Raw genomic sequence first — 57671 nt, 5'->3', positions numbered from 1 at the left:
TTTTTGGATTTTGTTTGTGAATATATAGAACCTCATGCTAATAGTTGGGAGATTGAACAAGGCATTCCGTCAGACATAATAAAGACTTGTGCTAAAAATGGTTATTTAGGTGGAACGCTTCCAGCGGAGTATGGTGGATTAGAATGGGATTATATAACGTATGGGTTATTTACTGAAGCCATAGCAAGAGGTAGTGTCTCTCTTTCGGGATTATTTAATGTCCATACGATGGTAACAGAAACGATTTTAAAATGGGGAACAGAAAATCAAAAAAATCATTGGTTACCATTACTTGCATCTGGTAATCAAATAGCTGCATTAGCTCTTACTGAACCTGGAGCAGGATCAGATTTAAATATGATTAAAACGAACTTCGATCAACACGGGGATAAATTAATACTTAATGGAGTGAAGAAGTGGATCACTTTTGGTGCAGCTGCTGATGTGTTTTTGGTATTTGGAAAACTAAATGGAGAACAACCAATTGCCTGTTTAGTACCAAAAGATAGTGTGGGAGTAAATGTTACTCATATAAGAGACATGCTTGGATTTAAAGCTGCATATTTGGCAGAAATTGAATTCAATAATGTAGAAATACCTTTAGAAAATATCATTGGTAGACCAGGATTTGCTTTTACTTACCTTGCACCGTATGCTTTAGAATTTGGACGTATTTCAATTGCCTTTGCTGCTCTTGGTGTATTACGTACTTGTTTAGAAATCTGTGGGAATCATGTATTACATAGAAGCGCATTTGGTAACTCTCTAATTGATCATGGCATGATTTCACATATGGTTACGGATATGGGAGTAGATTTAGAAGCTTCTATACTCCTTAGTTTAGAAGCTTGTAAGGCCAAAAATGAACATCGAGCTGATGCTACTGAAAAGATTATGATTGCAAAATATTTTGCATCGCGCTCAGGTACAAGGCATTCTACGAATGCTGTACAGATTATGGGAGCACTTGGTTGTAATGATAATTATTCAATATCAAGGTGTTTTAGAGATTCTAAAACAATGGAGATCGTTGAGGGGAGTAATCAGATTCATCAGCTATTACTTGGTAAGGGATTTGCTAAAAAAGCAAAACGCGCCATTGAAAAAATACCTGTAACTAAAGGAGTGATACAACCCGGATGAGTACATGTATACAGAAGCTGTTTGAAGAACAAGTAGTCCGTACGCCAGATGAGGTTGCTGTTATTTTTAAAAAGGAAACATTAACCTATAAGGAATTAAATGAAAAAAGTAACCAATTGGCTCGTCTTTTACGTGAAGGTGGAGTTGGACCAGATACAGTTGTAGGTATTATGGTAGAGCGATCTATCGAAATGGTTGTCGGAATTTTCGGGATATTAAAAGCGGGCGGAGCATATCTGCCGCTTTCCCCAAATCATCCATCATCACGATTACAATTCATTATAGAAGATAGCGGTGCTAAATTAATACTGACGCAAAAGCAAATCCTACATCGTTTTCAAGATAGTTTGAAAGTTGATATGTTGGCTTTAGATTCGATTTCCTATGAAGGAAAGAGTGAAAATCTAGAGTGTATTAACAAACCCTCTGATCTTGTGTATGTAATATACACTTCCGGTTCAACCGGGAAACCTAAAGGTGTTATGATTGAGCATTTGGCCTTAATAAATCGAATTGAGTGGATGCAAGAGGCTTATCCAATTAGTTCAAAGGATACTATTTTACAAAAGACCCCTTATACATTTGATGTATCCGTATGGGAGATGTTCTGGTGGGCCATAGTTGGAGCCAGAGTATGTATTCTTGCGCCAGGGATGGAGAAGTTTCCACAGGCCATTATTGAGACAACTGAAAGTAATGACGTGACAATTATGCATTTTGTACCATCTATGTTAAGTGCATTTTTACACTATCTTGATGTGACAGGTGAAACTAACCGAATAAAATCGTTGAAACAAGTATTTGTTAGTGGTGAGGCATTACTGTCTCAACATGTAAACCGTTTTAACAAGCTACTAAATTTCTTTAATGGTACACTTCTCACTAATCTGTACGGACCTACTGAAGCAACCATTGATGTGACTGCTTATGATTGTCCGACACAAGAGATTACAGAAGGGAGCGTTCCAATAGGGCGACCAATTAGGAATATTGAGATGTTTGTTGTTGATAAATATGGTAATAAACTTCCGGAAGGTCATATAGGAGAATTATGTATCTCAGGTATAGGATTAGCACGTGGATATGTAAATAGGCCGCAATTAACGGCAGAAAAGTTTGTACAATATTCCCTTGATACCCGTATATATAAAACCGGTGACTTAGCTTTAATAAGATCGGATGGGAATATTGAGTTTCATGGAAGGATTGATTTTCAAGTTAAAGTTAATGGGCTTCGTATTGAGTTAGGGGAAATAGAATCGTGTTTAATGTCTTGTGAAGGAGTTTTACAATGTGCGGTAATTGTAAGACAAGAATCTGAGATGGTAGTTAAGTTAATAGCTTTCTATGAGTCAGAAAATGATATTGAGTTAGAGAAGTTAAAAAAATATCTTCGCTTATTTTTACCAGATTATATGATACCTAACCGTTTTGTACGTGTAAATGAAATGCCATTAACGGATAGCGGAAAGATAGATAGAAAAGCACTTGCCTTATTAGGTTCCGATAAATATTCACACCATACCCCACTTGTAGGAGGTTCTGTTAATGAGGAAAGCAGTAAAGATTCATAAAGAAGATATTGAAGATGTAATCGCCCTTACACCAGTGCAGGAAGGTATTCTTTATCATTATTTGAAAGAACCCGAAGGAAAGCTATATCATGAAGAACTTCGACTTTGCTTAACTGGAAAAATTAATATTCCAAAGTTTGAAGAGGCGTGGAATTATGTGACGCGGGAAAATGAAATGCTACGTACAATTTTTCGATGGGAAAAAGTTAAACAACCTGTACAACTTATACTAAAAAAGCATACTCCGAAGATTATATATAGTGATGGTAAAGTCTCTAATAATACAGAAAGCTTTGATTTACAAACAGTTCCCTTTTCTATCGAACTGTGCCATTTGAACGAAGGCGAATATGAAATGGTTTTACGTCATCATCATATTTTGTTTGATGGTTGGAGTAATAGTATTATTTTACAAGAGTTTATTAAGGTATATCGAGAGTTAATAAAGGGAGAGGTACCATCATCTATAAATAAAAAGAAATTTAAAGAATATATACTATGGCAACAAAAACAAGATAAATCAAAACAAAAGCTTTTTTGGGAACAATATTTAAATGAATTAACTGAACAAATAAATTTATCCAATAAGAATTCTAATGAACTAAAAAAAGCAAAAACATATGTAAAAGAGATAGATAAAGAGCGAAGTGATAGATTCCGAAGTTTTGCAAGTAATCAAGGTGTAACATTGGCTACATTATTTTATACAGCCTGGGGTCTATTATTACAAAGATACAAAAATTCAGAGGACGTAATATTCGGTACAACAGTATCTGGTCGTTCAATTCCAATGCATGGTCTGAGTGAAATGGTAGGTTTATTTATAAATACACCACCACTTCGTGTAAGTGCTGATGGGAGAATGACTGTTTCAGATCTTTTACAAAGAATTCAAAGTGATGTCCAAAGAAGAACTGAATATGAAACGACTCCAATTGTTGATTTAAACGTGTCATTTGACACTATTATGGTAGTTGAGAATTACCCTCTTGATATAGAAAAGCTGAAAGAAATTGATGAAGGTGTAAGAATTTCAGGTTATGAAGTAAATGAAATGACCAACTATGATTTAACTGTCTCAATAGAGTGTTTCGATTCTATTAAACTTGCAATGATGTGGCCTGAAGATGTATTTGATGAATCCATTATTACCAGTATAACTAATCATTTTATAAAGCTATTAGATTCAATGCTCTTAGATGAAGGACAACCAATACAAACTCTTAAAATGTTAGATAAGGCAGAAGAAAAGTTATTACTTCAAGGTGGTCAAAATCAAAGTGCTACATTCCCACACACAACACTTCATCAATTAATTGAGATGCAAGCTGAAAAGCATCCTGAAAGAGTGGCACTTACATTTGAGAATAGTGAGATGACTTATGGAGAGTTGAATGAGCGTGCGGATAAATTGGCATTTGCTCTTCTAAAGGAAGGTGTAACTTTAGATTCTCCAGTAGCTGTAATGTTGGATTACTCATTTAATATGATTATCTCTCTACTTGGTATTTTAAAGGCAGGTGGGGCTTATGTTCCAATTGATCCTGATTATCCTCAGGAACGAATTGATTTTATTCTTCAAGATAGTGGTTCAAATGTAATAATAACCTCAAATTTATTTGAGGATAAAGTTAAATTTGATAGCACAATGCTTTTTATTGAAGAACTCAATGAGACACCTATGCAAGATTTCGAGAGAGTAGATGTTGCCCCAAATAATTTAGCATATGTTATTTATACTTCTGGAACAACAGGACGTCCTAAAGGGGTTATGATTGAACATAGTAATGTAATACAACTTGTCATGCATCAACCAAATAGTTTTAAATTCTCTAGTGATGATGTGTGGTTACTATTTCATTCTTTCTGTTTTGATATGTCAGTTTGGGAGATATTTGGATCACTTACTTATGGTGGACGTCTTGTACTGGCAACAAAAGAAACAATCCGTGATACGTATAAACTTGCCCAGTTGATTGCAGATGAGGGAGTAACGGTATTGAATCAAACTCCATCTGCATTCTATGTTTTTCAACAAGTAGTTGAAGAGATGCCTAAACTTGCTTTTAAAATTAGGTTAATTACATTTGGAGGGGAAATGCTGAAGCCAGGTTTACTGCAAAGTTGGTTTAAGCGTTCACCTAATACGGTCATAGTAAATATGTATGGAATAACTGAGACGACAGTACATGTTACTTATAAGGAAATTGGAGAAAAAGAAATGCACAGTAATCTTAGTGCTATAGGCGTGCCTCTTCCTACGTATTCGTGCTATGTATTTGACAAACATATGAATCCTACACCTAAGGGAATGCAAGGGGAACTTTATGTTGGAGGATATGGAGTTGCGCGGGGATATCTAAATCGTCCTGAACTAAACAGTGAACGTTTTATACAGAATCCTTATAATCCAAGTGAAAGATTATATAGATCAGGAGATTTAGTCCGTATTCTTGAAAATGGCGAAATGGAGTATATAGGTCGTAGTGATCATCAAGTGAAGATACGTGGTTATCGAATTGAAACAGGAGAAATAGAACATCATTTACAACAGCATGCGGATGTGAAGGAAGCGGTAGTTTTATCTATTGCTTTTGGAGAGGAACAAGAACTGTGTGCTTATATACTAACTGATCAAGATATATCTCAAAATGAATTACGTTATTATCTTACTGACAAAATACCTTCGTATATGATACCTATGTATTTTGTACTTTTAAGTGAAATGCCATTAACTACGAATGGAAAAGTTAATCGTCGTGCTTTACCTAAGCCTACTAAGTTAGTACAACCAAATGATTTACTAGATGAGCTTGAAACAACGGTAGCTGATGTTTGGAAGGAAGTTTTGGGGGTAGAAAAAGTAGGGTTGTATGATAATTTCTTTGATGTTGGAGGGAACTCCTTAAAAATGGTTCGATTGTTTTCTCGTTTACGAAGCAAGTTTGAAAAAGAACTTACAATGCCTATGTTATTCCGATACCCAACAGTTCATGATCAAGCTTCCTACTTTAGAAGTGATAATGCTATGGAACACCAACCTGAAGAAGTTAAGAAAGAAAATTTTTTATCTATGAATAAAAATGATGTAGCAGTGGTTGGTATGGCGGCTCGTATGCCAGGCGCTTCTAATCTAAAGCAATTCTGGTCAAATTTAGAACAAGGGATAGAATCCATTCGTACATTTACAGATGAAGAACTTAGTGAGATGGGCATACCAAAAGAAGTGATTCAAAAACCTAATTATATAAAATCTAAAGGGTATTTAGAAGATGTAGATGCATTCGATAATGAATTTTTTGATTACAGTCTAAAAGAAGCTGAAATGATGGATCCACAACTGCGAATACTTCATGAATGCGCATGGGAAGCACTAGAACAAGCAGGTGAGGTTAATTCTTCTCATATGAATACAGGAGTTTATGTTGGAGGATCACCAAATTTCCACTGGCTTCGTTCTATTGCTAGTGAATCTTCAAATACATTAGAAGATTTCCAAGCAATGTTGTTAAACGAAAAAGATTTCTTTGCTACTCGATTGGCTTATAAATTAAATCTAAAAGGACCAGCGATTACAGTACAAACAGCTTGTTCTACCTCCTTAGTTGCTATTCAAAACGCATGGGCAGATCTTATTGATGGACGATGCGATATAGCTTTGGCCGGGGGAGTAAGTATAACTTATCCAACAAAAACAGGATATTTATATGAAGATGGTATGATTTTCTCACCAGATGGTCATTGTCGAGCTTTTGATAAGGATGCTCAAGGAACACTGGGTGGAAATGGTGCTGGTATTGTAGTACTGAAAAGGTTAGAGGACGCTCTTCGAGATGGGAATTTAATACATGGAGTTATTAAGGGAGCTGCAGTAAACAATGATGGGTCCAATAAGGCTGGATTTACAGCGCCAGGGGTTGATGGACAAGCTGCTGTTATAAAATCGGCTCATGAAATAGCTGGTGTTAAGCCTGAAGAAATCTCATATATAGAAACTCATGGGACTGGTACGCAACTAGGTGATCCTATAGAAGTAGAAGCATTGAAGTTAGCTTTTGGTAAGCAAGAACCAGGTAGAGTTTTAATTGGATCAGTGAAGACGAACATTGGACATTTAGATGCTGCAGCAGGAGTTGGAGGATTTATAAAGACGGTCTTAGCTTTGAAAAACAAGAAAATTCCGCCGAGCCTTCATTATAATAACCCAAACCCTAGCATTGATTTTGGAAAAAATCCGTTTCGTGTAAATACGGAACTTATCCCATGGAAAGAAGAGGTTAGAAGAGCGGGTGTTAGTTCGTTTGGGATGGGTGGAACTAATGCACATATAGTGTTAGAGTCTGTTCCTGACAATGCTAAGAATTTTGAAAAACAATCTTGGAACTTATTAACTGTTTCAGCAAAAACAGAGGAATCCTTAGATAAAGCTACTAACGATCTATTATTGCATTTGAAGGGGAATCCAGAGATATCACTATCTGATACAGCTTATACATTACAAAAAGGTCGTCGTGAATTTCCATATAGAACTGCTGTAGTTGTTAATGGAATAGAGGATGCCATAGAAAAACTTGGTGATACGGGACTAGAGAAAACAAACGCAATGGAGAGTAGACCTTTAGCCTTTCTTTTTTCAGGGCAAGGATCACAGTATATCAATATGGGTAGAGATTTATATGAAAATGAACCTGTATTTCGTGAACACGTTGATCAAGGTTTAGCCTTACTCTCAAATTGGTTAGATATAGACATGAAAAATATTTTGTATCCTACAAAGGAGACAGAGGATAAAGCAACTGAACAGTTAAATAGAACTTCAATGACGCAACCTCTACTATTCACTATTGAATATGCATTAGCCAAGCTTCTAATGAATTGGGGAGTTTATCCAAGGGTCATGTTTGGCCATAGTATTGGTGAGTTTGTAGCAGCTTGTTTAGCAGAAGTAATGTCTTATGAAGATGCATTACATTTAGTAATGATTAGAGGGAAGTTAATGAATAGCGTATCAGAAGGCGCTATGCTAAGTGTAAATTTATCTGTTGAAGAATTACAAACCTATATAACAGATGATGTAGATATAGCAGCTGTAAATTCCTCTCAACATTCAGTAATTTCTGGTACTGTACTTGCAATCAATAAGATTGAGGAATTACTTTTAAATCATGGAGTAAAGACAACGCGTCTATTTACTTCGCATGCTTTCCATTCTCGAATGATGGATGAAGTTCTAGATGCATTTGAGCAAGCTGTAGGAAGTATAAAATTATCAAGTCCTAAAATACCTTATATATCTAATGTTACAGGTGAAATGATTACACCAAATCAAGCCACATCATCTTCTTATTGGGCACAGCATCTACGAAGTACTGTTCAATTTTCAAAGGGATTATCTGAAATTTTTCATTTGAAAAATGTAATTTGCCTTGAGGTTGGCCCAGGTAATGCATTATCAACTTTTGTATTAAAACATTTAAATAGAAGTAAAGATCAATTGGCTTTAAACATGTTACGTCATCCTCTGGATAAATCAAATGACTTCGAGCATTTATGCAAGCAAATGGGACGGTTATGGATGCAAGGTGGAACTATAAATTGGAATACTTTTAATAACAGTGAGAATAAAAGGTTATTAGATTTACCAACGTATCCTTTCATGAAAAAACGATTTACAGCTGATCCATTTTTTAATACTCAATCTCAGAGTTTAACTCAGGAAACAAGAGGCCATACTAAACAGGCTAATATTAAAGACTGGTTTTATTTGCCGTCTTGGGAGCGCAAAACATTAAAATCTATACAAATAAAGAAAGAACAAAAATATAAATGGCTTATTTTCAATGATCATCTAAATCGATTCAATCAACTGATAGAAAAATTAAAAAGAGAAGGTCATGATGTAATTGAAGTTAAAACAGGTGGTATTTTCTCTGAAAAATCAGACGGTTTATATACGATATGTCCATCTCAAAAAATGCATTATGAAATGCTATTTTCAGAATTAGAACAAAAAGATTTATTACCAAATAAGATTATACATGCTTGGAGCTTTAATCCAGTTAATGAGGTTATTCTCGATCAAGAGAGAATTGAACGATCAATGGATGAAGGATATTATTCGTTACTTTATATTGCACAAGCAATTGGGAAAATTAATTATGAGGGAGCATTACAGTTAAACATTTTTACTGACCGTATGTTTGAAGTTACAGGTACAGAGCTGAACTTAAAGCCAGAGCAAGCTACAATTCTAGGCTTTTCAAAAATATGTAATCTTGAGTTTCAAAATATAAAATGTCGTACCATTGATATGGATACAGATTCTCAACAAATGTTTGAAGAAGCGGGTTTAATGGAGAGTTTTGTGGATTCTACTGATATAGTTGTAGCTTATCGAGGACGTCATCGATGGGCGCAAACGATTATTCAAAGTCCTTTTGAGGAAGAAGATGTAGAAATTGATAGATTACGAGAGGGTGGCGTCTATTTAATTACTGGTGGACTTGGTGGAATTGGATTTGAAATTGCAAAAGATTTAGCTAATAGAGTACCAAATGTCAAACTTATATTGATTGGCCGCTCAGAGTTCCCACCTCGTAATCAATGGGAACAGTACCTAGAAAATAAAGACGAGCGTATAAGCCGAGTTATTTCTGATTTGTTGACAATGGAGTCTCAAGGTGCAGAATACATGATCCTAAGTTCTGATGTTTCCAATCAAGATGATATGAAACAGGCAATTGAAAAGGCTAAATCTCGTTTTGGTTCTATTAATGGTGTAATTCATGCAGCAGGTGTCGCTGATTATCTAGGTATTATGATGAATCGTGAAAAAGAATCTAATAATAAAATTTTAGCTCCGAAAATTAAAGGTACACTAGTACTCGATGCTTTATTAAAAGATGAACCAATTGATTTCTTCGTACTATGTTCATCAATTGGTAATGTGGCGTATCATATGAAATTTGGTCAGAGTGGTTATAATGCAGCGAATGAATTTTTAGATGCATTTGCGTTTTATAAGCGGGCTCATGATGGAGTGTTCACTGTAGCTATTAACTGGCCAGATTGGCAAGAGGTGGGTATGTCACTTAAGTCGGCTGAAATATGGGCAAAGCAATTTAATATGGATATGGAAAGTGTATTACATGATGGTGTAACTGTAGAAGAGGGTTTAAAAGTATTCCGTAGTATTATCAATAGAAATCAACAACAAGTCGTGGTTTCTCCAATAGATTTACATTGGAAAATTTTAAATGGTGCCAACTATTATAATGAACTATTGGAAAAAGGAAGTAAGAATAGATTAAAGCAGAATCGTTCAGATGTTTCCACAACGTATAGACCACCAACTAATGAAATTGAACAACAATTATACGAATTATTAAAAGATATGTTTGGAATCGAAGAAATAGGAATTTACGATAATTTCTTCGATCTAGGAATGAGTTCTTTAGATCTTGTTCGTATTAATGTGAAATTAAAAGAGGCCTTTAAACGAGACTTACCTATAGTTGTTCTTTATGAGCATACGTCAATTAAATCTCTTGCTAAATATTTAAGTAATCAAGAAGTAAATAACAATTTAACAAATAAAAAAGAGTTATTGAAAGCGAAATCGGTTATGAAAAATACATTATCTGCTTTAAAAAGTAGAAAGTAGTAAAGGGAGGGGGAACAACATGATTAATAAAGAAGTAGTTCCGTCAAAAGTTGAGTTTTGCTGGGGATTACCTGTTATTCCAACACCACAAACAAAAGAACTTCTAGAGGAATATGTTAATCAAGCTAAAAGAGCTGAGAAGAATAACTTTGACTCGGTATTGGTTTCCATTGCACCAACATCTGTTGATCCAATGATAGCAGCGTCTATGATTGGAATGAATACGGAGTTTGTAAAGATTTTGGTTGCGCAAAATACAAACCAGATGCTTCCTACCGTAACAGCAAAAGCATTGAATACTTTAAATAGTTTAATTGGTAATCGTGCAGATATTAACATTGTAACTGGAAGTGCCTCGCTTGTCCTTGCGCGTGATGGATTACCAGAACCGCACCATGTTCGATATGCTAGGACAAAAGAATATATTGAGCTGTTACAACAATTAAGACGAGGAGTAACTAGCTATAAAGGTGAGTTTTATCAAGTAGAAAATAGTGATATTTATCCAAAGGAAGATCTATCTCGAAGTGCCCGCTACTTTGTAGCGGGGTCCTCCGAGGAGGCAATGAGAGTAGCTGCAGAGTATGGTGATGCTTATATACTTTATGCAACAGATCGCAAAAGTCTTAGAGAACACTATCAAACAGTTAATAATTACGCTAAGCAATATGGGCGCGAGAAAATTCCATGTGCTATTTTAGTAGACATCATTGCTCGTGAGACTTCGGAAGAAGCATATGAAGAAGCATATGAATTACTTGAGAGAACACCAGCAGCCTTAAAGCGGATGACTAAGCTATTTTTAGATAATGCAGATTCTGTTGGACTTCGCCGATACAAAGATTTAATTACAAAAGATAGTATGTGGATAGATGATCATCTTTGGGGAGGTCTAAGTTTAGTTAACCCATCTAATTCAATTTCTATTGTTGGTAGCTATGAGGAAGTCATCTCGACGTTAACTGATTTTTGGGAAATAGGGGCAAATTATTTTCTTATTACTTCTCAGATTAGTGAGCATGAAATTGAACGTATTGGTCAAAATGTTGTGCAACCATTTAAAAAGAAAATTGAAAAGTTAATCCAAGTTAACTAAAAGAGGGCTAAAAATATGAAGTTAAACATATGGTTGAAGTTTATCATTTTAATGACTTTAATAGTACTCCCTTATCGACAGGTGGAAGCACAGGAAACGGTACAGGTTAATGAGAAGAAAATACAGAAGCATATAGAAGAACAAATATCTCAAGCGGGTATTCCTGGACTTTCAGTAGTAATTGTAAAAGGAAACGAAACGATTTATAAGAAGAATTATGGCTATGCCAATACAGACAAAAAACGTCAAGTTACGAATGAGACGCTTTTCGAGCTAGGTTCTACTTCAAAAGCTTTTACGGCATTAGCTGTATTGCAGCTAGAAAAAGAAGGGAAAATTAAACTTAGTGATTCTTTAACTAAATATGTTTCATGGTTTGAAATGGAGTATAAAGGCAAACCTTATGAAATTACACTTTATGACTTATTACACCATACTAGTGGAATACCGGAAAAGGCCATTGGATATATTCCTATAACCAATGGCAAAGATTCTATTGAGAAAACGATTAGAAATGTTATGCCAATAGGACTAAACCGAGAGCCGGGTAGCAGTTTTGAATATTCTACGGTTAACTACGATCTATTAGGCTTAGTAATCGAGAAGGCAACTAATCAATCATTTGAAAGATATGTTCAAGATCATGTGCTATCAAAGTTGGATTTATTGAGTACATACGCTGGACGTGAGATGGCCCCATTAGATAACATGGCCCAAGGTTACAAGCGTAATTTCTTACAATCATTACCCTATGACGCTCCTAATTATAGGGGGAATACACCGGCTGGATATTTTATTTCAAATATAAATGATATGGAAAGATGGTTAAAATTACAGCTTGGGGTTGAAAAGCCTAGGATGTTTCCGGAGGAATTGATTAACGATTCTCATAAAGCGAATAGAAAGGTTGCCCCAGATAGCAATGGAGCTTCATATGCAGCTGGATGGGAGGTCTATCAAAGTGGTGGAGGGGAAATTTCACATGGTGGAAGTAACCCAAATTATTCATCGTATATTGGTTTCCGTGATGAGGAACAGATAGGGGTCGTAGTATTAGCAAATCTGAATAGTAATTACACTTACTATATCGGTAGCAGTCTTTTAAATATGATGATAGATAAAGAAGTTAAACCGTTACTCTATGATGAATATAAGAAAACGGATCAAATAGGAACAGCCTTATTTGTGATCTCATCTTTGTGTTTACTAACGTTATTGGTCATGTTATTTCATTTAATCAGGGAGATTATTTTTAGAAAAAGAAAGTTTATATTACCAACGGGAAAAACATGGTTACATATGGTATTAGTTGTTGCGATATATGGGCTAATGATTTATGCACTTTATCAACTACCAAATCTCTTGTTTGGAGGGCTTCCGTGGGCATTTATAAAAGTTTGGGCTCCTTCAACTGTTGTACTTGCAATATATGCAATTGCTGGGGTGGGTTTGGCCTATGTTATCCATACATTCTTAAATCTTTGTTTTCCAAGACAAAAGGGAAAGTCGCTTTTGACTTTAATTGTTTTGGGATTAATATCAGGATTTGGTAATGCCTTTCTCATTTTTGTGATTAATGAAACGTTTGTTAGATCAAATAATTTGGAAAATGGCTTGTTGTTTTACTTTGTACTTGGAATCGTTATGTATGTCTTTTCACAACGTATTATTAGAACTAGCATTGTATCGTATACAAACGAGCTAGTTTATGAAAAAAGGATGGAATTAACAGATAAGTTGTTACAGACTCCTTATTACAAATTGGAGTTGATTGAGAAGGGCCGAATAGAGGCGACATTAAATAACGATACGGAAGTTATCTCTCGTTCTCTCAATCTATTAGTTACTGCTGGAACAAGTTTATTAACGTTACTATTTTGTTTTCTCTATCTTGGTGTAATGAATATGTATGCCTTTTTACTATCCTTGTGTATCATCTTTATTACTGCAGGGGTATATTCTTTGATCGGACGACAAGCAGATAAAGTTTGGAATGAAACAAGAGATATTCAGAATGTATATTTTCGTTTGATTGGTGATCTAAGGCATGGTTTCAAAGAGCTTAGGCTTCATACTGGAAAACGAAACGATTTTCGAGAAGTTATGAATGAAAGCTGTAATAACTATCGTGTTAAACGAACGATAGGAGATATTAAATTTGCAAATGTGTTTGTTCTGGGAGAACTATTATTCATTTTTGTTATTGGTATTGTAGTTTTCGTATTTCCAGAAATTTTTGTTAATATGCCGAAAGAGACGATAAGTAACTATGTAATCGTTTTTCTGTATATGACAGGTCCGGTTAATGAAATACTGGGCGGTATCCCTCAGCTCGTAAATGTACGTATTTCTTGGCAACGTATTCAACAAATGGTGAAGAGTGTAGATCATATAAAGGCAAATGAGCAAATCGTGACAACAAAAGAGTACTTAGATGTGCCAATTTGTTTGCAGCTACAAAATGTAAGTTATAAGTATAAGAATAAAGATGGAGATTTTACTGGTTTTGGTATTGGTCCGATAGACATGGAGTTTAATTCTGGAGAAATAGTCTTTATTGCTGGTGGTAATGGGAGTGGAAAATCTACTTTATCAAAACTGATTACTGGGTTATATGAACCTAATGAAGGTAACGTTTTATTAAATGGAAAAGAAATAGCTCGAGAGGAATTGAATCAATACTATTCAGCTATCCTGAGTGATTTTCATGTTTTTGATAGGCTATATGGAATTAATACAGAAGGAATGAAAGCAGAAATCGATCATTATTTAGAACTTCTCCAACTGAGTGACAAGGTTGGCATTGAGGATGGGCGCTTTACTACTACGCAACTATCAACTGGACAAAAGAAAAGGTTGGCATTGCTGGTTACGTATTTGGAAGATCGACCTATACTTTTATTTGATGAATGGGCAGCGGATCAAGATCCTGGTTATAGACGCTTCTTTTATGAAGAATTGTTACCTCAAATGCGAGCGAAGGGTAAATGTATTATTGCTATTACTCACGACGATCAATATTTTCATTTGGCAGATAAGCTTATAGTGATGGAGATGGGAACTGTGAAAATGAATAAAACAAAGGAGGCATTATCATGAGTAAGGAAATTAAATGTGTTGTTTGGGACTTAGATTGTACAATTTGGGATGGTGTTTTATTAGAGAGTGGTACAGTTACTTTAAAACCTGGAATTTATGAAATTATATGTGAATTAGATCGACGTGGAATACTGCAATCAGTTGCTAGTAAAAATAACTACGAAGATGCAATAGCTAAATTACGGGAATTTGGAATAGAAGAGTATTTTTTATATCCGGAGATTCATTGGAACTCTAAATCTAGTTCCATTGAGAAAATTAGAAAAAATTTAAACATAGGTATTGATACTTTTGCGTTCATTGATGACCAACCTTTTGAATTAGAAGAGGTACAGAGTGTTCATAATGATATTCTGTGTATACATGTAAATGAATATAAGTCGTTATTAGACTTGCCACGACTCCAACCAAAAAGAATTACAGAAGATTCAGGTCGTCGAAGACTGATGTATTTAGAAAATCTTAAGAGAACGAAGGATGAAGAAGAATATGTAGGCCCAAAAGAAGAATTTTTAGCTTCACTTGGGATGAATTTTGTGATTAGTGAGGCTCGTGAGGAAGATTTGCAGCGTGCAGAGGAGTTAACAGTACGTACGAATCAATTAAATTCGACTGGTATTACCTATGATTATGATGAATTAAACTATTATCGTAATCATCCAGATTATTTATTATTAGTTTGTGAGTTATCAGATAAATATGGCTCCTATGGGAAGATTGGTTTAACACTTGTAAAAAGGACGGAGGAAGCCGACTGCCTAAAACTTCTTCTCATGTCTTGTCGTGTAATGTCCCGTGGCGTTGGTACTATACTCCTCACATATCTAATGGAAAGAACAAAACAGGCAGGTAAACGCTTTTTGGCTGAGTTTCGACAGACTGACCGTAACCGTATGATGTTTGTTACGTACCGATTAGCTGGATTTAAGGAAACTAGCAACGAAAATGGAATATTAATTTTAGAACATAATCTTGAGAATATAAATCCTTATCCTCACTATATTAATATACAATTTCCGGAAAAACCAACGGATGTGGATAGAGGGGAAGTGGAAATATGCAACAAACAATTGTAAAACATTCTCTTACGCATCCACAAAAAAGAGTTTGGTATAATGAACAAATTTATCCAAACACATCTATGTATAACATCGGAGGGATGGTTCTTATTAATGGGGAAATTAATTTTACAATTTTAGAAAAAGCAATTCAATTATTCATTAAGAAAAATGATGGTTTACGTCTACGGATTTTTCAACAACATAGAGAACCCGACCAATATATATCACCATTTGAACCTACACCAATACGTTTAATTGATTTTTCTAATCATCATAATCCAAGTTTAGAAGCTAGAAAATGGGCCCAGGATGAATTTCAAAAACAAATTCTACTTGAAGGAGGCCCTCTGTTTGAATTTGTGCTCTTGAAAATAAGTGATGTAGAAAGCTCCTATTTTGTTAAGTTTCATCATATTATAGCTGATGGTTGGACAATCCAACTTATGACGAGTCAAATTATCGATTTTTACTCTAAGTTAAAGAATGATGAGCATATAAATGATACGGTTGAATCTACTTATCTGTCTTATTTACAAGCAGAGGAGAAATATCTGGAATCCCCTCGATACGTAAAAAATAAGAATTATTGGAATGAGAAATTTATGAATCTGCCAGATTTCTTTTTATCAAAAACATCTCATTCTCTAGAAGGGAAACGAAAGATATTTTTAATTGAAAAAGAAAAATCGGTTGCTCTACAGTCTTTTATACAAAAATATAGAATATCTATGAATACATTATTTTCAACCTTTATGCTTATTTATATTCATAAAATGTATGATCAATCAGACATAATCCTTGGATCTCCTGTACTAAATCGTTCCGGTGTACTAGAAAAGAAAATAGTAGGTATGTTTACTAGCACAATGCCGTTACGGTTAAATGTGGATGAAGATGAGAGTGTTCTATCTTTCATTAAAAGAGTAAATCATGAAATAAAACAATGTCTATTTCACCAGCGTTATCCTTATAACTTATTGGTAAAAGACTTGCAATTGACTAGTAAAGGATACGATGGTTTATTTCAATATAGTGTGAATTACTATAATACAAAACTTAAAAATACTATTGATGGATTTTCTTTAGAAAACGTGGAGTTTTACAGTGGTTACCAAGCCTATTCATTGCAGTTAGTTATTAAGGAATGGGCAGATGAAGGTTTAGAAATTCAATATGATTATAAAGTCGCGGATTTTGAAGAAGATCAAATCAATTGTATGCATGAGAGGTTTTTAGCTTTAATAGAACAAGTTTTACGTAATGAAGATCAATCGATAAAAGAATTATCTTTGTTATCGGATGATGAGCAAAAGTTTATGTTAGAGAAATTTAACAATACAGCTGTTGTGTATCCGAAAGAAAAAACTATTCAAGAATTATTTGAAGAACAAGTAAAACAGACACCAGAAAAAATAGCAATTCAACATGCTGATAGATCAATGACTTATCTTGAATTAAATAAGAAATCTAATCAGTTAGCAAGAAAGTTACGAGAAAAAGGAATCAAAAATGGTCAAGTCGTGGGTATACTAGCTAAACATTCACTTGAGATAGTAATTGCAATTTGGGGAGTTATTAAGGCTGGAGGTACATATTTGCCTATAGATCCTTCCTACCCAGAGGACCGAATTCGTTATATTTTGAATGATAGCGGCACAACATTACTTTTAACTGACTATACAAATGAGGGTAATTTAGAATATTTAGGTGAGAAAATTAATATATGTGATCAGAAACTTTATGAAGGGGATAATGCCAATCTAAACCTAGTAAATGCACCAAATGATCCAATATATATAATTTATACCTCTGGAACCACGGGGAATCCTAAAGGAACTGTAATCACTCAACGTGGATTGGTTAACTATATTTCCTGGGCTAAAAAGAACTATATTAGTAGTGAAAATGATGTTTTTGCATTATATTCATCCGTTTCTTTTGATTTAACAGTAACTTCAATATTCACTCCTTTAATAAGTGGTTTATTGTTAGTAATATATCATGATAATGAAGATGAGTTTATTTTGTCAAAAATACTCAAGGAAAATGTAGTAACAGTGTTGAAAGTTACGCCTTCACATTTAGCATTGTTAAATAACTATTCACCCCCAAAAGTTTCATCTCTTCGCAGATTGATTGTGGGTGGAGAGGATTTGAAAACCTCAGTCGCCGAAAAGATATATGATCTTTTTAGCGGTAAAGTTGAAATAATTAATGAATATGGACCAACTGAAACTGTGGTTGGATGTATGATTCATCGTTATGATCCAGATCTAGATCGAAGAGCATCCGTACCAATTGGTACACCAGCTGATAATGTTCAAATATATTTATTGGATAAGAATCTTCAGCCGGTTCCTATTGGTGTAAAAGGAGAAATTTATATATCGGGTGATGGGGTAGCTAAAGGCTATTTAAATCGTCCGGATTTAACAGCGCAACGTTTTTTATCCAATCCATTTATTTCGAGTGAGAAGATGTATCGAAGTGGTGACTTAGCTGTCATGTTGCCAAATGGATTAATTGAGTATCAAGGACGGATGGATTCTCAAGTGAAAGTTAAAGGATATCGTATTGAAATAGGGGAAGTTGAGAATGCACTGTTACAACACAAGTCTGTTAAAGATGTAGTAGTGGTGAATTGGCAAGGTGAGGATAATTCAAATCATCTAGTTGCTTACATTGTTTTGAAAGACAGTGTTCAAAATATAGAAATACGCAATTTTATTTCGCATATGCTACCAAGTTATATGATTCCTTCATTTTTTATCTATATGGATCAGCTACCGCTTACTATTAATGGAAAGGTAGATCGTCAAGCGTTGCCAGATCCGATGTTAAATAACGGTTCTAATCATACTCATTTAGAAGAAGTAGATGAAGATGTTACTGCAATGGTTAGTGAAGTTCTCAAGGAAATATTACAGACTGATAGAATCGAATTGCATAGTAATTTTTATCATTTAGGTGGAGATTCTATTAAAGCGATCCAAGTGAGCGCTAGATTACAAGAACTGGGATGGAAAGTTAGAGTTAAAGATGTACTAAATTATCCAGTTGTAAGTGAATTGGCAGCAATGTTAGTTAAACAAAAAGATGTTACAGTCTCACAAACATTGGTAACAGGAAAGGTAGAGCCTACTCCTATTATGCGTTGGTTCCTTAATCAACAGTTTAAGAACCCGCATCATTGGAATCAATCGGTATTACTGTCTTTGAAGAAGCCGGTTAAAGAAGAATATATTAATAAGATGTTAAATACGATCATGCATCATCATGATTTGTTACGGTTAAGGTATGAGGATAAGCAGGATTACTTCTATTATGACGAAGATATGTCCATTGTTGATTCTAAGGTTACCATGTTTGATTTGTCTGAAATTCCAATTGAAATGGCTTTGAATCAGGTTCATATAAAAGGTGAAGAGTTAAAAGGAAGTTTAAATTTGAATGTAGGACCATTATTTAAAGGGGCCTTATTCCAGCTTTCAAATGATCAACAGTTGTTATTATTAACTGCACACCACCTTATTGTTGATGCTGTGTCCTGGCGTATTTTAATTGAAGATGCAAACCGATGTTTGAATAGCTTGTATTTAGGAGAAGTTCCATCGCTACCATTAAAAACTAACTCTTTCCAAGATTGGTCTGAAGCTTTAAATAGTCGAGGAGTTAATTTAGTACGTGCTGAATTAGATTATTGGGAATCCATAGATAACATGCTAGATAATAATTTTCAAATTAATAGAGAAAAAGAAAATAGTACTGTTGAAAGTTGTACTACTCTTACCTTTACATTGAATGCAGATGATACAAGAAAACTATTAACTACTGCAAATGTGCCTTACAATACACAACCAATGGAGTTGTTACTTGCTGTGTTGACAGAAAATTTAGGCAAATATACAAACCAAGATCAAATTAAATTTGAGTTAGAAGGTCATGGTCGAGAGGAATTATTTGAGCATCTTGATATTTCACGTACAGTAGGGTGGTTTACAACGATGTATCCTATTGTATTACAAGTTTCGCATAATATTGCTAATCAAATAAAGAGTGTTAAAGAAGAGGTTCGTAAAAGACCTAATAAGGGAATTGGATATGGAATTCTTAAAGAGAAGTTTCCTTCTTGCAAAGATTTAACTCAAAATATAATTCGTTTTAACTATTTAGGAGAGATAGATAATTCTCTCGGGGATGGATGGTTTACTATTGTTGATTATCAAAGTGGCAGTGAACAATCAAAAGATAATCATATTACTGCATTATTGGATATTGTGGCCATGGTTAAGAATAAAAGCTTAGAAATTCATGTGACATTTAGTACAAGTCATTTTCAAAAGGATTTTGTAGAAAATTTATTTTCAGATTATCTAGAACGACTACAGACATATATCCAATCCTGTTGTCAAATGCAAACAAAAGAATTTACTTCATCAGATTTTGAAACCTTAAACCTTAGTGATGAAGAAATTGATAATTTGTTTGATTAAACAACTATTTGATGAAAATTTTATTTAATAAAGGAGAAGTCACTTGAGAAAATTAATGAAAGATTTATCGCCAGGATTGAATAGTAACAAATATTTGGTTTGTGTTCCTTATGCTGGGGGCTATTCGAATTCTTTTTTATCTTTAAAGAATTATTTACCGAAAGATATAAAACTTATTTCATTTGATCCTCCAGGCCATGGTCCTAATCTTTCTCCACTAGTTGATAACATAGATGATCTTGTTAATTTATATTTAATGGAGATGCAACCAATTTTAGAGGGAGAGGTTACATTATTTGGCCATAGCATGGGAGGAATTATAGTTCACCGTATGGCTCAAATTTTAGAAAGTAAGGGTATAAATCCTAAAAATGTTATTATCTCTGCTATGAATCCACCGGAAATAAGAAGAAAAACAAATCATTTAGATGATAAAGACTTTATAGATTATATAAAGTCTTTGGGAGGATTACCGGATGAAGTATTACAACATCAGGAGCTTTTAAACTATATCCTTCCAGTTATTCGATCAGACTTTCGTGCCATTGAGAATTATATAAATGATGACACAACATTGTTGAAAGCGCCCCTATATATTATTAGTGGAACAACAGACTCTAATTATACAGTAAAAGGGGCTAAGAATTGGGTAGAATGGGGCAATGAGGTTTATTTTCTAACAGTTAATGGTGGTCATATGTTTTTACTACATCAAGCTGACATCGTGGGCGAGTTAATTATGAAAATACTAGATAGGGTAAAATCTGTGAAGTAAAAAAATTAAGAGATGTATCTGAGTAAGAGAAAAGTGCATTTCTATGCTTTATGTGAAACTTCTATTGTTAAAGTAGCAATCTAATTGGTCGTCATTGGGAGTTTTATTACTGAGGAAGAAAACTCCCAATGACGAGTATGATTGTGCCCCCTCATGATAAAACGGATAGGTCTATGGGGAACATAACCACTAAATATGTAGTATTTAGTATCAATATCATAGAGAATGGTGGGAAGAAAAAATGCTTGATAAATTTACCCAGCAGGTTGTATTATCTAGTGAAAAATTTAAAAAAGAAAAAGAATATTGGTTAGACAAGTTATCAGGTGATGTTGAGTTAAGTAGATTTCCTTGTGATTGTCTGTCTTTAAATAATATTCAGGCTTCTAAAGAAAGTTATTATTGTCAATTCCCATCGGATATTGCGAAGAGAGCTGTAGCAATTAGCAATAATTCTAATATGTTACTGTACACTATTTTATTATCAGGTGTGAAATATCTCTTAAGTAGATATACCGATAAGGATGATGTAGTAATTGGAATGCCAGTTTTTAAACAAGGTCAAGAAGAGACGGTTTTTCAAAACAACTTTTTATTATTACGTACTCAAATAAATCAAGAAGATAATTTTAAAGAAATAATATATAAAATTAAAGAAACAATTTTAGAGTCAAATGAACATTGTCATTTTCCTTTTAATAAACTTACTCAATTATTAAGTCTAGATGGAGAGAGTAATAATCTTCCCTTATTAAATACAATAGTAATGTTAGATGATATTCATTGTTATGAGAGTACAGATAAAATAAACTCTGATATGGTTATTAGGTTTATGAAAAATGAAGAACAGTTAAAGGTTCAAGTGGATTACAATTCTACTTTATATAGTGAAGGATTAGTTAGTAGAATAGTTAATCATTTATATAATATTTTAGATATATTAATGAAAGATCCAAATAAATCTGCAATGGATCTAGATGTAATGCCTAAAACAGAAAAGAATCAAATATTATTTGATTTCAATCATACGACTAGAGTTCATAAAACATTACTTTGTGAGACTGTAACAGCTCCTCAATTATTTGAAGAGCAGGTAAAACAGAATCCTAATCAAATAGCGATTGTATGTAATGGAAAAGAAATTACATATAAACAATTAAATATAAAAGCTAATCAGTTGGCGAGAAGGTTATTAGACCAGGGAGTTAAAAGAGAATCCATTGTTGGTGTGATGATGGAACGCTCTATTGAGATGATTGTAGGCATATTAGGTATCTTAAAAGCGGGTGGGGCGTATTTACCGATTGATACCGAGTTACCAAAACAAAGAGTGGAATATATGCTGACAGACAGCGGGTGTTCACATGTACTAACATATCAAAACTCTATTATAAAGGGAGTAGCATTTCAAGGTAGTGTAATAAATCTAATGGATATTCCTTTTGAAGAAGAACATGTAGAAGATTTGCAGATAACGATGGAACCTCAAAATTTGGCATATGTTATTTATACATCAGGTTCTACAGGCCAGCCCAAAGGGGTAATGATTGAACATCGTTCCTTAACTAATTTTTTGTGTGCAATGTATGAGGACTTCTCTCAAGATATAGGGATAACTGATAATGTACTATTCTCAAGTAGTATTTCTTTTGATGTTACTATATTTGAAATATTTGTCCCATTGGTATGTGGAGCAAGAATGACTATTTATCAAGGTGAGAAGTTTGATGTACCAAAACTTGTACAAGTCATTCTTGAGGAACAGGTTACGTTAGCATATATTCCACCTACCTTATTAAATGAAATATATGATTATTTTGTAAGGGCGAATCAGAAGATATCGTTAAATAAACTTTTCGTGGGAGTAGAACCAATTAAAACAGAATTACTCGCAAAATACGATCATCTATTTAGGGGGAACCTCCAAATATTAAATTTATACGGACCTACAGAGGCTACAGTCTGTTGTACATCTTATCAATATGAGAGGGATAAAGAAATTACAACACAAAACGTACCAATAGGTTCGCCATTGTTAAATACTAAAATTTATATATTGGATTCATTTCACAGGCTACAACCTATAGGTGTTCCAGGAGAAATATGTATTTCTGGCATAGGGTTAGCTAGGGGATACATCAATCGAAAAGAATTAACAGCAGATAAATTTATTGATCATCCATTTGAACGAGGTGAGAAATTATATAAAACAGGAGATATAGCGAGATGGCTACCTGATGGTAACATAGAATACTTGGGACGAGTTGATCATCAAGTGAAAATAAGGGGATATCGAATAGAACTAGGTGAGATAGAAGCAAGTTTGTTAAAATATGAGACAATCAAAACCGCCGTAGTAATACAGCGAGAAGATGAAAGTGGAGAAAAGTATTTATGTGCGTATGTAGTTACAGAAAAAGATATTCCTATTCCAGAGGTAAGAGCATATTTAGCAACCAAGTTACCCTATTATATGATACCTCAACAAATCATATCCATTCCAAACATACAGTTAACACAAAACGGAAAAATAGATAGAAAAAAATTACCTCAACCTATTAATAATTTGAAATCTAGTCATCTAGAGCCGACAAATTCTATAGAAAGAAAATTAGTTGAGATTTGGAAAGATGTATTAGGAATACAAAGGATAGGAATACGGGATAATTTTTTTGAGATAGGTGGTCATTCATTAAAGGCTGCTAGGCTAATTTCTATTGTTAATAAAGAATTTAATGTGCAATTATCTATTAAATCCCTATTTAAGTTTCCTGTTTTGGTTGATTTTTCAAAATGTATATTAGAAATGGAAAAAAGTAATTATATTTCCATAGAACCTGTAAAACAACAAGAGTATTATTTAGCTTCTACGTCACAAAAGAGAATGTTTATAGTAGATCAATTCGAAGATGGTACAAATACAACGTATAATATGCCCACAATACTTAAAGTAGAAGTGGATATTTGTAAAGATAAGTTTGAAAATATATTTCAATCTTTAATTGAGAGACATGAAATCTTAAGAACTTCTTTTCAAATTTTAGATGGGGAATTAGTGCAGAAAATTGAGCCTAATGTAGATTTCAATATTGAATACGTTCATGTAAATGAAAAAGATGCGGATTATTTAATACATGAGTTTATAAGTCCATTTGATTTATCAAAACCTCCATTATTAAGGGTGTTGCTTTTAAGGATAGCAGAAGAAAGACATATCCTTGTAGTAGATATGCATCATATAATATCTGATGGTTTATCAATGGGGATATTAATAAAAGAGTTTGTAGAATTGTATAAAGGAAATGAGCTTCCAAAATTGAGAGTGCAGTACAAAGACTATGTGATGTGGCAAAATGGACCTTACTATAAGAATCTAATTAGTGAACAAAAGAATTATTGGTTAACAACTTTAAAAGGAGAACTCCCGGTTTTAAATTTTCCAACCGATTTTCAAAGACCGACTATACAAAGCTTTAAAGGTAATGTTTGTTCTTTTAATTTGGGAACAGATTTAACTTTTAAAGTAAATAAGCTAGCAACTGAAACTGGTACCACGCCATATATGATTTTATTGGCCATTTATAACATACTTTTATCTAGATACACAGGTCAAGAAGACATTATTGTAGGTTCGCCTATTGCTGGAAGGTCTCATTCTGATACTAATCATATGATTGGTATGTTTATTAATACTTTGGTAATGAGAAATTATCTAGAAAATGACGATGAGTTTATTGAGTTTTTGAGTAGATTAAAACTCAATACATTAGAAGCTTATGAAAATCAAGACTATCCTTTTGAAGAACTATTAGAAGGTTTAGACTTGCATAGGGATACAAGTAGAAATCCATTATTTGATACCATGTTTGTTTTTCAAAACATGGATATGAATCCAATATCTATTGGTGAATTAGAATTTACACCGTATCCGTTTAAGCAGTCAGTTTCAAAATTTGATTTGTCATTAGTAGCAACGGAAATAGATAATAACATTCATTTAAAAGTAGAATATAGTATTAAGTTATTTAAAGCGGAGACAATAGAAAGGTTAATGGTACATTTTACAAATATAGTTGAGGAAGTAACTAATAACCCTAGAGTACGATTGCGTAATATTAATATGTTATCTATAGAAGAAGAACATTGTATTATGAATGAATTTAACAAAAAAGAGAATTCAAATTCTAATCATTTATTAGTGCATAAAATGTTCGAAGAACAAGTAAAACGGAACCCTAATCAAATAGCCGTTGTATGTAATGAAAAAGGAATTACATATAATGAATTAAATATAAAAGCTAATCAGTTGGCGAGAAGGTTATTAGACCAAGGAGTTAAAAGAGAATCCATTGTTGGTGTGATGATGAAACGCTCCATCGAGATGGTTATAGGTATATTAGGTGTCTTAAAAGCAGGTGGGGCGTATTTACCAATTGATACCGACTTACCAAAACAAAGAGTGGAATATATGCTGACAGACAGTGGGTGTTCACATGTATTAGTACATCAAAACTCTATTATAAAGGGGATAGAATTCCAAGGTAATGTAATAGATCTAATGGATATGTCTTTTGAAGAAGAACCAGGAGAAGACATGCACATGATGATAGAACCTCACAACTTAGCGTATGTTATTTATACATCAGGTTCTACAGGACAACCTAAAGGAGTAATGATTGAACATCGATCCTTGACTAACTTTTTGTGTGCAATGTATGAAGATTTCTCTCAAGATATAGGGATAACTGATAACGTTCTATTCTCAAGTAGTATTTCTTTTGATGTTACTATTTTTGAGATATTTGTCCCATTGATATATGGCGCAAGAATGACTATTTATCAAGGTGAGAAGTTTGATGTACCAAAACTTGTACAAGTCATTCTTGAGGAACAGGTTACATTATCATATATTCCACCTACTTTATTAAATGAAATATATGATTATTTTGTTAGAGATAACCAGAAGATAGTGTTAAATAAGCTACTTGTGGGAGTAGAACCCATTAAAACAGAATTACTCGCAAAATACGATCATCTATTTAGGGGGAACCTCCAAATATTAAATGGATACGGACCTACAGAGGCTACAGTTTGTTGTACATCTTATCGATATGAGAGTAATAAAGAAATTACAACACAAAACGTACCGATAGGTTCGCCATTGTTAAATACTAAAATTTATATATTGGATTCATTTCATAGGATACAACCTATAGGTGTTCCAGGTGAAATATGTATCTCTGGTATAGGGTTAGCTAGAGGATACATCAATCGAAAAGAATTAACAGCAGATAAATTTATTGATCATCCATTTGAACGAGGTGAGAAACTATATAAAACAGGGGATATAGCAAGGTGGCTACCTGATGGTAACATTGAATATTTGGGCCGAGTCGATCATCAAGTAAAAATAAGGGGATATCGAATAGAACTAGGTGAGATAGAAGCGAGTTTGTTAAAATATGAGACAATCAAAACGGCCGTAGTAATAGATCAAGAAGATGAAGCTGGGGAAAAGTATTTATGTGCATACGTAGTTACAGAAAAAGATATTCCTATTCCAGAGGTAAGAGCATATTTGGCAACAAAGTTACCACATTATATGATACCTCAACAACTTATACCAATTCACAATATACCATTAACACAAAATGGGAAAATAGATAGAAGTAAGTTACCGAAGCTAAATACACTGGGCAATAGTAATTATGTACCACCAAGAAATGAAATAGATAGTAGTTTAATTGATATTTGGAGTAGTATATTAGGCGTAAATAATATTGGTATAAATGATAATTTCTTTGAATTAGGTGGTCATTCTCTTAAGGGACTAAAGTTATTCGAAAATATCAAGAGAATGTTTAATGTGCAACTGCCATTAAGTTTATTATTTCAAAAGGCTACTATTGAACAATTAAGTGATGTAATAAGTAGGAATAAAGGAATAGACAGTGAGTGTTTAATTCCAATTCAAAATGGAACAAACAAGGATAGTCAATGGTTCATTATTCATGGGCAAGGCGGGGGTATATTAAACTATTATGATTTGGCTAGAGAATTAGGAGAGGATAAGACTGTATATGGGTTACAATCTATAGGATATGATGATAGTAGATTTCCAAACTTATCTGTAGAGGAAATGGCGGTAAGATATATAGAAGAGATTAAACAAGTAAAAAAAGAAGGGCCATATACCTTATTAGGATGGTCTTTTGGAGGAATAGTTGCATTTGAAATGGCTAGAAAATTAGAAGAACTAGGTGATAAAGTTAGTTTTCTAGGTTTACTTGATGTTCATCCTATTGAACAAGGTAGGGAGATTCTTAGTTTAAATATTAAGAATGCATTTGAAGAATTGGAAAAATTAAATGATCAGTTAGGGATTGAGAAAATTAGTTTTGAGCAAATGAGTGAAGAACAATTAATAGAATCTTTACTGAAAAAATTTACATTGAATGAAAATAGTTGTCAGCAAAATTTTGAAGATCCAATGATGAATAAGTTAAAAGTAATGATAGCTAATAGATATGCATACCTAAAATATAATTGTAAACAAAAAATAAAAGCAGATATCTTTCTATTTAATGCATCTATTAATGACATTCACCCACTAGTAGATTATAACAGATGGAATGAATATACATCAGGGGAAGTATACGCTTTGCAAGTGCCAGGTTCCCATCTGAGTATGTTAGAGAAACCGCATATTCATGAATTGGTAAAGAGTATAAAAATGAATTTTAAACAAATGCTCTTATTAGCACATGTAAATAGGTGAAATATTATTTGAAATTGTACACTATTAGTTTTCTAAAAGTCTCATAAATTCGTGTATAACATATTATGAGACTTTTTTCTTTGAGACCATTCAATAATAAATATAAAGAGGTTGGAAAATAAGTGGAAAATATGAATATAAAATAGAATATTATCCTCTGAAAATGTTTTTTACTATTAAAAATAAATAGGAATTGTTCATTGAGAGTTTTTTATATTTATATAAGATGTTAGGTGGGAAGGAAATAATGAATATATATAAGGTACGTGTGCCAAGAAATATAGAACATAATATTATGCAGAAACTTATGTGTTTGGTCTCAAAAGAAAAGCAGATGAAAATACAGAAATATAAAAGAAAGCCCGACCAATATAGTGCCTTAATTGGAGACATTATAATAAGATATTTAATTACTACAAATTTCTCAAAAGAGAATAAAGATATTAAATATAAATACAATGAATACGGAAAGCCTTATGTTGATGAGTTAAATCATTTTCATTTTAATATATCACATTCCGAAAGTTGGGTTGTTGGAGCTATTCATGAGGAAGAAGTAGGAATAGATGTAGAAAAAGTTCGGCCCATAGATACTACAATGATTAAAAATATATTTACTGAGGAAGAATTTAATTATTTAAATTCATTAAATGTAGAACAACAATTAGATGTGTTTTATGAATTATGGACTATAAAAGAAAGCTTTGTTAAATGGATAGGGAAAGGGCTAACTATACCTTTAAACTCTTTTGTTATTAATAAAAATACAATATTTTATGATGACATGTTATCTAATGAAGTTTATTATAAAAAGTTTACTATTGGTAAAGATTATAAGCTTTCTTGTTGTGCTTCTTTAGACAGTTTTCCAGAATCAATAATTGAAATTGATTTTGTTGATTTGTGTAATTACTTTATAGAAGATAAGCATTCTTACATAGTTTAAAATGAGCGATATTTCCCTAAGGAAAGAAAATTTTCGGGAATTTAATTTTGAAAATTCTAAAAGTAAAGATCTGAATAAGTAATTAAACTTGCTGGATATGCAATCATTTTACGCTTAATAGATTACTTTGTGTATATATTAGTATGCCATTCATTGTTTGTTTACTTAGATCAATGGTTACAATAATAATTGTTAGCGTTGTAGCTGTAACAATTAAGAGATTATCATAACTATAAATAGCGAGCCAGTAGAAGGAGGATATCTCTTTTAAAGAGGGCTCTTTAATGACTGCAGCAGTAATTTGCATCTTAACTGACAATCCGGAAAACGATACTTTTGAATGGGCGGATTTTATAGAGATGGGGCTATAAAAGAAACGGCCAACATTGTATGTATATTATTAGTAAAAAAGAGAATTCAAGTATGAATTGACAGAAAATTGATAAAAGAATTGAGAAAGCTGAAAATTCAGTATTTTTAGTATATTTTTAGCGTTGTAGTGTGTAATATATTCAGCAGAGCTATATCATAAAAAATAGGAATATAGACTAACAATAGAATTATATGTAAGTATTTATGAGTAAAAATAGTATTCGAGTTCATATAGGCTATATATCAACTGCTATACATTAGTTTAAAAACAAATATAGAAAAGTGTGGTAATGGATCCACTTAAATTATATTTGCAATCTATTATGTTTTATCTTAGCTGTTTAATAGTTATGATTTACATATATGTGTAAATACATTTTTGTTACATGCACTTATTCAAAAGGGAGGTAATATAATAATGGCTATTCGAAAACATTTAATTACTCTTGAGGATCTTACTGATAGTGATATTAACCAAATTGTAACTCGTGGGGTAGAGTTTGCCGCAGGTAAATCGCAACCTAATCAAATATTAGCGGGAAATATAATTGGGATTTACTTCCGTAAAACATCGACTAGAACTCGATCGGCATTTTCTGTTGCAGCATTAAAAATGGGTGCACAAATTGTAACGTATGGTCCAAATGATTTGCAAGAAAATACAGGGGAGTCTATAGAAGACACTACTCAAGTACTTTCGCGAATGCTGGATGGACTAGTAGCAAGAACTGCAGATAGTCAAAAGGAAATGGAAAAACTGGCATCTCAAAGTCGTATGGCAGTCATTAATGCAATGAGTACGGAAGAACATCCAACACAAGGGCTAACAGACTTAACAACAATGAAACAAAAATTTGGTGAAATAGCTGGATTACGGGTTTTATATATGGGAGAAGGTAATAACAGTGCTGCAGCTCTAGCTCTTTCTTTATCTCGTTTTCCAGGTACGGAGTTATATCTTTTTACACCTGCTGGTTATGGAGTGTCTCCAAGTGTGCTTGAAAAATCAAAAGAATATGCACGATTATCTGGTGCTAAAGTTATTGAATGTCATGATATAAAAATGTTACCTAGTGAAGTGGATGTTGTATATACAACAAGGTGGCAAACAACAGGGACAAGCAAAATAGATCCTTTATGGAAAGATGCATTTAATCCATTTGCAGTGACAGAGAGAATTTTGACTTTATATCCGGAGGCTACTTTCATGCATGACCTCCCAGCACACCGGGGGGAAGAAGTAGCAGCAACAGTTATTGATGGACCGAAAAGTATTGTATTTACCCAGGCCGAAAACAAGCTAAATAGTGCTATGGCAGTACTTGAATGGTGCTTAGCTTACCGATACTAAAGAATTTAGCATTTATTGTGTTTCAGCTATAAGTTCTATTTGAGCTACATTCGAAAGGACATTTAAAGTAAACATGAATATAAGTTATTTAAAAGTGATTTATATTAGAACTTACAAATGTTTAATTAATTTTTTTAGATTTTAACCAAGAAAGGAAGCAAATTATGCTCAAGAAATTAGAGAGTTTAGAAAGGGTAATCGGCAACACACCTATGATTAAATTAGAGCATGAAAAGATTAATTTGTATGCAAAACTAGAATATTACAATTTAATGAATAGTGTTAAAGTACGTGCTGCTTACCATATTATAAAATCAGCAATAAGTCGCGGTGAAGTGACTGAAAATTCTACGATTATCGAATCTTCATCTGGTAACTTTGCGGTTGCTCTTGCTACTCTTTGTAGGTATATCGGCCTGAAATTCATACCAGTTATTGATCCAAATATTAATGATAGTTATGAGAATTTTTTGAGAGCAACTTCCTATCAAGTAGCTAAAGTGGATGAACGAGATGAAACAGGTGGCTATTTATTAACGCGTTTAAATAAGGTGGAAGAACTTTTAAATACTATTCCTAAAGCATACTGGACAAATCAATATAATAATGCTGATAACTTTGAAGCCCATTATCAAGGAATTGGTGGAGAAATATCTAATGATTTTAAACAGTTAGATTATGCCTTCATTGGAGTGAGTACTGGAGGAACTATCGCTGGGGTATCTACACGATTAAAAGAAAAATTCCCTAATATTAAAATTATTGCGGTAGATAGTCAAGGGTCCATTATTTTTGGTGATAAGCCTCGTAAACGGTACATACCAGGAATTGGTGCCAGTATGATACCTGGTATGGTTAAAAAAGCATTGATTGATGATGTAATGATTGTACCGGAGGTTCATACTGTTGCAGGTTGTTATGAGCTATTTAATAAACATGCAATATTTGCTGGTGGATCATCAGGGACTTCATATTATGCAATCCAAAAGTATTTTGAAAATAAGGATGTTCAAAATACACCTAATGTTGTTTTCTTGTGTCCTGATAATGGACAAGCTTACACATCAACTATTTACAACGTAGAGTGGGTAGAATGGCTCAATACACAAAAATCAGTAGAAGACCAATTAGTTTCTTTATAAAAATGATATAGAAATGAGGAAGCAATTATGATGTATTTAAATACCAAACATATCAATGAAATGGGTGTTAATTGGGAAGAAACAATAAATGTCATTTCAAAGGCAGTAAAAAGTCTTGATTTAGATGATTTTTCTCAGCCAATTAAGCCATACTTACGTTTCGATGATCCGTCTAATAGAATTATTGCTATGCCAGCTTATATTGGAGGAGAATTTAAGGTTTCAGGAATCAAATGGATAGCTAGTTTTCCGAAGAATATTGAGAAAGGTATTCAACGTGCTCATTCAGTTACTATATTAAATGATGCTATGACTGGAAAACCATTTGCGACGCTTAATACAGCAATGGTCAGTGTTATACGAACAGCTTCTGTTACAGGGTTAATGATTCGAGAGTTTGCCAAGTTAAGAGATTTAAATAATGTTAAAGTTGGAATTATTGGATTTGGACCTATTGGTCAGATGCATTTAAAGATGGTAACTGCCCTATTAGGCGATAAAATCGAAGGTGTTTACCTATATGATATCAATGGAATTAAAGACGAATTAATTCCTGAGGAAATTTATTCTAAAACTCAAAAGGTTAATGCTTATGAAGAAGCCTATAAAGATGCTGATATTTTTATTACTTGTACTGTTTCTGCAGAAGGTTATATTGATAAGAAACCTAAAGATGGAGCGCTACTACTCAATGTTTCTCTTCGTGATTTTAAGCCTGATATCTTAGAATATACAAAATCCCTAGTTGTTGATAATTGGGAAGAAGTCTGTCGTGAAAAAACTGATGTTGAAAGGATGCACCTTGAAAGAGGTTTACAAAAAGAAGATACAGTATCAATTGCTGACGTTGTAATCCGAGGAGCACTGCAAAACTTCCCTTATGACAAAGCAATATTATTTAATCCAATGGGTATGGCCATTTTTGATGTAGCCATTGCTGCTTATTACTATCAAAGGGCTAGGGAAAAGGAAATTGGTGTTTTATTAGAAGACTAGTAAAATTATTAAAGCGCAGTTTGAAATAATTGTCTAATAGCTGCTAAATATCGGTAAACACGACTAATCATTATAGAAAATTAGTTATTTGATAAGCTTAGAATTTATGTAATTATTTGAGGAGCTGTTTTTATGAGTGAAATTATTTCGGCCTTAGATCTCTTACATCCCAAGCAAATTCGCTTTCATGAATCATATGAACACAAAAGATTGGAACAAATTTGTCGTGTAATGGAAAGCGAAGGTGTTTTACGGAATCCTCCCTTAGTATCTGAGCTTAGTGATGGTAATTATCTGTTACTTGATGGTGCCCATCGTATGAAGGCTATGATGGCATTAGGTTGTAAACGCGTTGCTGTACAGGTAGTACCTGATGAAAAAATAAAAATTCGTGCTTGGAATCATTTATTACCAATGGGGGAATGGGTAAATCATTTAAAGAAAGAACCTACAATAATTTGGTCAGGTAAGGTTATTGCTAATAAACGTTTGCTTGCAAAGATTACAGAAGCAAATAAACAAGAACATTTTTTATATGTAAGGGATTTAAATAGCGATTTATTTACCCATTTAGAGATATGGCATCGTATTGTTGGTTTATATCAACATGAGTACACGGTACGCCGTCATTCAAATGATACTGAGGTCTGGCCTCACTCAAATGAAATATTAATGAGTTATCCAGAATACTCGTTGATGGAACTGAAAAAGGTAATTGAAGCAAAGTTTTTAATGCCAGCGGGAGTTACTCGTACGACGCTTAGTGGTCGGTTATTGAATTTACGTATACCACTTCATATATTGCGTACGGAAGTATATCCTGCTGGTGAATGGGAAACGTTATGTGGAAATTGGTCAAAATGTTTACGCCTTTATGATGAGCCAATATATGTTTATGATGCTTAATATATTGTTTAATGATTATGATGTATATTTTTTATTTATTTGTAAAAATTTCATTATATGATTTATATTAATTCCAAAATATTTTTATTATGTTATAAAAACTTTTTGAATTAGTATTTAAGACTAATCTAAGAGAGGTTTGTTATCTGATGGGGTAAATATTACCAAAAAAGATAAAGTGGAGATCTCTAAAAAATTAAAAACTTTCTTGGGTGATCAATATTCACTTGAATTAGGAGATTACATAAGCTTTGAGATACTTGAATTTATAATAAAAGAATTAAATCCACATTTTAATCTAGCTACAAAAAATAGGTTGGAAATTCTCTTGAAAAATATAGAGAAAGAGATATATAGTGAATTAGTTTCACATGAAAATAACAAAGTATAGGCAATATTACATGTATTTAAATGTAGAATAGTATAAACCTATATCTACATAATGTGTTGCTATTAATTTGGTAGAATAGTGAGGAACAAGAGAATTGGTAATATACAATTTTTAGAAGAGATGGAATTGAGAAGTGAACATACTTACAATTTCATCTTTTTATTTTTGACACGCTTTTTGCAATTAAAGTATGAAAAAGGTAGCTGTACAAAAGTACAGCTACCTTTTTTAAAAAATTTCGTATACAAGAACAATTTTAGCGTAAACTTGCGCTTAATGGTACTTGAGAATAAACTGTGAAATTGTTACTATAAGTGCCATGTTTAGAAAATGAGGAAGAAATTGAACTGTTCCAACTCTTGTAGATAGATCCAGATGTATCTGCTCTTAGAAGTACGTTTGAAAAGCTAGCTTGGCTAAAAGAATTACGTCCAGTATCTTCAACGCCCTGAACCATTTTTACTGGTTCGTATTGAGAAAATGAGCCATATACAGGCTGATTTGTATATCTAGGGATTCCATTTACATACATAGTAACCGTACCATTGCCGTTATTAATTATTTTAAGGTTTACTCGATCACCATCTTTAATTGATGTATCATATTGTGTGTTCCAATACTTATTGTTTTGACCTGATTCATTATATCCTGAATTAAGAAATACTTTATATCCACTTGGTGTTTTTGAAATACCACCTTCAACTTTAGATGCTCCAATACCTAAATACCAATTCACATATCCATCCTTAACAACAACTGATTTTGGTAGGTTTATATCAGCTGCAATTCCAGTATAATTACTATTTGTAACACTTTTTATAGCACCTTCTGTAGCTGCAAAACTTGTAGTTGAAAACATTGATAGAGAAATTAGAAGTGAACCGATTAGATACATCATTTTTTTCTTACTTTTCCTTAATACTTGATTCATTTTTAAATCACCCTTATTTTTAATTATTAAATTGTATTAAAAGTTGGCCAACTAACTAAGACTTACAAACCAAAGATACATTAGGTTTAACTAAATGTATATATTTTCCTGTCATAAGTCATTGAAATGTCAAATAAATTAGATGTTTCATATTTATCAATATAGGGGGAGTTGACAGCATGAAGTGTTATGTCTATTTAAAATTATGAAGGTTTTGTTAAAAATAAGATTAAAGCTTATAAATTTGTTGGGTATAATGTGTATTACGATTTATTTAAGAGAGATAAATATGAATGGAATACCAGGGGTTTTTCAAAAGATATATTTGAAATTCTGAGAAATAAAATAAAAACAAATGAAATAAATGAATTGCTTGTGTTAAAGAATTTATTGGAATAGTTAGTAGGTAAAGGGGAATATATGATTTAAAAAAGTTAAAGGCCTTACTTCAAAAAGAGAAGAAATTACAGAATAAGACTAAGTGGAAGTTTTAGGTTTATAATTAATAGACAGTTTTAGTTAAGGAAATTTAAAAGCCGTGTCTTTAAAGACACGGCTTTTAAAAAAAGGGATAACAGTTAACAACTGAAGGTACCACCATATTACCATTATTGGGATTTTCATTCCATATTATCGTGTTGATAAATAATTTATGTTATAGAAAGTGGAATGAGGAGAGAATCTTTGTAAATTTTGTAATAAGGAAAGCGAATATTGAATTTAAAGTTATGTTTAAAAAGGAATAGAATTATTCCTTTTGCTTTGCAACGTATATTAAGCATGGTTCAAAATCATGTATAGATTATAATATGATTAAATATAGTGTGGCTAAAAAATTTCAAGACAACAATTCATTGGAACGGTAAAAACTGTTTTCGGAATAGGTGTCTTTTTTGTATTGAGTAGAATATATTTTCTCAACAGGAAAAATTGTAATTATCTATAAGTATTACTTATAAGGATAATAGGAAAATAGAAATTAATAATAAAGGAGAATGCGAAATGTTAACAGTAATATCTAATAATGACCTAGCTAAAATACGCGAAGAAGATGTAGATGTAATAAGGGTAATGGCACATCCGGTTCGATTAAAAATTATAAGCGAGTTAATACATCATAAAATGTGCAATGTTACACAGTTAACAGAAATATTAAAACTTCCACAATCCACTGTTTCACAACATTTAGCAAAGTTAAAAGGAATTGTAATCCGTGCAGAAAGAAAAGGATTAGAGATGCATTATTATATTAATAATAATAAAGCACGTCAGATTGTAGAAATTTTAGGGCTGTAGATTAACATAGAAAAAAGTTTCCTATTATAAAGGGAACTTTTTTCTATGTTAATCAAAATATAATAAGTTATAAAGAAATTACAGCTAAAAAAAAGAATGGTCTCAAATAAACATAAATAGGGTAAAAGAAGAATTGAAAAAAACTTCAAAACACAACTTCGCACGAAATACCAATTTTACGAATACTAAAGTAGTTATATAAAAATCAAATACTGCATCTAGGGATTTCAAGCTCAATTACATGAATCTTAGTGTATTTGTATGCGCCATTTAATTCATATTTCATATAAGAATGACCAAATATTAAATTACTCATAAACAATTTTTATAGGAAATTACATTTTAATTTAGTAGCGTTTTTCTTGCGTGGATCTAATTAACTCCTGATAATCATGATTAAATTAACCAATTGTTATTTTAAAACGACTTTTATATGGTTTTCATATATTCATTTTGTTTGGATTTATATATAAATTGTTTTATTTTACATACATTTAAATCTAATGTTTGTACTAGTTTTACTAAACTAATATAAATTTATTACTTGGTTATTTATCATTTTCATTAGTATGACTACAGGATTTTATTAAATTCGAGTGTATTTTAGTATTCCATAATTTAATTATGTAAATAAGTCTGTGTAAAAATTGAATTTAACGCGAACTTGTGTTCGTATCCCTTTTCTGTTATAGTATATATGAGGTGATTTTTATGGATTACAGTAAACAACGTCAAAAATCAGTACATCGTAAAAAATTATATGAGAATTTAAATGAAATGCCCTTTTACATAGAAGAATTTGTGGAGTACAAAGAATTGCATGATGCCTCTCCCTCCACCCTACTAAATTATGTATATGATTTTAGAGTCTTCTTTAATTGGCTATTATCTGAACAAATTATTGAATTTAAGCCCATTAAAGACATATCCTTCTCTGATTTGGAGAATTTAAAGAAAAAAGATGTTGAGAACTTTATGAGGTTTCTAAAACTACAACAAAACATGCAGAATTCCTCTGTTAACAGAAAAATTTCGGCTTTAAAGTCTTTATTTAAGTACCTCACCTCCCTATCAGAGAATGAAGATGGAGAATGCTATTTTTATAGAAATGTAATGGCTAAAATTGAAATACATAAAGATAAAGAAACATTAAATGCTCGTGCAAAACGTATGAGATCTAAAATATTCCATAATGATGATGATCAAGAATTTCTGAATTATGTTAAGTACGAACATGAAAAATCTTTAACAAAACATCAGTTATTCTATTTCCTAAGAGATAAGGAGCGTGATGTAGCTATCCTCTCCCTCTTTCTTGGTAGTGGTATTCGTGTAAGTGAATTGGCCGACCTCCGCATGGAAGATATAAACTTAAAGGAAAGACTAATTGATGTAATCCGAAAAGGAAACAAAGAAGATTCCGTTTGGATTACCCCAATTGCATTAAATGATCTTGAAAAATATATGGAGATTAGAGATAACAAATATGCTCCAGGGAAAGAATTACAAAATGTATTCTTATCGAAGTATAAACATACTGCACAGCCTCTTTCTGTTAGGGCTATCCAAGATATAGTTGAAAAATATACTAAAGCCTTTGGCAAAAAAATGTCTCCTCATAAATTAAGACATACATTGGCAAATAAATTATATATGGAAGAAAAGGATTCATTACAAGTGATGCAGCAACTTGGGCATACCAGTCAAGATACAGCTTTGTTATACACTCAACTTGGGGAAACAACTATTAAAGATAGTCTAGGAAGAATAGGAAAGAATAAATAATAAAAGTTCAGCAACTTTGCATTGCTGAACTTTTATTATTCCCCTTGATAAGACGATGGATTTAAAATCTACAATAAATTTACTTAATTCCAAAATTTATTATGTAAAAAATATATAGTTTAATAGGGGTTATTATACAAAGACATGAAACTCCAAACTATTTAGGGGTTCAGCCGAGATACGTGTAAAAACGGGTCATAAGTTGTATTTTATTTCCATTATGAGATTTCGGTATAACAAAAGGTGTTTTACTAGTAATGTTAAGAATTATTTTTGATACAGTATTTTGTTAAAGCAAATTTAATAGTTAGGATATTTCATATTTTCAAATAAAAAAATGTAACAAAACCTAACAATTAAAATATTTTTTGTTACATTAGATGGTATGTTATAATGAGTTATCGTTAACTTTAAGAGAATCAAGCCTACATATAGGAGGAGTCTAAATGAATTTATCTCAGGAAAAAAAACTAGAACTTATGATGCATATTATTACTTTATTATCTTTCATCATTCTCACTCTTTTTAGCATTACAATTTTTTATATACCCTTAATTTTTTATTTCATATTCAAATCAAAAAAACTTCGTATAATTGCTATTGAAACAGCCGTTTATCAGCTATTCACTTGGATTATTGTATTGATTTGGAATACTTTTGTAATGAGGGCTTTAATGTTTTCTATGTTCCATTCCGATATGAACATGAGTAATATGTCCATGATATTGTGGACAGCCCCAATTTATATAGTCCTAACTATTTTATTAGCTTTCGGGCCCCTTAAAGGAATTTTACATGTATTACAAGAGAAAGATTTTCATTATCCTATTATCTCCAAATGGATTAGCAAGTAAAAATAAATAAAGAAGAATCCAGCGAATTATGGATTCTTCTTTATTTTGTATTTAAATGCTAGTTGTATTTATAATTGAGATATTTTTTAACTTCTAAAAATACTTAAAATAAGCATCGCTAAACCGCTTAATGCCATAAAAGTAAAAGCACCATAGCCAAAAATTCCAATCCATTTTGGTAATTGATTTATGTTAGCTTTATTTGTTGGGACTCCTTGTATAGAAAACATCATTTCTTGGTCTCGATCCCTATTATTTTGTTGTTGGTACATAAACTCATCACCTTTCTGGCAATTTTACTTATAGTGTATCAAATTGGCTGCAATTGCAACAGGAAAGAACAAGTATATAATAATAAAAAGAATTACTTATATTATAATTTAAAAATAAGATAAAAATATTAAGAAAATTCAGAACGTATTGAATATATATGTACCTTTATTTATAATTGATTATGAGTTGGAGTACTAATCTGTCATCTGTTCCTTTTTCTAAAGAAGATTGAAATCAATCTTCTTTTTTTTTGTTAGTTCCTCTTTCCTCGAAAAAAGAACAAGAATTACTTAAGAATTGTGGAAATAGCTTGCTTGTAGACTAGTTGTTGCTTACCATGAACGATCATAAGAACGGTGAATTTATCCATTGAAAGGACCTGCCCACGTATTGGAACACCATTCATTAAAATTACAGTAACTTCCCCTTTTCTTTCTTTCAATTGTTCATACATATCTTCTTGTAAGTTATACATGAAATACGCCCCCTAATTGCATCTACTTTTCTTTTAATGCTTGCTACATCTCTTGGTTGTTTATTTGTATTTCCCATTCACCTTCTATTTTTCTAAACCATTCTCCTATTTTGCTTAGGTAATATCTTTTTATTTCACCATTAGGAATCCACATTTCACGTTCCTGTATTTGATTTATCACTTCATGAAGAATCTCATCATGTTCATACTTTTTAGGTTTTCTATAATGTGTTTTTACAAACTGTGTATATTCTCTACGTAACCAATTAGAAATATGTTGTCTTTGTCTTTGCTTGAGATGTGACCATTTTTTATTTGTTTAAAGGATTTTTCCATTTACTTTTATATGGTTTTTCATCGACACTCATCTCCTTTTACTAGCAAAACGAATATATAACTATCGTATCACATTTTAATTGAAATACGAATCTAGGTACATATTTCGCAAGAAATCTATCCAAAATGTGGGAATGACAGGGTTACTGTTATAGACCGCAGAGTATAATTTAATAAAAATGCTTAAAAACTTTTGACTAGATTCTTTGTAATTCCCTCTTCTAACATAATATTCCATTGAAATCAAATAATTAAATAAATTGGAAAGGCTCTGTCGCTATCTACCTTCACGAAAGTTTAGGAGGGAATCTACTGGTGAAAAATTATAATCTTTAATTATTAATATTTGTTACATAATAAGCTTTTCAAATTATTAAAGCATTACTCCTATGATTTCAATGTTTATACATGTTTAAATTGTTTTTTCTGTTTGCTTCTCAAGCATCATTTATACTACCATCAAAATATTCTTTGTTATTATACGTGATAACAAAGGGAAAATAGTAATAGCGAGCTGCCGCAATCCTGTTTGATTCTTTGAGGGAAAGTAATTCAAATACTAATTATTAATTTATGCCCATCTGTAATAATGAATTAATTACATAATAGGTATTATCTAAATCTCTTCAAACTTGAAAGTTCACTAGATTGGAACATTTATTTGAATGCAACTATGCTAAAATAGTAAATGTACCGTTAATCTTTCAGCGAATGTATAATGGCTTTTGTTACGATTTAATGTATAGTTGTAAAATAAAAAACCACTACTTAAAGTAGTGGTTTTTTATTTTACAGTTAATACTTTATAAACGACAAATTTCTAAAAAATTCAACTGCAACTTACTAAAAAATAAAGCTATATTTACTGGCTAATTTTATATAAATTAAAATGATTATCTACTATTAAATTGTTCCTTATACTCTTTTAATGCCTCTTTCCAATGTCTGAATGGTTTTAATCCATTCAGGATAATGCAATCTTTGCTTAACACTGAATATTTAGGTCTATTGGCTGTTTGTGGGAATTCTTTAGTCGTTAAAGGAATTATATTGATATCTGTATTGAAGTCTTTAAAAAATTCAACTGCAAACTCATACCACGAACATACTCCTTCATTTGTCGCATGATATAATCCAAATTGATCTGTCTCTACTAACTCCTCAATAAAGTTTGCTAAATCTATTGCATAGGTAGGTGAGCCAAATTGGTCTGTTACTACACGTACTTCACCATATAGACTTGCTATTTTTCCTATTTTAGCAATAAAGTGACCATCGCCCTTTCCAAATATCCAGGACGTTCTAATAATAAAATGTTTCTTGGTGTATTTTTTTACGAAATGTTCTCCAGCCAATTTCGTTTCTCCATATATATTTAATGGATTAGGACGATCTTCAAGATTGTATGGTGTATGCTTTTTGCCATCAAATACATAATCCGTACTAATATATACAAATTTACATTTTATTCTCCCTGCAGCTTCAGCAATATACTTGGTACCTAATACATTCACTTCATATGCCAGCCCTTTATTTTTCTCTGCCCCATCTACATTTGTAAATGCTGCACAGTGTACAATTACATCTGGCTTTAACCTATCAAGATAAGAGCTAACTTTTATTTTATTTGTAATATCTAACGTGGTTCGATTCACACCATATAGCTCATGATGTGTTCTGCTGAGTACTTGCATTAAAGTTTGTCCTAGTTGTCCATCTACTCCCGTTATCAGTATCTTCATTTTAAAATTCCTCGTTTAACTTATGTAATTTTTAGTTAATAAAATTCATTCCCACCAAGTAGGGTTATCTATATACCACTTAATTGTTTGAGTGAGTCCAGCATCGAATAGATAGTTTGGTTTCCAACCTAATTCTTCTTTCAGCTTAGTAGCATCCATGGCATAACGTCGATCATGTCCTAAGCGATCTGAGATAAATATAATTTGCGATTGATCTTTATTTAGGAATTTGAGTATTTTTTGTACAATATCTAGATTAGTATATTCATTATTTCCTCCGATATTATAGATGTGCCCATCTGCTCCACCATGCAGAACTAAATCAATAGCTACACAGTGATCCTCTACATGAAGCCAATCTCTTATATGTAATCCATCACCGTATAGAGGAATATCTTTATTATTTAACGCATGAGTTATTGTTAATGGTATTAATTTTTCCGTGAACTGATAGGGACCATAATTATTGGAACAACGAGTTATATTCATGGGTAAACCGAATGTCTCATGATACGCTCGTACCATTAAGTCCGCACTAGCTTTACTTGCACTATAAGGACTATTAGGAGCTATTATTGAATGCTCTGTAAACGCACCCGTTTGAGATAATGTTCCATATACTTCATCTGTAGAAATTTGTACAAACTTTTTCACTTTTGTTTTATATGCTGATTGTAATAAGGATTGTGTACCTAATATGTTAGTTTGGACAAAGATATGGGGATTTTTAATACTTTTATCAACGTGAGATTCTGCTGCAAAATTTAATACATAATCAAATTTTTCTTTTTTAAATAACTTATCTATGAATATTTCATTTGAAATATCCCCTTTGATAAATTTATAATTCTGATTTGATGATATTTCCTTGAGATTAGATAAATTTCCTGCATATGTTAATAAATCTACATTTACAATTTGGTATTGAGGATATTTCTTTAAAATGTAATGAATAAAATTACTACCAATAAAACCTGCCCCACCCGTTATTAATAATTTCAATTAAAATCATCTCCATAAACAAAGTTGATATTAGTATCTTTTAATCTAGGCAGTTTTCTATCTTTTTCTGATAAAAATGGTTGATTAGTTGGCCAAAATATTCCTATCGTTTCATCATTCCATAGAATTCCCTCTTCATGGTTAGGGGAATAATACTCATCTACTTTATACTGGACGATAGTATTAGGTTCTGTTGTACAAAAACCATGTGCAAACCCTTTAGGAACGGTAAGTAGACGGTTATTATACTCACTTAAAATTGTTCCGAACCATTGCCCGTACGTGGGGGATCCCTTTCGAATATCTACCACTACATCGTAAATAGAACCAGAAATGCAGCTCACTACCTTCATTTGGCCTTTAGGATTCAACTGATAATGCAGCCCACGTATCGTGCCTGTGTGAACAGATAATGATTGATTATCTTGTACAAATTCTCCCTGTAAATCTAAAAGTTCAAATTTTTTCTTATTATATGTTTCTATGAAGTAACCACGTTTGTCACTGCATTTATCAAGCTCTATAATAAAAACACCATCTAATGCTGTATGAATTTTACGCATTCTTCTCTCTCCATTCATTTAAATGCTATTGATGGGCAACCCTTAATAAATATCGGCTGTATTGATTTTCCTTTACCGAATTTGCTATTTGTAATAGTTGTTGCTTAGTTATATATTTCTTTTTAAATGCAATTTCTTCTAAACAAGCTACTTTTAAACTCTGTCTTTTTTCAATTGTTTCTATAAATTGTGCTGCTTCTAATAATGATTCGTGTGTACCTGTATCCAGCCATGCATAGCCTCTTCCCAATAATTCAACTTCTAATTCTCCCATCTTAAGATATTCTTTGTTTATATCTGTTATCTCTAATTCTCCACGACTAGACGGTTTTATGGTTTTTGCTATTTCTATCACACGTTTATCATAAAAATACAGACCAGTTACTGCATAGTTTGATTTTGGTTCCTTTGGCTTTTCCATGATATTAATTACATGCTTTTTAGAATCAAACTCTACTACTCCAAAACGCTCTGGATCATTGACATAATAACCAAAAACTGTAGCTCCCCTTTTCTTCTTAACAGCCTTTTCTAGTAATTCTGTTAGTCCATGACCATAAAAGATATTATCGCCAAGAATTAAAGCTACATTATCATTTCCAATAAACTCCTCAGCGATTATAAATGCTTGTGCTATACCTTCTGGATAAGGCTGAACAGTATATGAAAGAGTAATTCCATATTTTGAACCATCACCTAACATTTGCTCAAATTTATTAATATCTTGTGGTGTTGAAATAATTAGTATCTCTCTTATCCCCGCCAACATTAGTACTGATAAAGGATAATAAATCATGGGTTTATCATAGATAGGTAATAATTGCTTTGATACAATTTGGGTAAGGGGGTACAATCTAGTACCGCTCCCACCTGCAAGAATGATACCTTTCATGGCATTGTGCTCCTTCATAATTTTTCTGATATGCTCAATTAAGAGCCTAAGCTTTAAAAACTATATAGCTTATTTTGCAGGAGACCGATACATACTTAATAAAAGTGGCCTCCTACATAAATAATTAATTTAAATATTTTCCTATTACAACAGAATTATAATTACCACCATAAGAATATGTACTAATTAAAGCATTGCTCACCAGAGCCTTACGAGGATTTTCTGTGACGAGATCTATTCTGCCTCTATGACTCTTTACATTTTGCGTAGCTGGTATTTCACCATCAAATGCACATATTACACTAATGAGAGAAAGAAGGCCTGCAGTTGCATGAGTTTCCCCAAAGATAGATTTTGTGGCACTAACAGGAGCTCCATTTCCGAATATACGTTCTATAACTCTCTCTTCAATACGGTCAAAATATGTATGACCATTGGCAGCTGCACAAATATATTCTATCTCTCCTGGAGAAATCATCGCCTCTTTCATTGCTAAACGCATAGATTCCTCCCATGCCTTTCCTAGATGATTTAAATCCCCTATTTTACTATCATCAGATGTTAACCCAAAACCTTTAATTTCAGCTAAAATATTACCATTTCTTTTTAACGCTGCCTCCTCACTTTCTACAATAAAGGCAACGCTCCCTTCACCAAGTATGGTACCGCTATTATTACAATCAAAAGGACTTATATTCTCAGTTGTTAAGTATCTTTTTATTTTTGAGTGTCCCTCTATTATTGGATTATTTACTTCATCTGCCGTTACCACAATGAATGTGTCATAATCACTAGATTGAATCATGGCATAGGCATAGTATAGTGCACTAATACCAGAAACCCCGCCACATGAAATAGTTGAAGTAGGCCCTTTTATTTTAAAGTTTAATGAAATATGTCCAGCTGCTGCGTTCATAACTGTGTTTGGAAATAATTTAGCATTGGCAGCCTTAACACCCTCTTGGATAATAATCCGGTTAAATGATTCTACCGTTCCAACTGGTCCTGTACCTGTAGCAAAAATAATTCCTATCTTGTCCCTATTATTTTTATCTATCTTTAAGTTTCCGTTTTCTATCGCCATTTTCACTGACAATACTGCATGTTTGCTAATTGAATCCATCTTCCTTAATAAATTAGGATGGATTAGCTTTCGATAGTTTTGTTCTGGTATTTTCCCAGCTTGTATGCACTTAGGATTGTCATTCCACTGTTTAATCTTTGAGGTACCACTTTTCCCTTTAAACATACAATCTTTAATTTCTTTAAGATTTGAAGAATTTCCAGCAAGTCCCCCTACACCAGTAATTACGACTTTTTTTTCTTTAATTATCGTTTCCTTTTCCGCTGATAACTCGTGGTTCTCATTGTACTTACTGAATAAAATACTTGCATTGTTCCCACCGAAAGCAAATGAATTTGATAGTACATAACTCAAATCACTTACTCTACCTACGTTAGGTACAAAATCTAGATTAAACTTTTGATTTTCAACTTCAAAGTTTATAGTTGGGGGTAAGTATCCATGTTGAATAGCAAGGATACTTGTTACTGCTTCCGCCGCCCCTGCGGCTCCTAACATATGTCCTATCATTGATTTAGTTGAAGAAACTGGTGTCTTATTTTCAGTAATCAATGTGCGAATTGCTTTTGGCTCTGATACATCATTTGCTGGTGTACCTGTACCATGTCCATTAATATAGCTTACGTCCTTCGCATCTATGTTGGCTTTTTTTAAAGCACCTCGCATGGATCTCAAAGCACCTTCCCCACCTGGATCTGGGGCCGTCTGATGATATGCATCTGAAGATAAATCGTAATCCACTACTTCAGCAAGGATATTTGCACCTCTTTCAACCGCATGATCTAATGATTCCAAAACAAGAATGGCTGCACCTTCTCCGATTACCACGCCATTACTCTTACTATAGGGCGATGGTGGCGTTGGTGCTAGTGCTTGTAAACTATTAAAACCACTCATTGACAATTTAGATAAAGGATCTACACCACCGGTTATCATAATATCTGCTTTGTTATTTCGAATTGTATCCAGCGCAAAACCAATTGAATTTGTACCCGCGGCACATGCATTGGAAATAATCATTTTTGGTCCTTTTATTTTTAAGTCTCGAGTAATATTGTCACAAGGGGTATGGATTGGATACTTAAAAAGTAACGTTTCATCTGCTTTTTCAATTCCATCTTTGATCCACTGTTCATGAAATTCTTCTCCGCTCAACATGCCTCCTAAAGATGTGCCTAATGATATTCCAACTCGGTATGGATTTAAGTTTTCTATTTTTAATTTTGCGTTTTCAACGGCTTCCCTTGCCGCCATGACACCTAATTTTCCACATCGATCCATATCCTTTGTTTCATCTTTAAAGAAGTAATCATCTACCTGAAGGTTTTCAATCTCTCCGCCATAATCAGTTACCATTTCAGCCATATCGATATTTTGGATTACTTTAATACCAGATTTCCCAGATTTAATATTGTCCCAAAATTCCTTTACACTATTTCCGTTTGAACAAATAATTCCCATGCCAGTCACGACGATTCGTTGATTATTTATGTTCATATGCCATCACCTTTACAGTATTTTGATTGACCATGATTTAGGGAGAATATATGGTGAAGATTGAGTATGTGCCTCATACAACGCATTTTCTTTATTCTTTACATAAAATCCAATTCCTGAAACAGCAAATGGTTCCTCTAATAAAGCAACCCCGAGTCTCATGTTTAATATAGGACTTTCTTTAAGTTCAATAACTTTACCAATTAATTGTTCTTCTATAAAAATCTCATCATTAACTGTAATTTGACTCTCTATTCCTGTCGTGAATCCCACAATTCTTTTATTTACTCCAGCTTCCGATTGCTGTTCTAAGGATTCTCTTCCGTAAAATTCATCTTTATAAAAATCAATAAACCATTCTAAACTAGCTTCGAAAATATTTAGTTCTTCTAAATGTTTAAATTCAAAATATGGATGTCGAATTTCTAACATTAACGTCTCTAATGTTTCCCAATCCACTTTTTTTAAGTTAATATCGTCATCTTTAAAAGAATTTATGGTTTCAACGACTATTGGTTCTAAGTATTTTTCAAACAATAATTGATAACCATACTCTGCTGTTACACCTGTTCTTGCCAATAGAATTTCCTTTCCAAATAATTGATTTAACACAAATGATTGAAATGGTAGTGATGATATTTCGAAATCTAAAAATTGTTGAGCTAATCTCCATGCATAAGGGCCTTCAAATCCAAGGAGAGAATGTGTTTGACTTATATCTATAATCTCAATGCCATTTGTCTTTTGATTTTCTAACCAAGCTAGTACAGTGTCCTTTTTATTCGGTGTAGTAATAACTGTAATAGAATCCTCATTTTTAAATAGATTAATTATATCGATTACAGACCCATCTTCTTGTAACAATAAGGTAAAGAGTGTAGTTTCTTCTTCCATAAACATAATATCTTTCGTAACTAAACGATCTAGAAACTCTACATGGTCCTCCCCTTTTACAACAATTCTTCCTGTTTCCGATAAATCTATTACACCTATTCCGCTACGTACTGCATCATATGCTTCATTTTTTTCTTTTTGTATATTAATTTGATTACTCATGATTAAGTGCCCCCAATTCTCTCTTTATCACATCATTTATTGTCGGTAAATTACAGACATTATCTATATATAGTTGTTGCATTTTCTTTAATTTCTCAATCTCAGTTTTGCTATACAGCATATTAAATATTGTTTGACTGGTTTCCTTTAAATCAAAAATTTCACAAGTATACACACATTTAAAATAATCATTTTGCTCCATCAATGGAGCTAATTCTTTATGCCATCCATTTGGAAATACAAGAAATGGATAAAGTCCATTAGGTATTATATAATTCCATTTGTCTATAATGCCTCTTAAGGTAGGGTTAAAGCTATCTCTTTGAGCCCTTAACTCTTCATTTCCCATATGGTTTACAAGACTAATCACAGGTATTTTTCCAAATACCGCTTTTCCCATTGAGCAGGATGTAATATTATCGGTGATAAATAAATCACACGATAATATTAGTTGCTCGTATTCTTCCAAATGAAGAAATGGTAGTGAAACAAATTCTATTTTCCCTCCATTTTTCATAGAAACAAATTTAGTCTCATCTGAAACCCCAATAAATTTAATACATGTATCACTCGGAAAGTCCTGAAGATATAGACTTAATAGTTCTTGTAATACAAATTCATAGCTAAACTTTGCATCATTGTACTGTTTCTTCTCCATGAGCCTCATTTTTACTAATAAGTTGGCCCATGATGATTTTGCAATCATAATTAATTTATCTTGTTCTCTACAACCAAGTTGTGCTCGTATTTTCATTTTTCTCTCTTCATCTACTTGTAAAGCTTCTTTATACAACTTGACAGAAACAATCTTCTTATTATCTTGTTTATGACTATTCACTGGACACGTTCTAATTAGCTTAAATTGAGACGGGATTTTAGGCAGTTCAATCACTGACCTTTTCTTTAAGCTATTGTAGTTTGCATTTTTAAATAGTTTATTTTCTAATAATCTGTCCTCACTACCCCAAGCTAAAGAATCAATAGAGAAACAAGGTATGTGTAGGTTTAATAGATAATCAAGATCAATAATTGGAGACTCTAAAAATAAATTATGGTAATCAGCTAAAACAATTGCATCAGGCTGAAAAGAATTAATTATCTGTTTAATAACCTCTTTTTGTTTTAGCCCCTTTGTTAGTGATGTAACATTGGCTACAGATTTACTGGCATACCATGAGAATTTTTCGCTTGTTAAAAAATAAACTTCCCCATCTTTTTGAATTTGTTTAGCTAGACATAAGGCATTATGCAACTCACCAATGCTAAAATGACTAGGTGCAATAAACAATACTTTCATGTCTTATTCCCCTCTACTAAAATTTGCGAAAAGTATTCGCTATCAAGTAAAGTTTCTCCAACTGCAATATTAAAGCGAATATCTCCATCATTAAATTCATTCTGATTACCATATATTCCGATTTGTATCCCTTTTTTGGGCCATTCGTATATAAAACATTTTGTACTATGTGATAATGCTAAAATAGATACAAATAACCCATTAGATAATTCGAGAATTACCTTATTATCTAAATAAATCTTTCTTTGTTTGCCATTTGGTATTAACGTGTTTTGCTCTCCATTCTGCCAATAATACATCTTTTTAATTTTTGTTTTTCCTTTTTTCTCCCAGAATAAGTGAAAGACACTAGTTTTTATTTTATCTTTCTGTAGGCTTTTCAATTGTATTTGTAAAACAGGTAGATCATATACAGTTGTATATTTAACTTTCCACTCATCAGATTGACAGAAAACATGATTAATAAATTCCTTATATGTATTTTCCGTTGCTACTACTGAATGATTACTTTTATTGAGATATATTGAATTAATGCTCAAATCTTTCCTACAATCTGGAGTATAAGAGTTAGCTGTTGGTATCATTACACCGGATAAAAAATTATAAGAACTTAATACTGAGTTTTCTTTTAAAATCTCTTTATCTTTATACATAAATTCTGTTATTTTACCACTTTGGTTTACTTTAATCTTTAAATTTAGTACATTATTTTGAACTAGATATTCTTGTTTTTTTTCGCTATATGTTAATTTATTTCTTCCTTTAAGGAAAAGATATATTTTTTTAGTTATCGCATTTCTATTTAATTCATCTTGATACGTAAGTACGGCATAATGAGCTTTTGACCAATTAACCTTTCCACTAAATTCAAAATTAAAATTGCTTATAGATTCTATGTCTTGTATAAACAATTGTTGTTCGTAAGATGTCTGAGGGAAAAACAATGTTAATTTCCCCTTTAATATGGAAGAAAATAAGTTTTTTAGACTTCCATGAATATGAAATTCCCCGTTTTCATTTATAATATGAAATTGGTCAGTCTCAATTGAGTACGGAATCTTATTAGATATGAATTTGGATGTATGACTAGTAATATCGTTATAGATTTCTTCCACTTCATCTTTGCTATCATGGGAACATAAAGTATAATAGTGCGTTTTTGTTATACATTTTTCTTTATCATTCCGTTTAAATATTACCGCTGGCATCCATCTTAATCCAAATAGGATACGCTCTATATTTCCTTTCCATATAAATCCAATATTAATATTTTGCGATTCAAACAATGTATAATTTCGCTCATACATGTTTGGATGACTAGGTAGATCAAATTGATTTACAAATTCATAGTCATGTAGTGCATATGGATACTCACCATATACCATAGGTTTAGAAACTAGCCCACTCTTTAGTGGTACCGTCATTTTCGCATCATATAACATGCACCAAGGATATATTTTTATATATTTTCCTTCCTGTGCGAAATCATTTATTTGAACTATCTTATCTGACAAAAAACAAATGCTTCTCTTTAATCTTGTGACCTCATGAGTAATTTCAAAACATGAATCAGATGTTATTTCCCATGACAGCTCATTTACTTTCGGTTCTTTTACTGCATTTAAAAATGGATAATCTAGATCTGGCCATGCTTCTTTTGCCAATAATTGCTGCTTTCTAAGGTCATATATATATAAACAACCAGTACTTTTACTTATTTGTACAGTTATATACATATTTTCTAGAACTAAGTATTCTTTTGTTTCATAAACATGATTTTTCCCATGCGCATGAATCGGAATTATTGCCTTTAATGCCCCAATATTTTTATTTTGATGACTAACAGCCGAAAATGTCATATTAGTGATACCAATTTTTTTAGGATTAAATACAATAATGTGATCCTTTATTTCACCCGGCTCTATGATACAGATTTGGTGTTTTTCTAGCGGAATGAAATCTAGTATTTTCGAGTTTTCTTGTTGAATAAGTAGTTTGTAAATTAATCTATCTAAAGAATTATTTTTTACATTAACGATACATGCAGATTCTTTTCCATTAATTAACTTAGGATAATTAGCAACATTTACTTCTAACGGATTTGCTATGGTTACTCCAAAATGAACAGATAATTCTAGTTCTTTTGCTTTTAACTTAGTAACAAGCTCTCCCTCTATTTCCTTATTTACTGTTATAACTTCTTCCCACTCGTACTTTTTATTTGGATAAAAAGTTTTCTTTAAATCAATTAAGTAATCTTTCCCTATCTTCGATGAAATACTGACTTCAAGAGGATTCGGAAAATGGTGTTCATATACATAACAGATGTGAATCTTCTCTCCAACGATTAAATTGTTTCCTTCTAAAATATAACTAGTGAATCGTACTTGTTCTGTTTCTACCTCAGTAATCTTTTCACTTTTTATATCGACCCAACAATTCACATCTTTTGCTCCAAGATTAATAGCATATTTTACAACTTCAATTCCATTTTTTGTTATGGCGTTACTCTGAATAGAACGTAAGGATTTCAATCCCCTAACTGTTTTCCAACCTCTAGATAACCATATATCTTGGTCACTTTTTGAAATAATCGGTTTAAATGCATCTAATAGATAACTAATAACATAAGGTAAATAGCTCCTTAAATTCAAGTAGCCATCATAGTCTATATACGACCTACTTGTTTGATATAACCCCACTCTTTTATAGAGTGCCATGGCTACTTTATCTTCCGGATTCACTTCTGTATCAATATACTTAATATCTTGTTGGATAAGATTTTTAATTGCATAAGCAAATAATTTATCTGGTATATTTCCCGAACGAAATTCTGGATGGATTAAAAAGAATCCTGCCCAGGTTCCATCTGAAACTGCTGCTCTTTGACCTGACAAACTAGAAAATAATAAGGTGGCTATAATTTCATTTTCATATTCAGCAATTAAATATAACTGTATCTTCCGCTCTCGAAATAATTGCTTGATGTCTTGCTTATTTAAGGGATACCCATATTTAATAGGTCCATATTGATATTTATTATAAAAGTGAGCTAACTTTTCACTATCTGCCTCTGTACACTCACGAACTTGAACACCTATACCATGGATCATATTTCCTCAACTCTTTTAGAAACTTGAATACTACCAGTAGCAACTTTCTTTTTATCTACATAAGCCGTGATTTCTACTTGTGAGATTACCCCAAGTGATCTTCCAATTTGGACATGTAATTCTAGCTGGTCTCCTGGTACTACAGGTTTTAAAAATTTCATATTACGTACAGAAACTAAATAACCCACATATGAACTCGGATCTATTTTAGGTGAACATGCGCCATGTGCATCTATTTTTGCTAGTTCTCCTGTAACATAAACAACAGCCGTCATTTGTGCCAAAGCCTCAATAATTAACACTCCAGGCATAATTGATTCATTTGGAAAGTGCCCTTCAAAAAAGGGTTCACTTATTGTTACATTTTTAATACCAATTCCACTCTTTCCTGGCTCAAGTTGAATAACTTTATCTAAGAAAAGGAATGGCCATTTATGCGGTAATATATTTCGGATTTGATCTGCATTTAATACCGGTCTCACTGCACATCATCCTCCCTATTTTCTTCAATAAAATCGGCAATTTTATTAATAGAACCCAGTACTGCCATATTCTCGTCATATACTGCAACGCCAAATTCCTCTTCAATTGCCAGAAATAGCTCTAATGCATCCAAGGAGTCAACTCCTAAGCCTCTTCCGAATAATGGCTGATCATCAGTAATGAAATGTGGTTCGATTTCTAAATCTAATCTCTCAGTAATAATTTCTTTAATTCTAGTAGTTAATTGTTTTCTTTTTTCAGCAATAATTTTTGTTTCTACATACGTAAACATCTGTTTTCCCCTTTTCCTTGTTTAACTCAAAATTCGTCATTAAATCATCTATTGTTTAGCCATTAACTAATCCACCATCCACTGTAAAAACTTTCCCGGTGATATAACTTGCATAGTTAGAGGATAAAAATGTTGTTAGATATGCTACCTCTTTAGGATCTCCAATTCTGCCAAGCGGCACTAGTTCTAACATCCTTTTTAATGTCTGTTGATTCATTCCTTTTGTCATATCTGTTTTTATAAAACCAGGTGCAACAGCATTAACCCTAATCCCGTATTCCCCACCTTCTAATGCTAAGGTCTTGGTTAAGGAAATAACCCCACCCTTTGAGGCAGAGTAATTACATTGACCTCTTGCACCCGTTATTCCACTTGTGGACGTAATATTTACAATAGAACCTCTTTTCTGTCTCATCATTATTCTTAATGCTTGTCGGCAACAAAGAAATGTTCCTTTTAAATTTAAATCAACCACATGATCCCACTTTTCCTCGCTCATCATTGCAGCAAATCCATCATTTATAACTCCTGCATTATTTACTAAAATATCTATTCTTTTTTCCTTTGAGCGTATGTGTTGAAACAATTTATGAATAGAGTCTTCATTTGTAATATCTACATGCATAGGAAACGCTTTTCCACCTTTTTCTCCTATAGTATTTGCTATTTCATTTGCTGATTTTTGATTACTTTGAAACGTAAAGTAAACAGTTAAGCCCTGTTTGGCTAGGTCCATTGTTATTGATTTACCAATGCCTCGTGATCCTCCGATAACTAATGCCACTTCGTTTCCATTAAACATAGACCCGTTCCCCCTTAAATTCTTTCTCTATTGTAGTAAGGCTTCTTTTTAAATACATCGGTGTTTCTGTAGAGGATACAGATATGTTCTGCTTAAAGGAGCGACATAACTTGGTTAAAGTATTTCCGGGACCTACTTCTATAAAGTGTTTCGTACCATTATTCAATAAAGTGTAGATAGTGTCTTGCCACATAACTGGATCTACGCATTGTCTTTCTATATCTTGTAAAATATTGATTCTATCTGTAGTCGGTTTTCCTGAACAGTTTAAAACAATTGGTATTCGAGCATTTTTTAACGAAAATAAATTTAAATACTCCTTAAACTCAAGAACCATTTCTCCCATTAAACGTGAGTGAAATGCATGACTAGTTGAGAGTATTTTAGTTTTTATACCATTTTTTTGATCTAGTACCTTTTGAAATTTAAGAATACTCTTACTCTCACCAGAAAATACAACCTGTGTGGGGGAATTATAGGCAGCAATATCAATTTCATATTGTTTAGATTCCTCTACAACTTCAAATAATGTTTGATATGTGTTCGATACAATTCCTAACATACACCCCTCTTGCTTTACATTACTCATCAGCTGACCACGCTTCCGTACAATTGATAGTGCATCCTGGAAATGTAAAGATCCTGCTTCCACCAGTGCAGAGAATTGTCCTAAGCTATGCCCCGCTACTTTAGATGGCCTTATACCATACAAATGTAAAACTCTTGATAACCCTGTGCTTACCGTAAGAATAGCTGGTTGAGTAACACTGGTTTCTATTAATTTTTCACTTGGCCCATATAAACATAGTTGCTTTAAATCAAATCCTAGCGTATCATTTGCTTCCTCAAATAATGGGACAAATATATTTGGGTATTTATCTAAATACCCTTTACACATCCCTACGGATTGAGACCCTTGTCCTGGAAAAATAAATGTAATCATATGACACCCCCGCTATTTTCAAAATGAAGCTTTTCTAAAATTTCTTCTGGTAATCTACTGATTAATTGATCATTCGACCGTGTTAAAACGTGTTTTGAAAATCCCTCCGCTAACAAAACTCGGCATCTCTTGCGGAATAATTTATAAACAAATTCTATATAAACTTTACTTTCATTCTTAAGGTAGGTTTCTACAATTAAGTCGTCTTGAAAACGAGCTGATTTTTTGTAGGTACATCTTATATCAATAATTGGAAAATACAATTTTTCCTGTTTTAAATACTGGTTTATACCAGTCATATCTAGCATTTGAAACCTACCTAACTCAAACCAATGAAAATAATGAGAATGGTGAGCAATTCCCATAGGATCGCATTCCCCAAAACGAACATTCACCTCATTTTTTACTAAGTACACTTATTTCACCTACTTTTCATAAGAACGTCGAAATTTTTGTATGGAGATTGTTAAAAATAAAATTCCCATACCAATTAATGCAGCGGATGGAATAAGAACAGAGGAGAACTCTTTGTTATATACTAATAAATCGTTAAAGCCTCCCATTGCCCAAGCTGTAATCGTAATATGCGCTAGGTTTTGCATCCATTCAGGCTCTATATAAAGTGGCCACCAAGATCCACCCAAAGCAGACATAGTTAACACGATTAAAATAGAAATACCATTTGCTTGTGATCTTGTTTGACATATAGAAGCTAATAAAATTGCCAGGCTTGAAGCTGCAAATGCAGTACATATCACTAGCAATATAATTCCTAATACACTTTTCCCTAGCCACATTCCAAATACAAAATGTCCTACGCTAAAAAGGACTGCACATTGAACAATAGCTGTTATAAAGCATGAGAGCATCTTTCCAAAAATGATTGATAATGTATTAATAGGTAAAGTAAGAATTTTTCTTAACGTTCCATTCTCTCTCTCTTCTACTAATGCACCTGCAGCTGCTGCAGTACCTAAAAGTACAAACATAACGGCATATCCTGGTACATTAGATTCAAATGGAGTGGGTTTATGTTCATTATCTGATGCTAATTTTTTAAACTCTACTTTCACATTTACTTCCATTTGGGCAGAGGCTTGTTTTACAATCTCTTTAGTCATATCTCTTTGTATTTCTGATACAATTTGAGTTACAGCATTTGAAACAACACTTGGAATAATGCGATCAACTTCATCTTCTATGATGATGACTTTGGCCTCTGTCCCTGAATATACATTTTGTGTGAAATCCTTAGGAATTACGATTGCTGCTTTTTTAGTTTGAACTTCCTTTTTCACTTGTTCTTCTGTATATGCTTTCTTTTTACCATTTAGTTCATAAGTTTCTTCTATCTCAAGAGCAGGGATTTTTTTCAATTCCTCAATAACCCTTTTAGAAAGTTCTCCATTATCATTTACTACTATAGGAATCTTGAATTTTTCCGTCTTACTATCAAATACATTTGATAATGCAAAACTAGCAACTGCAATAACTATAATAGGTGTAATAAATAAATAGATTAGACCAGGAATATCCTTTAAAAGAATAAGTAAATCTTTCTTAGCTATATACCAAGCTTTCATTTTTACCATCTCCTTTCATTTAAGACCTTAAATTTTTGCCCGTTAAATGTAAAAATACATTTTCTAAATTAGAATTTTTAACATTAAATAATTCGATTTTCAAATTATATTTTTGAATTAATTTCATAACTTCTCTTGTAACATTAAAGCTATCTACACATTGAATGATGACTTTTTTATCTACCAAAGTGCAGGACTTCACATCAACAATCATTTTTGTTTTATGTATAAATTCTTCTGGAATATTTGATATTACAATCTCTAAATAATTTTCCCCATACTTTGTTATTAAATTTTTTGGGGTATCAATATCTAATATTTCACCCTTATCATAAATTGCTACACGATGGCATAACATTTCTGCTTCTTCCATATGATGAGTTGTATATATGACAGTGATTCCTAGTTCTTCTACGAGATGGCGAATACAATTAAAAATATGGTTTCTTGATTGTGGATCAATTCCCACTGTTGGTTCGTCTAAGAAAATAACTTTTGGCTTATTTAACAAACCGATTACTAAATTAATTCTTCTTTTCATACCACCTGAAAATGTATCAATTCTCTTATGTGCCCAATCCTCAAGCTGTGCGAATTGCAAAGCTTCTTTTATGCGTCTTTTTTTCCTATTTCCCTTTAACCCATATAAATCGGCGTAAAAAGATAAGTTATCGTATGCAGTTAAAGTCGGGTATAGCGCTAAATCTTGAGGTACTACACTCACATTTTTTTTAATCTTATTCCGTTCAGTATACAAGTCGTAGTTACATACTGTACCATACCCTTCATCTGGCAGAGTAAGAGTAGATAAAATCGATATAAGTGTTGTCTTCCCAGCTCCATTCGGTCCTAGTAATCCTATAATTTCACCTTTACGGATATCAATGCTTAAATTCTTAATAACTGTATAATCTCCATATGATTTCTTAATGTATCGAATGGAAATCATATTATTTATATCAGTCATAATGTTTCCCCCTTCTTCTTGCAGTTACAATTTATTAGAATTGACTCTTCTTTATCTCCATTAAAGCTTCAAGATATTTATATCCATACTTTTCATCAGGTTCTAGATATGTGCCTTCTGCCCACTCATTCCAAGCATTAATAAATAAAAAATCAGTGTCCTTACTATGTTGTAAAAGATACTTCTTAAACTTATCGGGATTAGCCCCCTTCATAATTAAAGCGCTTTCTTTTTTTCTTGAAGAGTTATCCCAATCTACAAAAGCCCCTTTATATATGTTTTCACGTTCTTTAATTTGACGGTTTAATATTCTTTTCCACACAAAATCATAACTTAAGTGAAAATCCTTTTTTTCTTGGTGTAGTGAATTTGTATTACCTATTATTTTTTTTAAAGTGTACATAGGTTCAAACTCTATAGCAGCATCAAAAGGAAAATCTGATTTATCTTCAAAAATTGTTAACATTTCTACAAAGTGTATCCCTAGCAAGCCTTCAGATTGAGCCCATTCATTCCATAGACCCAACATTTTATTTAGGTTTGGTATAGAAGCTGGTCGGTAAATTACAAATATCGGTTTATCATTAATATTTAAATAGTTCTTATTTTTAAAGAATGG

At 32.4% G+C, this 57671-nt stretch carries 37 protein-coding genes and 1 pseudogene (2 of these 38 only partly in view); 18 read left to right on the top strand and 20 right to left on the bottom strand.

Features of this window, described 5'->3' with window-relative positions; genetic code table 11:
• The 15 genes from MHH27_RS29605 to MHH27_RS29535 form a co-directional block, all read left to right on the top strand.
• Positions 1–1143, top strand: partial view of an acyl-CoA dehydrogenase family protein gene (locus MHH27_RS29605; protein ID WP_098014609.1) — the 3' portion only. 51 nt of this gene lie to the left of the window's left edge; 1143 of the gene's 1194 nt are visible here — the last part of the coding sequence; the start codon falls outside the window, past its left edge; it ends in the stop codon at positions 1141–1143.
• Positions 1140–2717, top strand: coding sequence for a zwittermicin A synthase ZmaJ (gene zmaJ / locus MHH27_RS29600; RefSeq protein WP_340945257.1), 1578 nt, complete (start codon positions 1140–1142; stop codon positions 2715–2717). Before MHH27_RS29605 ends, zmaJ begins: the two co-directional genes overlap by 4 nt.
• Positions 2692–10380: a non-ribosomal peptide synthetase/type I polyketide synthase gene (locus MHH27_RS29595; RefSeq protein ID WP_340945254.1), complete on the top strand. Its 7689-nt coding sequence runs from the start codon at positions 2692–2694 to the stop codon at positions 10378–10380. Before zmaJ ends, MHH27_RS29595 begins: the two co-directional genes overlap by 26 nt.
• 19 nt (positions 10381–10399) lie before the next feature.
• Entirely contained in the window at positions 10400–11476 is a 1077-nt protein-coding gene (locus MHH27_RS29590; protein ID WP_000608547.1) for an LLM class flavin-dependent oxidoreductase, read from the top strand.
• Between the two features lie 15 nt (positions 11477–11491).
• A complete protein-coding gene (locus tag MHH27_RS29585; protein ID WP_340945252.1) occupies positions 11492–14575 on the top strand; it encodes a cyclic peptide export ABC transporter in 3084 nt (1027 codons plus the stop codon).
• Entirely contained in the window at positions 14572–15651 is a 1080-nt protein-coding gene (locus MHH27_RS29580; RefSeq protein WP_098566769.1) for an HAD-IIIC family phosphatase, read from the top strand. Before MHH27_RS29585 ends, MHH27_RS29580 begins: the two co-directional genes overlap by 4 nt.
• Positions 15633–20129: an amino acid adenylation domain-containing protein gene (locus MHH27_RS29575; RefSeq protein WP_340945250.1), complete on the top strand. Its 4497-nt coding sequence runs from the start codon at positions 15633–15635 to the stop codon at positions 20127–20129. The genes MHH27_RS29580 and MHH27_RS29575 overlap by 19 nt, the downstream gene beginning before the upstream one ends.
• Positions 20130–20172: 43 nt before the next feature.
• Positions 20173–20904 (top strand): thioesterase II family protein, encoded by a 732-nt coding sequence (locus MHH27_RS29570; protein ID WP_001228852.1) that lies wholly within the window; start codon positions 20173–20175, stop codon positions 20902–20904.
• 241 nt (positions 20905–21145) lie between these two features.
• A complete protein-coding gene (locus tag MHH27_RS29565; protein ID WP_340945247.1) occupies positions 21146–27682 on the top strand; it encodes an amino acid adenylation domain-containing protein in 6537 nt (2178 codons plus the stop codon).
• A gap of 247 nt (positions 27683–27929) precedes the next feature.
• The gene (locus tag MHH27_RS29560) at positions 27930–28628 is read left to right on the top strand and encodes a 4'-phosphopantetheinyl transferase family protein (protein ID WP_098235268.1); all 699 of its coding nucleotides are present in this window, start codon (positions 27930–27932) and stop codon (positions 28626–28628) included.
• Between the two features lie 790 nt (positions 28629–29418).
• Complete coding sequence (locus MHH27_RS29555) at positions 29419–30351, top strand: ornithine carbamoyltransferase (protein ID WP_340945241.1); 933 nt, start codon at positions 29419–29421, stop codon at positions 30349–30351.
• A 164-nt stretch (positions 30352–30515) separates the two neighbouring features.
• Positions 30516–31493 (top strand): 2,3-diaminopropionate biosynthesis protein SbnA, encoded by a 978-nt coding sequence (gene sbnA, locus MHH27_RS29550; protein WP_098566772.1) that lies wholly within the window; start codon positions 30516–30518, stop codon positions 31491–31493.
• A gap of 27 nt (positions 31494–31520) precedes the next feature.
• Positions 31521–32489 carry a 2,3-diaminopropionate biosynthesis protein SbnB gene (gene sbnB, locus MHH27_RS29545; protein ID WP_098235266.1) on the top strand — a complete coding sequence of 323 codons (969 nt, stop codon included), beginning with the start codon at positions 31521–31523 and terminating at the stop codon, positions 32487–32489.
• Positions 32490–32699: 210 nt separating this feature from the next.
• On the top strand, positions 32700–33395 hold the full coding sequence (locus MHH27_RS29540; RefSeq protein ID WP_240523013.1) for a ParB N-terminal domain-containing protein: 696 nt from the start codon (positions 32700–32702) through the stop codon (positions 33393–33395).
• Between the two features lie 139 nt (positions 33396–33534).
• A complete protein-coding gene (locus MHH27_RS29535; RefSeq protein ID WP_000947505.1) occupies positions 33535–33786 on the top strand; it encodes a DUF2164 family protein in 252 nt (83 codons plus the stop codon).
• Positions 33787–34042: 256 nt separating this feature from the next.
• On the opposite strand, the gene MHH27_RS29530 is transcribed toward MHH27_RS29535, so the two are convergent.
• On the bottom strand, positions 34043–34717 hold the full coding sequence (locus MHH27_RS29530) for a hypothetical protein (RefSeq protein WP_001077581.1): 675 nt from the start codon (positions 34715–34717) through the stop codon (positions 34043–34045).
• A gap of 1002 nt (positions 34718–35719) precedes the next feature.
• On the opposite strand from MHH27_RS29530, the gene MHH27_RS29525 reads away from it, so the two are divergent.
• From MHH27_RS29525 to MHH27_RS29515, 3 genes are all read left to right on the top strand, one after another.
• A complete protein-coding gene (locus MHH27_RS29525) occupies positions 35720–36013 on the top strand; it encodes an ArsR/SmtB family transcription factor (RefSeq protein WP_000958627.1) in 294 nt (97 codons plus the stop codon).
• 711 nt (positions 36014–36724) lie between these two features.
• Positions 36725–37798 (top strand): tyrosine recombinase XerS, encoded by a 1074-nt coding sequence (xerS, locus tag MHH27_RS29520; RefSeq protein WP_016078424.1) that lies wholly within the window; start codon positions 36725–36727, stop codon positions 37796–37798.
• A 446-nt stretch (positions 37799–38244) separates the two neighbouring features.
• Positions 38245–38652, top strand: a complete 408-nt coding sequence (locus tag MHH27_RS29515; protein WP_061660212.1) for a hypothetical protein — start codon at positions 38245–38247, stop codon at positions 38650–38652.
• 86 nt (positions 38653–38738) lie between these two features.
• On the opposite strand, the gene MHH27_RS29510 is transcribed toward MHH27_RS29515, so the two are convergent.
• The 19 genes and pseudogenes from MHH27_RS29510 to MHH27_RS29420 form a co-directional block, all read right to left on the bottom strand.
• The gene (locus MHH27_RS29510) at positions 38739–38924 is read right to left on the bottom strand and encodes a hypothetical protein (RefSeq protein ID WP_098400515.1); all 186 of its coding nucleotides are present in this window, start codon (positions 38922–38924) and stop codon (positions 38739–38741) included.
• A gap of 287 nt (positions 38925–39211) precedes the next feature.
• A complete protein-coding gene (hfq, locus tag MHH27_RS29505; RefSeq protein WP_061660214.1) occupies positions 39212–39400 on the bottom strand; it encodes an RNA chaperone Hfq in 189 nt (62 codons plus the stop codon).
• A gap of 43 nt (positions 39401–39443) precedes the next feature.
• Positions 39444–39758: pseudogene (locus MHH27_RS29500) on the bottom strand (transposase).
• 871 nt (positions 39759–40629) lie between these two features.
• Positions 40630–41478 (bottom strand): dTDP-4-dehydrorhamnose reductase, encoded by an 849-nt coding sequence (gene rfbD / locus MHH27_RS29495; protein WP_098400514.1) that lies wholly within the window; start codon positions 41476–41478, stop codon positions 40630–40632.
• 45 nt (positions 41479–41523) lie between these two features.
• Positions 41524–42480, bottom strand: a complete 957-nt coding sequence (gene rfbB, locus MHH27_RS29490) for a dTDP-glucose 4,6-dehydratase (RefSeq protein WP_340945234.1) — start codon at positions 42478–42480, stop codon at positions 41524–41526.
• On the bottom strand, positions 42477–43043 hold the full coding sequence (gene rfbC, locus MHH27_RS29485; protein ID WP_098251419.1) for a dTDP-4-dehydrorhamnose 3,5-epimerase: 567 nt from the start codon (positions 43041–43043) through the stop codon (positions 42477–42479). The genes rfbB and rfbC overlap by 4 nt, the downstream gene beginning before the upstream one ends.
• Before the next feature lie 25 nt (positions 43044–43068).
• Entirely contained in the window at positions 43069–43935 is an 867-nt protein-coding gene (rfbA, locus tag MHH27_RS29480; protein ID WP_098235260.1) for a glucose-1-phosphate thymidylyltransferase RfbA, read from the bottom strand.
• 124 nt (positions 43936–44059) lie between these two features.
• Positions 44060–46516, bottom strand: coding sequence for a beta-ketoacyl-[acyl-carrier-protein] synthase family protein (locus tag MHH27_RS29475; RefSeq protein ID WP_098255943.1), 2457 nt, complete (start codon positions 46514–46516; stop codon positions 44060–44062).
• A 12-nt stretch (positions 46517–46528) separates the two neighbouring features.
• Entirely contained in the window at positions 46529–47572 is a 1044-nt protein-coding gene (locus MHH27_RS29470) for an aminomethyl transferase family protein (RefSeq protein WP_340945230.1), read from the bottom strand.
• Positions 47565–48869, bottom strand: a complete 1305-nt coding sequence (locus MHH27_RS29465; RefSeq protein ID WP_340945227.1) for a DUF6365 family protein — start codon at positions 48867–48869, stop codon at positions 47565–47567. The genes MHH27_RS29470 and MHH27_RS29465 overlap by 8 nt, the downstream gene beginning before the upstream one ends.
• Positions 48866–51982: a GNAT family N-acetyltransferase gene (locus MHH27_RS29460; protein ID WP_340945225.1), complete on the bottom strand. Its 3117-nt coding sequence runs from the start codon at positions 51980–51982 to the stop codon at positions 48866–48868. The genes MHH27_RS29465 and MHH27_RS29460 overlap by 4 nt, the downstream gene beginning before the upstream one ends.
• Positions 51979–52464 carry a 3-hydroxyacyl-ACP dehydratase FabZ gene (fabZ, locus tag MHH27_RS29455; protein WP_001247960.1) on the bottom strand — a complete coding sequence of 162 codons (486 nt, stop codon included), beginning with the start codon at positions 52462–52464 and terminating at the stop codon, positions 51979–51981. The genes MHH27_RS29460 and fabZ overlap by 4 nt, the downstream gene beginning before the upstream one ends.
• Entirely contained in the window at positions 52461–52757 is a 297-nt protein-coding gene (locus MHH27_RS29450; protein WP_000495741.1) for an acyl carrier protein, read from the bottom strand. Before MHH27_RS29450 ends, fabZ begins: the two co-directional genes overlap by 4 nt.
• 55 nt (positions 52758–52812) lie before the next feature.
• Positions 52813–53559, bottom strand: coding sequence for a 3-oxoacyl-[acyl-carrier-protein] reductase (gene fabG / locus MHH27_RS29445; RefSeq protein ID WP_097826011.1), 747 nt, complete (start codon positions 53557–53559; stop codon positions 52813–52815).
• Positions 53552–54502 (bottom strand): ACP S-malonyltransferase, encoded by a 951-nt coding sequence (locus MHH27_RS29440; RefSeq protein WP_340945224.1) that lies wholly within the window; start codon positions 54500–54502, stop codon positions 53552–53554. The genes fabG and MHH27_RS29440 overlap by 8 nt, the downstream gene beginning before the upstream one ends.
• Positions 54499–54918 carry an acyl-CoA thioesterase gene (locus MHH27_RS29435; protein WP_065229867.1) on the bottom strand — a complete coding sequence of 140 codons (420 nt, stop codon included), beginning with the start codon at positions 54916–54918 and terminating at the stop codon, positions 54499–54501. The genes MHH27_RS29440 and MHH27_RS29435 overlap by 4 nt, the downstream gene beginning before the upstream one ends.
• A 9-nt stretch (positions 54919–54927) precedes the next feature.
• Positions 54928–56085: an ABC transporter permease gene (locus tag MHH27_RS29430; RefSeq protein WP_000649290.1), complete on the bottom strand. Its 1158-nt coding sequence runs from the start codon at positions 56083–56085 to the stop codon at positions 54928–54930.
• 19 nt (positions 56086–56104) lie between these two features.
• Complete coding sequence (locus MHH27_RS29425; RefSeq protein WP_340945220.1) at positions 56105–57052, bottom strand: ABC transporter ATP-binding protein; 948 nt, start codon at positions 57050–57052, stop codon at positions 56105–56107.
• A gap of 34 nt (positions 57053–57086) precedes the next feature.
• Positions 57087–57671, bottom strand: the 3' portion of a protein-coding gene (locus MHH27_RS29420; protein ID WP_097960278.1) for a glycosyltransferase WbsX family protein. Its footprint extends 438 nt past the window's final position; 585 of the gene's 1023 nt are visible here — the last part of the coding sequence; its start codon lies beyond the right edge, outside the window; it ends in the stop codon at positions 57087–57089.

Origin of the sequence: Bacillus sp. FSL L8-0152 (assembly GCF_038006365.1) — a bacterium.
GTDB classification, from domain to species: domain Bacteria; phylum Bacillota; class Bacilli; order Bacillales; family Bacillaceae_G; genus Bacillus_A; species Bacillus_A cereus.
Note: the sequence above shows the minus strand (reverse complement) of the source record. Positions and strands in the feature narration are given on the sequence as shown.

Excerpts from the sequence above, each read along its gene's own strand:
- zmaJ (WP_340945257.1), top strand. The coding sequence starts at position 1,140 with ATGAGTACATGTATACAGAAGCTGTTTGAAGAACAAGTAGTCCGTACG.
- MHH27_RS29595 (WP_340945254.1), top strand. The coding sequence starts at position 2,692 with ATGAGGAAAGCAGTAAAGATTCATAAAGAAGATATTGAAGATGTAATC.
- MHH27_RS29590 (WP_000608547.1), top strand. The coding sequence starts at position 10,400 with ATGATTAATAAAGAAGTAGTTCCGTCAAAAGTTGAGTTTTGCTGGGGA.
- MHH27_RS29585 (WP_340945252.1), top strand. The coding sequence starts at position 11,492 with ATGAAGTTAAACATATGGTTGAAGTTTATCATTTTAATGACTTTAATA.
- MHH27_RS29580 (WP_098566769.1), top strand. The coding sequence starts at position 14,572 with ATGAGTAAGGAAATTAAATGTGTTGTTTGGGACTTAGATTGTACAATT.
- MHH27_RS29575 (WP_340945250.1), top strand. The coding sequence starts at position 15,633 with ATGCAACAAACAATTGTAAAACATTCTCTTACGCATCCACAAAAAAGA.
- MHH27_RS29565 (WP_340945247.1), top strand. The coding sequence starts at position 21,146 with ATGCTTGATAAATTTACCCAGCAGGTTGTATTATCTAGTGAAAAATTT.
- MHH27_RS29560 (WP_098235268.1), top strand. The coding sequence starts at position 27,930 with ATGAATATATATAAGGTACGTGTGCCAAGAAATATAGAACATAATATT.
- MHH27_RS29555 (WP_340945241.1), top strand. The coding sequence starts at position 29,419 with ATGGCTATTCGAAAACATTTAATTACTCTTGAGGATCTTACTGATAGT.
- sbnA (WP_098566772.1), top strand. The coding sequence starts at position 30,516 with ATGCTCAAGAAATTAGAGAGTTTAGAAAGGGTAATCGGCAACACACCT.
- sbnB (WP_098235266.1), top strand. The coding sequence starts at position 31,521 with ATGATGTATTTAAATACCAAACATATCAATGAAATGGGTGTTAATTGG.
- MHH27_RS29530 (WP_001077581.1), bottom strand. The coding sequence starts at position 34,717 with ATGAATCAAGTATTAAGGAAAAGTAAGAAAAAAATGATGTATCTAATC.
- MHH27_RS29525 (WP_000958627.1), top strand. The coding sequence starts at position 35,720 with ATGTTAACAGTAATATCTAATAATGACCTAGCTAAAATACGCGAAGAA.
- xerS (WP_016078424.1), top strand. The coding sequence starts at position 36,725 with ATGGATTACAGTAAACAACGTCAAAAATCAGTACATCGTAAAAAATTA.
- MHH27_RS29515 (WP_061660212.1), top strand. The coding sequence starts at position 38,245 with ATGAATTTATCTCAGGAAAAAAAACTAGAACTTATGATGCATATTATT.
- MHH27_RS29510 (WP_098400515.1), bottom strand. The coding sequence starts at position 38,924 with ATGTACCAACAACAAAATAATAGGGATCGAGACCAAGAAATGATGTTT.
- hfq (WP_061660214.1), bottom strand. The coding sequence starts at position 39,400 with ATGTATAACTTACAAGAAGATATGTATGAACAATTGAAAGAAAGAAAA.
- rfbD (WP_098400514.1), bottom strand. The coding sequence starts at position 41,478 with ATGAAGATACTGATAACGGGAGTAGATGGACAACTAGGACAAACTTTA.
- rfbC (WP_098251419.1), bottom strand. The coding sequence starts at position 43,043 with ATGCGTAAAATTCATACAGCATTAGATGGTGTTTTTATTATAGAGCTT.
- rfbA (WP_098235260.1), bottom strand. The coding sequence starts at position 43,935 with ATGAAAGGTATCATTCTTGCAGGTGGGAGCGGTACTAGATTGTACCCC.
- MHH27_RS29475 (WP_098255943.1), bottom strand. The coding sequence starts at position 46,516 with ATGAACATAAATAATCAACGAATCGTCGTGACTGGCATGGGAATTATT.
- MHH27_RS29470 (WP_340945230.1), bottom strand. The coding sequence starts at position 47,572 with ATGAGTAATCAAATTAATATACAAAAAGAAAAAAATGAAGCATATGAT.
- MHH27_RS29465 (WP_340945227.1), bottom strand. The coding sequence starts at position 48,869 with ATGAAAGTATTGTTTATTGCACCTAGTCATTTTAGCATTGGTGAGTTG.
- MHH27_RS29460 (WP_340945225.1), bottom strand. The coding sequence starts at position 51,982 with ATGATCCATGGTATAGGTGTTCAAGTTCGTGAGTGTACAGAGGCAGAT.
- MHH27_RS29450 (WP_000495741.1), bottom strand. The coding sequence starts at position 52,757 with ATGTTTACGTATGTAGAAACAAAAATTATTGCTGAAAAAAGAAAACAA.
- fabG (WP_097826011.1), bottom strand. The coding sequence starts at position 53,559 with ATGTTTAATGGAAACGAAGTGGCATTAGTTATCGGAGGATCACGAGGC.
- MHH27_RS29440 (WP_340945224.1), bottom strand. The coding sequence starts at position 54,502 with ATGATTACATTTATTTTTCCAGGACAAGGGTCTCAATCCGTAGGGATG.
- MHH27_RS29430 (WP_000649290.1), bottom strand. The coding sequence starts at position 56,085 with ATGAAAGCTTGGTATATAGCTAAGAAAGATTTACTTATTCTTTTAAAG.
- MHH27_RS29425 (WP_340945220.1), bottom strand. The coding sequence starts at position 57,052 with ATGACTGATATAAATAATATGATTTCCATTCGATACATTAAGAAATCA.